The following is a 54,704-nucleotide window of genomic DNA, read 5'->3' on the forward strand; positions in this document are numbered from 1 at the left end:
CGGAAGCTCCGCTGCTGCCCCCTCAAGACTGGGCACCTGTGCAAGGCCATCGCCGTTCTGCAGAACTACGAAGTCGCCCGAGGATGAAAAGAGGTCATTCATGGTCTGGATCCCCCGCTCCCGTAGGCTGGACCTAGCCAATTAGCCGGACAGAGGCCTGTCAAGCGATCTGGCCTGTGTATTCTCCGCTTCGATCTGATCTATGTTAACCGATTAGATCTCCGCAAATGGAGTCGCAAGTTGTCCACAATATGCCGCGCCCGCAGCGCTCGACGATTGATGTTCACCCTGGGAGGACGTTGGCAGCGGGGCGCGGCGAGAACTGTCGGCCGACTGCGATGACCGCAGCGACGGCAAAAGATCGAAGGCGTGGAAGCGCATTTCGCCTCTTCAGACATGGGCAGCCGACGGGCTTGCCGGCTGCCATCCCCGGCGCGCTTTCTCCTTGTTCTCGGGTCATTGACCGGGAACGTCTAAGGCCGTGCCGCAGATCTGCGCAGTGGGCCGTTCCGTTCCACCCCCTCTCCAATTCGACGACCAGCGCGTAGGACTGCAGTAGTAGTGCTGGGCCAAGCCCTGTCGGCCGGGCGTCGTAAACTTTCCACCCGGCCAGTGCACCGCGCGGGCGGCGGTCGACAGCAACTGCTGAGGGCTTGCTCGGTGCGGAAGCGGCCCCGGCACAACGCGGCCACGTCGTCGCGCAGGTACTGGATCAGCCTGTGCGGCCGTGCTGGCCCCGTCGGTGATCCCGGGGAGGCGGCCGGACATCTTGGCGAACACGCACACGCCGACCCTAAGCGAGCTACAACCGCTCGCCCGTTGACATAGGAGCGTCAGGCCGGGGAAACCGTCCGGAGCGAACAGCACGAAAGCCGAGCCTAGAAGTCCAGGTCAGATCCTCGTTAAGTTCTGGCACCGGACAGGCACCGAACCGCTCCTGGAAGTCGCCGGGGTGTGGATCAGCGCCCACGACTGCCCGCCCCTTTCACCCGGGCACCAGGACGACGGTTTCGGCCCTTGACTAGACCCCCCTCGCGAGCAGTTCCTTGAGCGCGTTGTCGATGAACTTCGTGTCCACCGGGTTGAGTCCGCCTCCGGCGAAGTGCCCCCACGAGCCGGGAATGGTCCGCAGGTCCGCGTTGGCCATGTGGGCGACCTCCCACTCGTTGTCCTCAGGCGGGAAGTAGAGATCCTGCTGCGCCGGCATGACGATCGCCGGCGTGCGGATCGCCGCGAGTGCCTCCTCGACGCCGCCGAACCCCGGGGTCTTGCCGATGTCGGCGTTCTGCCAGGTCCAGAGCATGGCAAGGAGGTTGTTCGCGTCGCGCTTGACGAACAACCCCTCCCAGAAGCCGACGAGGAAGTCCTCCAGGGAGCCGTAGCCGAGCGGCTCACGCTCGTAGATCTTCTCCCGGTAGAACTGCTGGCAGAAGCCCCAGCCGGCGTAGACGCGGGCCATCGCCCGCAGCCCGACCCCCGGCTGCTCGCGGTACCAGCCGTTGTTCCACCCCGCGTCCGCGGTGAGCGCGCCTTTGACGCCCTCGAGAAAGACGATGTTGTGAATGCTGGTCTTCGCCGAGCCGCAGAAGGGGAGTATCCGCCGGACCGTCTCGGGGTAACTGAGCGCCCACTGGTAGGTCTGGCCGGCCCCCATCGACCAGCCGGTGACGAGTTCCAGCCGCTCGATGCCGAACCGCTCCGTGATGAGACGGTGCTGGACCCGGACGTTGTCGTACATCGTCACGTGCGGGAACCGTGGCCCGGCGTGCGGCGGCGGGGTGTTGCTCGGCGACGACGAGAGGCCATTGCCGAACATGTTGGGGATGACGATGAAGTACCTCGACGGATCGAGCGCCATGCCCTCGCCGATGAGCCATTCGTTGTCATAGTGCTGGCCCGAGTACCACGTCGGATAGACGATCGCGTTGCTCTTGTCAGCGTTGAGCTCGCCGTAGGTCTTGTAGGCCAGCTTGGCGTCGCGCAGCGTGGCGCCGTTCTGCAGTTGGATGTCACCAGGTTCGAAGAGGTCGTAGTCCATTGGAGGCCTCCTTGCCGATCGCCGATCTCGGCACCCCATTCCTCTGGCCGCAGTTTCACAGTAACCCCCACGACAGGGCGTCAGGGTGAGCAGGGTGACGGTGAGCGTGGACACGCGCTGTTGCCACGCCTCACAGTCGCGTGGCGACCGCGACAGCCGGTCGAGCCGAGCGACCTTCAATGTGTCGCCCGCGCGCAGCAGCCGCAGCGCCCGGTCGAGCTCGGGCCGACACGCTTCCGCGCCACTCGCCTTGTCCAGATGGATGTGGTCGCGGTCGACACTGGCCCCCAGCAGGGCATCGATCTGGTGGTGAAGTTCTGGCCGGCGGTGGACACCCGGGCCTATCCGAAGAGCATGTGTCGGAATCTACCGACCCGATCATTCATCGACATTGAAAGTCGACAGGAGTTCTCGACGCATGCCAGCTGCGGCTCCGCGATCGGCTCGGCCGGTGTCGGCAGACGGTCGTTCCCGACACTCACGAGCGTCTACGGGCCTGCCGTTGTGCTGGCCGAAATCGCGCGGATAGCAGGAGGGCCCGGGCGATCTGTCAGTAGACAATTGCGACGAGTGCAGGTGTCGCGTTCGCGCACATGCTTCGCCTTGACACCGGAACGCGAACGGGCTCGCTGGCACGGTATGGCTACGATCGACCGTTTGTTGCTGATGGTCAAGACAAGTGGTTGATCAGCGCGAACATATCTCACTGCCGATTTACCCTGATCGTCCATGGGTCCTGGAAGGTCGGCTCACAGGGTCGGGCTGTTTCCATGCTTGCGGTGGACACTGTTACCGCCGGTGGGCGGGTGTTTCGTGGCTGGGCCATGCAATGTCGTCAACCGCCAGAAACGGTTCGGCGGCCACGGTCGCGGGTGTGACTCCCGTGAACGCCATGACGTCCCGATGCAGGTGGGACTGGTCGGCGTAGCCGGCGTCGGCCGCGACTCGGGCCGCGCCTTCACCCGTGACCAGGCGGTGGACGGCATGGTCGAAGCGGACCAGCTTCACGGCGCGCTTGGGCGGCAGACCGAGTTGCGAGCGGAACCGGGACCACAGGCGCTTGCGGCTCCATCCGAGTTCGGCCGCCAGTCGGTCGACCCGGACCAGGCCGCGGCCGCCGACGATCCGGTGCCAGGCCCAGGCCACCTCCGGGTCTACCGGCGGCCCCGCCTCATGCCGGCGAGCGAGCAGCGCATCCGTCAACGCAAAGCGATCCTGCCACGACGAGACATCGCCCAGTCGCTCACGGATCCGTGACGCCTCCCGACCCCACAGGTCGTCCAGGGCCACCACGGCGCCGTCGAGGTCGGCGGGCGAGGCGCCCAGAACCGCGCGTGCGATCACCGGGGACAGGCGCACCTGCACGCACTCGACGTTCTCACCCCGCGCCCAGACCGCGCCGCCGGATCCGATCCCGGGCCCGGCGACGACACTCCCCCGCTGCTGCCGCCCGGCGGCATAGTCCAGGACCGGCGAACCGGTGCCGAACTCCAGAAGCAGCGTCACGGCAGGGTGCGGGACCATCCGGAGCGCGTCCAGGTCACCGACACGGAACCCGGCCATGGTGACACCGGCCACTCGGCTGGGCCGCTGCGGGCATGCAACCTCCCACACAGCCGCACCGTGTACGAACGTCCGCACCGTCCCATGCTACGCGCGTCGACTGAGGGAACATTCGTCCAATCCGCCGGCCCCTACCGGCGGCGACAGTGGCCTCATGACCATTTCTGATGGCGGACCGCAGGTGAAGGGCGGCGCCGAGGCCACCGAGAGTTCCACCCTGTCCCTGGACGACGGCGACATCTACGTGTGCCAGGACGGCCCCCGCGAGGCCCCCGCACTCCTGCTCATCCACGGGTCGGCCTCCTCGACCCGCTCGTGGGACCCGATGGTTCCGCTGCTGACCAAGTCCCATCGCGTCATCCGGATCGACCTGCTCGGGCACGGCCGGTCCGCCAAACCGGCCGGCCCCAGCTATGCGATCCCGGACCAGGCACGTCGAGCCGCCGTGGCACTGGACCGGCTCGGCGTCAAGCGCGCCATCGTGGCCGGTCATTCCAGCGGCGGCTGCAGCGCCACAGCCCTCGCCGAACAGCGACCCGACCTGGTGACCGCGCTCACGCTCATCAACACCGGACCCAGCCTGGATGTCTTCATCGCACCACAGTCCGCCGCAATCGCACCCTCGCAGTGGCCGCCGACCGACGAGCAGATCCGCCGGTTTGCGAGCACCGGTTTCAGCCGCGCCGGCTACCAGATCCCACGCGAGCTCCTGAACGAGGTGCGCGCTATGACCTACCACACGCTCACCACGACGATGGGGGCCACCCGCGACTACATGGAGCAGCAGGCGCTCCCGGATCGGCTGATGGTCCTCGGTAAGCCGCTGCTGGTGATCTTCGGCGAGGACGACCGCAGATGGCGATCCTCATCCGCCGCCGACTACCGCGCTGTTCCGGGCGCGACAGTCGAGTTGCTGCCCGGTCTCGGACACTCACCCATTCTCGAGGATCCGCCGCGGACCGCCGCGCCCCTCCTGGCCTTCACCGCGATCCACGCCGCGCAAGCGGACTGAACGAGACGATGAGCCGTATCCATTCTGATCAGGCGGTTCGTGGCGGCATCCGGTCCACCACGATCGTCTCGGGCAGGCCGCGGCGTACTCCATCCGGGCGTCGATTGGCAGGAATGCAGCGCTTTTTGGCTCCTTGGGATCTAGTGCCCAATATCTTACTACGCTACTTTGCCAGAAAGCACATTAACTGCGTCGCAGACCAGTCAATCTATCGGCGAATACGGGATAGCCGCCGATCCGGCGGTTCACCAGAATGTACGGGGAGGGCCGTCAGCACAATCAAATTGACATTCGAAGGAACGTGCAGCCTCGACGTGGAACCACCAACATCACTCAATCCTTGGTGACTCGTAGATGGGAAAAGGATGAGATTCCGACGAATTATCATGATTCTCACAGTGGCGCTAGGGCTCCTCATGCCATGGTCCTCGGCGGCGTCGGCAGCACCGGAAGCATCTACCGCCTCGGCTGCGGCTGACTGCAACGGGTACCAGCCGTACGCCTATCCTCCGAGCCGGAACGGAGATGTGATCTCCGGAATCGGCGGATGCGGCAACCAAGCCGTCACGGTGGAGATCTGGATCGACGTGCCTGGGCCCGACGTGAGGGCAGGCTGCTGCCCCCGAGGCACCAGCCCGGTCACCGCATACGCCTACTGCAGCAGGACCGGCGCCGGAAACTACTACACGCTGGCCAGGACAACGGCCGGTGACAGAGAATCCGCGCGAAGGTGGCTTTGCTAGCTGGTACCGCACCAGCTGACACCGCTAGGTGAACATGGCTACATGCCGACTGGCGCCGAAAACGCCGCAACGCACGGCGTCGCATTTACTGTGCTGTCCACAACCGGCGTCCCGACCCCAACCCCGATGCTCATCGTGATCTGGTGGTCGTTGCCTACGAGCCTGATGCGGCCGATGGCCGTTGTAGTGATCGACATATTCGCTCAGGGCCGAGCACCGGTGACGTTCGCCGCGCATCAGTATGCTTCGGTGCACTCGGCGCGCACCGTGCGGACCCAGCGCTCGGCATAGCAGTTCGCTTTCGGGGTCCCCGGCGGCGTCCTCAGCACGGTTGCCCATGGCGGCGAACGCCTCATCGAAGATGGTGGTGAACTTGGCGTCTCGATCGCGGATGAGGAAGCGGAACGCCTTGCCGCTCGCCGAGGTCCATCAGGAGATTGCGAGCCTGCTGAGCGATCCACGCTGCGGCCGGGTCACAGGTCAACGCCCAGGACATGCACGTGTCGCGTGCGGACCTCCATCACGAACAAAACGTATAAGCGCTTCAGCAAGATCGCGTCCACATGGAAGAAATCGCAAGTCGGAATGCCCTTGGTCTGTGATCGTAAGAAGGTCCGCCAGGGGGTGTCGAGATGTCGGGGCGCCGGCCGAAACCGTGTGAACGCAGGAATCCGCCGTACGGTCGCCGCGCTGACCTGGAGGCCAAGCTGTACCGACCGAGCAGGCGGACAGGCACAATTCCTGCGGGAGCGGACCCGTCAAACCACAGGTCAGAGCCGACGCGGTACAGCTGCGGTCGAAGTCGTGGACTCTTGATCAGCGGGTCCGGAATTCGAGTCCCTGACGGCGCACCGCACCGTAACAGCGCATCCGCGATCTTCGCGGATGCGCTGTTCGCGTTTCCGGGCCCCGGCTCGCGCCCGCCTCGAGATTGTCGGTGCCCGTTGGTAACTATGGCCCGTCACGTCGACCGACCGACAACGATGGAGCCCCCCATGTCCACGGCCACCTTCAGAGACGAGAGCGCCACCGGCAGGTGCTCGGTCGAGATCCCTCCTCCCGCTCGGCCCGACGCGAGCCCGGCGCGCGAGGTCATCCGCCTCGTGCCGCGGGCCGGAGGCTGACATGGGCGTCCTCGACAACTTTCCCCGGTCTTATGGCTACCTGCTCAACTACCGCGCCGAGGGGCTGCCACGTGAGCTGTTCGCCCTGTACGACGCGGGCGGACGGCCCGGCGCCGGCGAGGCCGGGCGCAGGGCGTTCGGCATATGGGCGCAACTGCGGCTCAGCCTGGGCGACAAGGGCGGCCACGAGCACCCCAAGGAGGTGCTCCGGCTGGTGCGCGAGGTGGTCGAGGGCGACATCCCCTGGACGTTCGAGGACACGCGCTTCCTGTGGGAGGTCGCCGATGCGCTGTCGAGTTGCGGTCACACCGGCCACGCCGAGCTTTACCGGATTCCGCTGGCCGCCATCGCGACGCTCGGATACTCCGAGCGCCGCCAGATCCTTGGTGACGCGCCGCCGTGGCACCCTGCCCACCGAAGCCCTGGCCGGGCCGCGTTACGCAAGGACCTGGAGCGCGTCCTGACCGAGCCCCCGGAGCACGGGCCGGCCGGGGTCGTGCGCAGCCTGGTCTGGGACGGCGACCCCATCGCCCGTGCCATGGCAGGGAAGTACGCCGCCCGGCTGGCCCACCCCGCCGTGCTGCCTCTGCTGAAACACTGGTGCAAGGCCAAGGCCAACAGGCCCAGCGAACCCTGGCTCGCCAAGGTCCGCACGCTGCTCACCGACGACGGCGTGGCGGTGCTGCGCGAGATCCTCTCCCGCGTGGCCACCCACCGCGAGAGTCGCGAGCCCGGCGGCAGGGTCTTCCTCGCCCGCCACACCGCCCTCCCGCTGCGCGGCATGCTGTGGACCTGCGAGGTGATCGACGCGCCCTGGGTCTCCACGCTGCTCGGCGACGTCGCCACGAACTGCGGCATCGGGCGCAACGGCACAGGCGGCGCCGCCGTCTGCCGCAATGAGAGACTGGCCAACGCCGCGCTGAACGTGCTGGCCAAGCGGGGCGGCCTCGACACGGTGGGCGTGCTCGCGCGTGTGCGAGCCAGGCTGCGCCGACCGGCCCTGCTGGCGAAGGCGTCCGAGGCCCTCGACGCGGTGGCCGTACAAGAGGGGCTGAGTCATGAACAGCTCGTCGACCGGACGGTCCCGGCCTTCGGACTCGGCCCCGACGGGGTCCGGGAGGAGCAAGCCGGCGACTGCGTCGTCCGACTCGACGTCGACGGCCCGGTCCTGCGGTTCGTCAACGCGTCCGGACGCGTTGTCAAGGCGGCGCCCCAGTCCATCCGCAAGGATCCGGTACTCGCCGATCTCAAGGCCACGCTGAAAGACCTCAAACGCACGCAGGCCGCCGAGCGGCTGCGCCTGGAGCAGATGCTCATCGTCGAACGCGAGCTGTCATGGCAGGAGGCCGAGCAGTACTTCTTCGACCATCCGGTCACCGGCCCCTACACCCGCGCCCTCATCTGGCGGCTCCCCGACGGGTTCGCCGGGCTGCCGGTCAGGAGCGGTGGCGGCTGGTCCCTGGCCGACGCGAGCGGCAGATCCGTGCGTCCGGGCGCCAACACGCCCGTCCGGTTGTGGCACCCGATCCAGGAGAGCGCCGAGGGGGTGCGCGGCTGGCGCGACCACCTGCTGGAGCTGGGGATCAGGCAGCCGTTCAAGCAGGCGTTCCGCGAGGTCTACCTGCTCACCCCCGCCGAGGAGCGCACCCGCACCCACTCCGACCGTTTCAAGGGCCACTTCGTGCGTTACGGGCAGGCCAAGGCGCTGCTGGAGCAGCGCGGCTGGAGCGGGCTGTCGATCGGTCACTGGGACTACGAGTGCGGCGGCGACGTAGGGGCGGCCGTCAAGACGCTCGCCGGCTGGCGGGCGAGCTGGGGCATGCAGGTCGCCTCCGACCCCCAGCAGGACGCCTGGGGCACGGCCTCCTGCGCCGTCACCGACGCGATCCGGTTCCGCCACGCGGATCTTCCCGGCGACGCGCCGCTCACCGAAGTTCCGCCGCTGGTGTTGTCGGAACTGCTGCGCGACGCCGACCTCGCCGTGGCGGTCGGCTCCCTGGGGCTCGACCAGCAGGCGGCGGCCGGGCACGACGGCTACTGGCAGTCGTACGGGTTCGGCGAACTGAGCGAGACCGCTCGCACGCGGCATGACGCGCTGGCCCGGCTGCTGCCCCGGCTGAAGATCGCCGACCGGGTGGAGCTGACCGACCGGTTCCTGCGGGTGCGCGGGCAACTGCGCACCTATCGGATTCATCTGGGGTCGGGCAACATCCTGATGGAGCCGAACGACGCCTACCTGTGCATCGTCCCCGGCCGCGACCGCTCAGCCCCATCTGTGTTCCTGCCGTTCGAGGAGGACGGCGGAATGCTGTCGGTCATCTTGTCGAAGGCGTTCCTGCTGGCGGACGACACCAGGATCAGCGATCCCAGCATCACCCGCCAGCTCGTCGCCACCTAGCCGTAGTCCGCTGAATGAAGGTGGCGTGGAGAGGCGTAGGCCGTGGCCTGCCGTGACGGCGTCGATCATGGTCTGGAGCTCAGATGGTGGGAGGCGCCGTGGGCCGCCTCGGGGAAGCGCTCACGGAGAACCAGGAGTAGTCATCAGGAGTCGCGATCATCCCGGCATGCTCGCAGCACGCCTGACGTGGCTGGTCGGGATGGGTATCGGGCCCTCGGTTGGCTGGCGGGACGGCTCCCGGTCAGCGGAATGCGCGGATTCTGGGCGTTGGGATAGCGTGCGGCGATGAGCTTCCGACTGGCGGCGTACGCCGTGTGCATTGAGGACGGATCCGTGCTGCTCGCCCACCACGTAGGACCTCGGGGCGAGCGGACCTGGACTCTTCCGGGCGGAAAGGTCGAGCACGGGGAGGATCCCTTCGACGCGGTCATCCGGGAGGTCGCCGAGGAGACCGGCTGTGACGGGGTGGTTGAACGCTTGCTGGGTGTGGATTCGAGGGTGATCCCCGCGGCCGACCGCTTGCCCGGCCGGCCCGAGCACCAGAATGTCGGCATCTTCTACCGGGTTCGTATCACAGGTGGCCAACTTCGGCCTGAGCCGAACGGCGAAACCGCCGAGTCGGTCTGGACCCCGATTCCCGACGTTGCACGCCTGCGCCGATCATCGTTGGTCGATGTCGGCCTCGCTCTGGCACAGACCCTTCCGGCGACCGGCCATGTCGATCCCGTCCCGGTCGGCAGTTTGATCCAGCACTGAGCGTTTTCATCCAGAGCGCTGGCGGCCGTCTGCGACGGCTTGAAAGACGAGTCCCGGTCGCGCAGGCGGGCCAGAACCTTCCATGTCTTGAGGGGCGCCGCCGAGCTGACCTCGCAGGTGGTGGCGCACCTGCCGACCGGCGAGCAACGGCCACATGCGGGCTATCAATGACGCGCTCGGCTACCTGCCCACCCACAAGACGGTGACACTACAGCTCGACCTGTAGCGGCAAGCCCGCGATCCGTTCGTCAGGACGTCACGGTGACGCCCTGGCGAACGGCTTGCCGCCGTCGCCACGCACATGTCCGACACCTGAGAGTGCGTTTCCGAGGTTGCGTAAATCTTGGGACCTTTCACGCTGAGGCTTCTCGTTGGTGATCCAGCCGTCAGAGCCAGAGGCCGCAGTGGTGGGCTTTCTTCATGTTGATCGGTCGTATCGCTCCGGGAGCGAGCTCGAGCGCGCGGTCGGCGGCACCCAGACGGGGCCACCTCGTACTGCCCGCCCCGTTGGGGTCGCCGGTCCGGACGAACCTGGTCCAGTATCCGACGATCCGGTCGGCCAGGCGCGTTTGTGCCGCGCTGAGCCCGGGCGTATCGGAGAAGTCGAACAGGTAGAAGGTCTCGGCTCCGTGTGCGGTTGCGGGCCGGACGTGTGCGGGCAGGGGCTCGCCGCTGGGCGTGGGTGCCGACGGGTCAGCGAAGACGTAGGTGTAAGTGGACGCCTTTCTCGCGTGCTCGCGGCCGGACTTCCATGAGGGGCAGATCCAGCCGCTGTCGCTGAACACGCGGCTGGTCGCCGCGGCTGGAGAGGGAAAGCGTCGCGCCGGATAGCGTCGTTCGACCTGTGGCGCGGCCGATGCGAAGGCGGTCTTGAGCAAGGCCGGGTACTGGCGGTCAGTGATGCCTTGCGGGTAGACGGCCAGCGTGAACTCGACGTGCTCGTCGCGGGTGTTGCCCTGCAGCAGCGGTACGGCTATCTGTTCGCCCGCGGCGAAGACCTTGGCCGGCTCTTGCGGGACGAGGCTGGTGCCGTAGGCGAGCAGGGGGAACTGGGCGGTGTACGGCAGCAGCTCGCCGGCGCTCTTGCGGCGCAGGCAGGCCACGTCGGCGCAGGCCAGTTGCCCAGCCAGGGCCTGGCCGGCGCCTTGGACGGTTGCGATCGGATGCCAGGAGGAGATCGCGGGCATGCCCTTGCCCATCGCGCCGGCCGGGTGGCTGGTGCGGCACGATCCGCTCTGGACGATCGCTCGGTGGAACAGGCCCTGGGCCGCCGGTGAGGTCATGAGGGTGCAGGTGCTCATCGCCCCGGCCGAGGCTCCAGCGAGGGTGACCTTGCCGGGATCACCGCCGAACGCGGCGATGTTGGCGCGCACCCAGCGCAGCGCCGCCACCTGGTCCTGCAGGCCGAAGTTGCTCGCCTCGCCGAGCTCGGGGTGGGCGAAGAAGCCGAACACGCCGAGCCGGTAGTTGACCGTCACGACCACGATGTCTCCGGCCCTGACCAGCCGGGCCGGGTCGTAGATCGAGCCGGAGCCGGTGATGAAACCGCCCCCGGGCACCCAGACCATGACCGGCCGTCCCTTGCCGGGCCGGGAGGGCGTGGTCACCTCCAGAGTCAGGCAGTCTTCGCTCTGCGGGGTGCCCTTGGGCATGTCAGGCGCCTGCGGCTGTAGGCACGCCGGTCCTGCCTTCGTCGCGTCGCGGGTGCCGGTCCAGGAGCTCGGCGGCTGGGGTGGCTCCCAGCGCCGCTCCCCGACGGGCGGAGCAGCGTACGGAATGCCACGAAAGCGACGGACCCCATCCTGATCCGTGCCTCGCACCTCGCCCGACGCCGTCACGACGACCCGGCCGGAGATCTCGTCGGCATGAGCGGGGAGAGCGCCCGCCACGAGCACCGAGACGCTCGCCAGCAGGGCGAGAACCGCGGCCGCCGCCGGTGTGCGGCCGGTCATTGCCCGCGCCCGCTCTGCTTGGCCTTCTTGCTGCCCCACCCGGCCAGCAGCGCTCCGGCGACGACGGCCGCCGCGTAACAGGCCAGCCACACCGCGAAACCGCCGGGCAACCATGCGAGCAGTCCGGCGTTGTCATGGTCGGCCAGCAGCCGGATGGCGCCTTGTGCTCCCAGGACCAGAAGCAGCATGCCAATGATCAGCACGGTGATGTGCTTCATGTGCGCTTTGACTCCCATCGCCCCGAAGGGCCGTGACGGCAGGCGTGAACACGCCCTCCACAGTTTGTGGTGCGATCGAACCATAACACCAGTCTTGGTACGATCGCACCACAACCGAGTCGCGAGGACGGGTGGCATGCCGAGACAGGTGGACCATGACCAGCGCCGCCGCCAGATCGCGGAAGCCGTATGGCGCCTGGCTACCCGCGGCGGCCTGGAAGACGTCACCTTGAGACAGGTCGCCGCCGAGGCCAAGGTCTCCGCACGGCTGCTGCAGTACTACTTCGGCACCCGAGACCAACTGCTGCTGGGCGCGTTGGAGATCCTCAACGACGACGCCGAACAACAGGCTCGCGAACGCCTGGCGATGCTCGGCGACACGCCCGGCATGCACGCGATCGTGCGAGGAGTACTGCTCGAGCTGCTCCCCCTGGATGAGGATCGGCGCAACCGGCACCTGGTGTACGCCGCCTACTTCGTCCGCTTCCTGACCGACCCCACCCTGGCCAAGGTCGCCCACGACGCGCCGCTCGCACTGGAGAACCTCGTCGCCGGCCTGATCGCGCAGGGCCAGGAAACCGGTCAGGCGCCCCGGAACATCGACGCCGCGGCCGAGGCCGCGTTCCTGGTGGCAGGCGCCGAGGGGATGCAGTCAAGCGTTCTACTGAGGCAGCGGTCCGCTGAAGAAGCCATAGCCATGATCGATCACCAGCTTGCCCGCGTCTTCACCACGACGAACGGCGAGTGACCGCCGCCTCGAACCGTCCATGCCCGTCACCGCCGTACTGCGGCGGCCGGGTGAGGAGCGACTGTGCCTGACCCGCTGTCGCGGGTTGTCCGGTAGCAGTGGTGAACCAGGCGTGAACGGGAGCAAGTGTCGGCGATGCGGGCCGCCGCCGTCGCCGATGAGCGGAGATCTTCTCGAGGAAGATTCGCGGCTGACTGGACGTCTGCCGAGTAACCGCGGCTCCCCTTTCAGACGGACCGGGCGGTGACCTCGCGACCCGCCCAATTGAGCGCGATTTCACCGTTCGCCAGGAAGTCCAACTCAACTTCGCCTTTCATCCTGGCGAAGAAGCGGGTCTCCGACATCGGGCGCAGCTCTGTCTTGACCAGACCGTGCACCTCCACCATGAGCCGCTCGCCCTCCCGCGTGACGTCCATGGTGGAGGTGCGCCCCATGTACCGCATGGTGTAACGGCCGGTGTACCGCTCAAGGATGTCCGGAGTGATGGTGACGAAAACGCGCCGGCTGGGCAGTTCGTACGGCTCGCCGCAGGCGATCGCCGACAGCACGGACTCGATCTCGGAGAATGCCGCGTTCTCGATGTTGGACAGCACGGTCACGAAGAGGTCGTCGTGCCGGTAGTGGGCTGAGACGCTGACGAATCCGATGGTGCCGCCGGCGCTCTCCACCCGGCCTGCGCTTACCACGCAGCCGTAGCCGTACCCGGTGCCCTCGGTCTCGACGTGCGGCCTGAACAGTTCCGCCAGCGACTCACGCCGAAGCAGCCGCGGCAGGCCGCGGTTCCAGCGGTGCAGGTCTTCAACCGTGGAGTGGAGCGCTCCAGCAGCGTCTTGGTTGGAGTTGTCCAGGTACGGGGCCCTGATGACACGGCCGTCGACCGACATGTAGCCGACGGCGGTCCCAGCGCCGTCGGCCAGGCCGCTGCGGTCCATGGCCAAGGGGGCAAAGATGTGCTGGCGCAGGTATTCACCGTAGGTCAGACCGGACAGCCGCTCGATGACCTCGCCCAGCAGGATCCACCCCGAGTTGCTGTAACTCATCCGCGCCCCCGGCTCGAACAACAGGGGTCGGTCCTTGAAGTCGTCGATGAGTTGCCGCCGGGCGCGTGGCGTTCCCATGACGCGGGTGAAGCCATCCGTCGTGACGTAGTCCGGGATGCCCGAGGTGTTGGTCAGCAGGTGGTGCAGGGTGATCTGCCCGCCATGCGGGTAGCCGGGCAGGTGGTGGGCGATCGGGTCGGTGACGCGAAGCCTGCCCTGCTCCTGCAACTGCAGGATCGCGATCGCGGTGAACGTCTTGGTCTGGGAGCCGATGCGGAACGCCGTCGTTGGCGTGTTGGGCACACGGAGCTCGTGGTCGGCGTGGCCGTACCCCTTGGAGAACAGCCGCCGGTCGCCGCGCGCGACCAGCACCGCGCCGCTGAACCTGCCCAGTTGTGTGTACGCGCTGACGAGCGCGTCCATCCGGCGCGAGAGGCGGGAGAACACGAGAACCTCCAATTTGAATAATCTAGTTTGACTATCTGAGCATGGGGGGCGGAGACCCATTCCGAGGAGCGCACCGGCGATCGGCTGCGCCGCGTATACGCGATCACGCCCGAGGGCCGACGCACGCTCCGCGACCTGCTGCGCAAGGCGCTCGCCGCGGCCCCACACTCCACAAGGTCCGACTTCGCGCTGGCGCTGCGCTGGCACGCGCTCCTGGAGTCCGGCGAGGCGCGGGACCTGGTGGCGGCCTCGTCCCGGGCGCTGGAGGCCCAGCGTGCGATGCTCGCCGCGGGGCGCGATGCCAAGGCAGGGCTGTCGCCGCTGGCCGATGCCCTGTTCGACAATGCCGAGGCGCATCTGGCCGCCGACGTGAAACTCTTGGAGGACGTCCAGCGCCTGCTGGACGGCTGAATGACGGCCTGTTCAAGAATCCCTCCAGCCACCGCCGGGTTGACTACATGCGCCGCAATCCGGACAGCGTCTCCCGCCCGACCGTCTCGATGTCTCCGAGCGCCTGACCGCCCGGCACGGCTGGGTGTCGATGGCCCGTCGGGCAGCGCCGGCAGGACCCCTGCAGCAGACACCGGCCACTCTCATCGCTGACGCCCTGGCCCGCGCCGCGTCCTGACGAATACCGAGGCCGGCGACGCGCTCACCCAAAGGGTGGTGGTTGAAGAGCGCGTGGCGGCATGGGTGATTGGTGCAGCTCCCCCCACGCCGTCGGGTCCCTGATAGCCCTCCCGCGACCGGTTCCGGTGGTGGGAGGACCGCCGCGCCTTTCACCAGGGCGATGCAACAGTTCGCCAGGCAAGTCCATCTGAGAGGTGACATGGACGACGAAAGGCGAAGGCAGTTGGAAGCAGATCCCCGGTTCGCCGGCTTCGTCGCCGAGCGAGGCGATGCGCTGTTGCGTTACGGCTACGTCCTGGCCGGGAACCCGCACGACGCGGCCGACCTGGTGCAGGAGGCGCTGCTGAAGCTACGCGCGTCCTGGCCCAGGCTTCGCGCCAAGGACAATCCGGAAAGTTATGTACGTACCACTATGGCCAGGCTGCACTCTGCGGCCTGGCGGCTGCGGCGGCGCGAGTTGCTCGCCTGGGATCCACCAGAGCACGGATACCACGACGCGCTGCCCAGCGAGGACGAGCAGGCGATGTGGGAGACGCTTGCCGGGCTGCCCCGCAAGCAGCGGGTGGTGCTGGTGTTGCGCTATTACGAGGGGCTGCGCGACGAGGAGATCGCGGCAGCTCTCAAGATCTCTCGCGGGACCGTGCGGAGCCAGGCGTCGCGGGCGCTCGACAAGCTCCGCTCCGCGGTGGGCGAGCACATCGAGGAAGGCGTCATGTCGGATCGCGGGGAGCGGCGATGAAGGGTATCGAAGAGCGGTTGAGCAGGACCCTGGGACACGCGGCCGAGCGGGCGCCACGGCTGGCCGCCCCGGCGGCGGAGCGGCTGGAGACCGGCTACCGGCGACGCAGGAACAGGTCCCAGGCGCTGATCGCGGCGGCGGCCGTGGTGGTGGTCGCCGGCGGGGTGGTCGTGGGCCTGCGGGGAGCCGACACCGGGAGAACGCTACCCGCGGCCGACCCGTCGGGCGTGCCGTCCGCGGTGATCAGCGCCGCCGCCGAGCCCATCGAGAAGGTGTGGCCGCAGGCGGTGTGGAAGATGCCCGCCAAGGACTCCGAGGGCAGGGAACTGCGCCCCGTCGCGCTGACCGACGACGGGACGCTGCTGGTCAACGCGTGGCGCAAGGCCGAGCAGCCCGAGGTCCTCTACCTCTACGACCTGGCCGGAGGGAAGCTCCGGAAGATCACGGACCTTGAACGGCCGAAGAAGAGCGGTCGGCCCGCCGCGAACTTCAGCATGGGTGAGGGCGTGGTGGCCTGGTGGACGTCGACGAAGACCTCCGTACGCCTCTGGACCGTGCCGCTGACCGGCGGCGAGGCCAGACAGGTTGCCGAGCACGAGACCGGCGGCGACATGATCGACAACCTCGTCGTGACCAAAGGCGCGATCGTGTTCTCCGTGCTGAAGGGCGGGGTGTTCAGCGTTCCCCTCAACGGGGGCCAGGTGACGCCGGTCGAGCGCGGAAGCGGGCTGCACCTGCTGTCCTGGCCGTGGGCGGGTTCACCGGGCACGTGGAGCCCCCCGGACGGTGCGCCGTTCACCCACCTGGTCAACCTGGAGACCGGCCACGTCAGCGACGCCGCCCCGGCCCGCCAGGGAGAGCAGTTGCTCGCCTGCGGTGTCCAGTCCTGCCTCGCGACGACGCCAGGCGGTGCCAGAGCGTTCACCCGGCTGCGTGACGGCTCGGAACAGCAGGAGGTGCCGACCGGCTTCCAGATCCCGGAGCCGGTCAGCCAGAGCCGCTTCTACGTGCGCACCCTCCGGAGCCATGCTCCAGGCCTCGGGCTCTACGACCTGAAGACCGGAACGCTGGTGGACCTGGGCATCGGGAATGAGGCCGCGCAGGGCGAGGTCCCGGTCGCCGATCGGGCCGGGCGGATGATGACGTACCTGACCGCGAGCGGCAGGTACGTGATCGACCTGTCCAAGATTCCCTGAGGGGCAGGACGACCCGCAGGACCGGCAGGACAGCAGCGAGGTTCCGCACCGTTCAGCCGGACGGAACACAACTCCAGCTCATCGGTACCGAGATGGACAGACGAACGGGGACAGCTCCCTGAGCCGTCCCCGTTGACCGTGGCTAGAGCCCTGCCGGTGTCCTCGTCCTGTCCGACATCAGCGGCTCCCGCATCTCCATCTCCTCGCGGCTCATGTCGTGAGTTTCCTCGATCCGAAGCGCCACCCCGAGCGCGAAGAACGTCGGCGCCCACTGGCCGACGTAGATCCCCCACCTGTCAGCCCGGTCGATACCGGCCGGCTCCATGTTCTTGGAAACCAGCCAGGACGCGACGGAGGCGCCGATGGACGCGATACCCGCCGTGTACATGAGCGACGACTTGACGCCCATCTTGTGCAGAGTGCTGATCACGTTTCCCCCTGTTGTGTGATGGTCTGCCCTGCTTACCCACGGCCTGAGAAGCGTCACGACCCTGCGCCCGGTTTTGCCACCTCTTGCCTAGGCCACGCCAGGCTTGCCCCATGACCGGTGACATCGCCATCGTCAAGACTCTGCCGGCGAGGCTCACCGCCAACGCCGCCACCCTGGCCTGACGTGCCACTACAGCCAGGTGCCGAGGCGTCGGTCGCGTTCACGGGCGCCGTAGGAACGCCCACGCGTCCGTCCACCGCGGGCCCGAACTGCTGCGGCCGCCGCATTCACCGGACTTCTACGGGCGAACCGAAACTCGTCCAGCCGGGCTACTCCGGGTGTCGTAGATCGGCCCATGGGGTGGTCCTGGTGTCGTAGCGGCAGAAGAGCCTCTGGTGGGATGCCCTGGGCCTCGGAGCTGGACGACGATATCGGCTCGTGAGAAGCGAGCTACATCCATGGCGCCGCGTTGCCGACCACCCAGCTGCTGGCGGGCGCGTTCGGATACGACGCGGCCAACGTGATCCCCACATGCAGGGCCGTCCCGCTGGATGTGCGCCCGACCTTCCACACCACGATGATCAAGGCCAGCGAGCCGGTCATGCGGAGCGCGGTGGCCCTGGCCATCACCTCGTTCGGCCTGGCGACGCCGGTCGCGGCAGGCCGCGCTTGTCGGCGCTCGGCGCGGGCGTCCTGATCATCTCCATCGCCGTCGTTGCCCAGTCCCCGGCCCGTTGAGGAAGTCCCCGTGTTCTTGCGTATCGCGATCACCCTGCAGACCGTTGCCCTGCTGCTCCAGGCGGTCACCGCCGGGCTGCTGCTCTCCTCGCCCGGCGGGCGGGCGATGCACAGCGCCTCGGCGATCGCCGTGGCGGTCACCGTACTGCTGCACCTGGTCGCCGCGCTGGTGGCGCGGCGCTTGGGCGCCATCCTGCCCGCGGTCGGCATGCTGGTGATGACGTTGGCTCAGATGGCGCTGGGCATGGCCCACCTGAAGACCCTGCACGTCCCGCTCGGCGTGCTGATGTTCGGTGTGAGCCTGCTCCAGCTGGTTCCTGCCTGGTCGGACCGCCGCGCCGCCGCGGTGTCGGCATGACGATGACAAGGCGGCAGGCGCTGCGCCTGCTCGGCCTGGGCGCGACGCTGAGCGTCGCCGGCTGCTCTCTGATCGGCAGCACCCCGGCGCCGAGGCTGCTGGCGAGCAGCGCGCCGCTACCGACGCCTTACACGGTGCCGCTGCCCATACCCGCGCTCGCGAAGCCGTACAGGTCCGATGCCTCAGCCGACTACTACGAGCTCGTCCAGCGCGCGGCCGAGGTGGAGATCCTGCCCGGTCTCCGTACCCCGATCTGGGGATACGGCGGGCAGTTCCCCGGGCCGACCATCAGGGCGCGCGCCGGGCGCAGGACCGTCGTGCGCGTCGCCAACGGCCTGGGCGCGCCGACCGTCACCCATCTGCACGGCGGGCACACCCCGCCCGAGTCAGACGGCTATCCCACCGACCTGGTCCAGCCGGGCGCCCGGCGCGACTACGTGTTCCCGCTGGAGCAGCGGGCGGCCACGCTGTGGTACCACGACCACCGCATGGACTACACCGGGCCGCAGGTGTGGCGTGGGCTGGCCGGGTTCTTCCTGGTCGGCGACGCGGAGGAGTCGGCGCTGCCGCTGCCGTCGGGCGAGCGGGACGTGCCGTTGATGATCTGCGACCGCTCCTTCGCCGCCGACGGGACCATGCCGTACCCCGCGCGCGACGGCGGGCCCGGTGCCCGGGAGGCGTTCATGGGCGGCGTGCTGGGCGATGTCATCCTGGTCAACGGCGCGCCATGGCCGCGGTTGGGGGTCGATCGGGCCCGCTACCGGCTGCGGCTGCTCAACGGCTCCAACGCCCGCACCTACGAGCTGGCCCTGCCGCCTGGCGGCACGCTGACCCAGATCGGCAGCGACGGCGGCCTGCTGGCCGCCCCGAGAACCTTGGAGCGGGTACGGCTGGCGCCGGGCGAACGCGCCGACGTGGTGGTCGACTTCGCCGCCTACCGTGTGGGCGATCATGTCGAGCTGCGCAACCTCCTGGAGGAAGGAGCACAGGCCCGGGTGATGCGGTTCACCGTCGAGCGTGACGCCCGCGACGACTCGGCGATCCCCGCGACGCTGTCGCGCGTGGAGCCGCTCGACCCCGCCAAGGCCACGGTGACCCGCGACTTCCAGTTCACCAGCGGCGACCTGCACGGCCACACCGGCTGGATGATCAACGGCAAGCCGTTCGACGCTCGCAGGGTCGACGCCAAGCCGCGGCTGGGTGATATCGAGATCTGGCGGCTGACCAGCGATGTCGCCCATCCCGTCCATCTGCACCTGGCCGGCTTCCAGGTGTTGTCGGTCGGGGGCGAGCGACCGAGCGGACCGGCGGAGTGGAAGGACACCGTCGAGCTGCGGGAGGCTCAGACCGTGGAGATCATCACCCGCTTCACCGGCTACCGGGGCCGGTACGTCCTGCACTGCCACAACCTCGAACACGAGGACATGGCCATGATGAGCACCTTCGAGGTGGTCTGATGCCCGGTCTCGCCCGGAAGAACACCCGCGAGCTGTGAAACACGTCGACTCGCCCCGGCCATGCTCGGCCCGAGCGTGGTCATCGGCAGCGGACTCGGGGAAGCGCGGCCTGTCAGGGTGGCCGCAGGCACATCGCTTGAGCGACGCGCCAAGAGCGCCCCTTGACAGGCCGTAGGACCCTGGCCGCTTACCTGCCAGGTCATCGACCCCGGCGCGTCCGCATGCCACGATCGTCGACGTACAGAGCCTGACCGACCGGAAGGACACCATGCCCGCCTACGTCATCGCGAACCTGCACGAGGCCGCCCTCCACCCGGAGATCGCTGAGTACATCGAGCGCATCCCCGCCACTTTCGAGCCATACGGCGGCCGCTTCCTCGTGCACGTGACGCAGCACGAGGTGAAGGAGGGCACCTGGCCAGGAAACGTCGTGATGATCGGCTTCCCGGGGATCGCCGAGGCGCGGGCATGGTGGGACTCCCCCGCATACCAGGAGATCGCACCGCTGCGCTCGCGGCACATCAGGGGCGACATCATCCTGATCGAAGGCGTCCCCGAGGGCTACGACCCCGCTGCCACCGCGAAGGCGATGCGGGAGGCCCTGCCTGCCGAGTAGGTAGCCCTCGGGTTCGGGCCGGCTCAGCAGCGTTCGGCAGGACGTGGTCGTGGTGGGCGTAGAGCCTGACAGTGCCATGGCGCATATGCGCATCTGCCCCACTATCGTCGTACTTGATCTACAACAACGCCAGAAATACAACTGTGGAGAGTCGATGGCGCGCCGTACAGACAAGGAAACCGTATGACCACCACCGCGCTCATCGTCGGCGACCTGCAGGCGGGCATCGTGGACAACTATCCCTTCGCCGCCGGCGTGCTTCCCGTCATGGAAAGGGTTCTCCCCGCGGCCAGAGCCGCCGGAATCCCGGTGATCTTCATACGTTTCGGGCTCCGGGCCTCAGGCCTTGATGTGGCGGCGGGCAACCAGGTGATCAGTACCCTGCACGGGGCGGGGACGCTGTTCCACGCAGAATCCCCCGAGACGCTCGTGCACCCGCGCATCAAGCCGTTGCCGGGCGAGGCCGTCGTCCTCAAGCACCGCGCCAGCGCGTTCGCGGCCACCGACCTCGATCTGCTGCTGCGCGCCCAGCGCATCGACTCGCTCGTGCTGACCGGTGTCGCGACCGGGGCGATGGTCGCCGCCACGCTCTACGACGCCGCCGATCGCGACTACCGCCTGACCGTCCTCAGCGACGCCTGCGCCGATGGGGAACCGGACGTGCACGACTTTCTGATCAACCGCGTCTTCCCTGCCAGGGGTGCTGAGGTTCTCACGAGCCACGAGTGGACCGCCCGCCTGTGAGCAGCCCTCAGCGTTGAAGACCTGGGCATGCCCGCGGCGAACGGAAGTTGATCCCACCGATGGAGACGGGCGGGCGCATTCGATCAGCTCTAGTGCACAGGAGCAGCCCCATCATCGGCGGGACGGCGGGAGGTGAGCGTGACGGCGCCTCCTACCTGGACCTCGCCGTGGTGGCCCTTGATGATGCTCAGGATCGCGGTGCGTCCCTGCCGGGAGTATTGGGCGATCTGTACCTGCTGGCCTGGCCGGACGTACGGGTCGGCGCTGACTTGTGCGGCGTTCGACACCCCGGTGGCGCGGTCGATCATCAGGTCTTCGCCGAGGTAGGCGTTCACCTGGATCGACTGTGCAGGCAGAAGGGTCTGCGGGTCGCGGCAGAACAGGTGTACTCCGTTGATCTCCGCGGTGCGTTGCAGGTGCAGCAGGTTGTCGAAGTCGAGCAGGTGCAGCTGGGTACGGAGCAGGGCGAAGGTCTCGGGCGTCACTTCGACGGTCAGCTTGGGCGAGCCGACGGACAGGATCTCCAGGGTGGAGCCGGGCCTCCGCACGGGGAGCGGGAAGATCCCGGTCAGGGCGGGGCCGAGGTCGTCGGCGGGCCTCGGTGGTCGGGACACGAATCGCAGCATGACGACATCGCCGGGCCTCACCGAGGCTACGGCTGCGGCCGTGGCGGACGTTCTGATCTCCACCTCGTCGCCGGAGGCGAGGGCTCCGGTCGCGGCCAGGGTGTGCACGGCCCCGATGAAACCATGTGCGCAGGCACCGAGCTCTTGTCCCGTGGGCGTCAGCACGGTGATCTCGAGCTGCGAGCCACGCAGGGCGTTGACGAAGACGGTCTCGGGGGCGCCTGACCGCCGGGCCACCGTACGACGTCGCTCGAGATCCCACGCCGGCACATCGTCGCCCAGCACGACGGCGAAAGGATTGCCCAGGCCGCTGCCGGGGTCGTCCACGTCGACGAAGGCCGAGCCGGTTACCAGGCAGGCGGTCTGAGGCATGGGGTCAGCCGTCCTGGCGGCAGATGATGAAGTCGGCGAAGGCGTGGGAGCCGGATCGCTCGCCGATCTCCTCGATGGCGCTGCGGATCTGCCGCAGATGGCCGACGGTCAGCTCGAGGGGTGGCTCGTCGGGCTGATAGGTGGTGCGGACGGGGTAATCGGCGCCTGGCGTGGTGGTCATCTCGATGTGGCAGCCGACCACGTGGGTGACAGGGCGGGTGGCGGTGAAGTCGATCAACCGATCGACGGTGGCGATGAACGCGGGCCAGTCCTGGACGTAGAGCCTGCCGGGGTAGATCGTGTCGCCGGTGAGCAGGAAGCCGGTGTGGGGGTCGTAGAACGTGACGGCCGCTTCGTGGTGGCCAGGGGTCGCCAGGCACTCCAGCACTCTTCCGCCCAGGTCGACATGGGCGATGCGCGAAGGATCCGCATCGAAGCCGAAGAACTTCCAGGCGTTGCTCAGGCGTGCGTCCACGATGAGAGTGTCGGGACGATCGATGAACTGGGCGTCGCCGGCGATGTGGTCGCCGTGGGCATGCGTGTGGAGGACGAGCAGGCGGTAGCCGTCTGTTGGGTGGCGGGTGAGCCAGTCGTCGACCAGTTCGTCGACCACCTCGCGCAAGGGGAAGAACTCGGCGGATTCGGTCGCGCCGGTGTCGAGAAGAACGGCCTGGTCGTTGCCGAACAGCAGGAAGAGAAAGGGCGCCTCGTAGTTGATCGCCATGTTCTGCCGCAGGACGAACGTGTGCTCGTCATAGGCGTACACCTGGATGTCGGGGTCGGTGTTGTGCTTGGCCGACGGCGATCCATGGATCCAGTCGACGTCGAAGGCGCGCGGTTGTGGCGAGACGGACGTGAAATTGATCAACGGGAGGTTCCTTCGAAAGGCTTCTCTGCGTCAATTGTGTCGGATGCCGCTCAGGGCTTGTCGGGGCAGTCGGCCTCCACCCATGTGGCGGTCAGGTCCCGGCAGACCACAGTGATCGCTCCTGGCCGCAAGGCGATCTCATGGCCACATCCATCGGGGTGCGGCAGGATCTCGTCGAGGATCACCACGCTGCGCGGCTCGATCCCGGCAGGTGCGGCGATGTCGAGTCCGTAGTCCGACACGCCTTCGTAGCGGATGATCAGGTCTTCTTCGTGTTTCCAGCAGTTGTGCCGGAACACGAGTTCCATGGAGGTCTCTCCGTCAGTCTTACCGAACGAGATCCGCTCCAGGTTGAGGTCCTTCACGCACCGTGGCCCGTGGAAGTCGTAGTGCTGGGGATCCGCCGCGAACGCACCTCCGTGGTCAGTCCTCGCGCCAGGTCCACCGGCCCCCCAGCATCGTGGCGGAGACCGGCATCGACCGCAGGGCCCTGCCCTCGTAAGGGTTGTCGTCGGTGACCACCAGGTCGGCCTCGTCGCCTTCGGCCAGGTTCGCCCGCCCGTTACGGGTGGAGGCCGCGATCGCTTCGGCGACCGGGATCGCGTGCTCGGGATGCCAGGGCTCGCGGCCGTCACGGCTACGGTCGACGGCGGCGGCGATCGTGACCCACGGGTCCAGCGGAGCCACTGGGGCGTCGGAGCCCAGCACCAGCCGGGCGCCGGCCGTGAGCAGCGCGCCGAAGGCGAAGGCCCGCCCCGTACGGCCGGCCCAGTGGTGGTCGGCCACGTCCCTGTCATCCATCGCGTGCTCGGGCTGCACGCTGGCGACCACTCCGAGCGCGGCGAAGCGGCCGAGGTCGGCCTCGTCCAGCAGCTGCGCGTGCTCGATCGTGCCCCGCGCGCCGACGCGCTCGAAAGCGTCGAGCGCGAGGCTGTTGGCCCTGTCGCCGATGGCGTGCACGGCCGGGCGCAGCCCCGCCCCCCACGCGCGCTCCATGAGCGGGACCAGCTCCTCCGGCGGCACCAGCAGCATGCCGTGAGGGTGGGCGTCGCCCTCGAGGCCCGGGTACGGGTCGTGGCAGTAGGCCGTGCGGGTGTTCAGTGAGCCGTCGGTGATGACCTTGAACGGTCCCATCTCGACCAACCCGTCGGTTCCATGGATCACCTCGCCAGAGCGCAGGCCCCGCTCGATCGCCTCCTCCAGATGCGAGGGCCACACCCCGCACGCCACCCGCAGCGCCCGGTTGCCGCCGCGGACGCGGCGGATCCAGGCGTCCAGCGGCCAGGGCGCCTCCAACTCGACCAGGCCGACCACGCCCCGCGCGGCCGCCGCCGCCGCGCTCTTCGCCGCCCACGCGTCGAGCACCTCAGGCGGCAGCCTGTTGACATCGGCGAGGATCGGCTGCCATTCGGACTCACGCAGGACGCCGCTGGCGTGGTCGGCCCAGCCATACCTGCGGGCGGCGGCGGAGTTCAGCCAGCAGCTGTGCAGGTCGCCGCTGATCAGCACGACGGGAACGTGCGCGACGTCGGGGGCGGCGGCGTCCAGCAGGTCGCGATGGGGGCGGTCGGCCCACATCGCGTCGCGGAAGCCGTAGCCCACCAGCGGCAGCTCCCCCTCCGGCGGCCTGGTGCGCAACCGCTCCGCCACCAGGCGGGCGGTCGCCGCCGCCGACTCCGCCCCGGACAGGTCCACACGCTCGCGGGCGAGCGTCCACTGGTCGAAGTGCACGTGGTGGTCCCAGAGGCCCGGCAGCACGAAACGGCCGTCGAGATCGACGACCTCCCAGCCTGGCTCGGCGGTGATGCTCTCACGGACCCGCGCCACGCGGCCGGCCGAGACCAGCACATCGTACGGCGCGGCGTTCCGGCCCAGCCGGGCCGAGCGCAGGAGGGTGTTCATGCCGTCTCCTCAGGGATCCCGTACCGTCTCCCGCGCGGGCGCGGCGTCGGCGTTCCGCTCGTCGGGCGTTCGAATGATCTCGTAGGCGGTGGACGATGGCGATGGCGCGGGGGCGATCGCCTACTCGAAGAGGGAGGAGTCTCCGGCGCCTCGGCGGAGGATCTCAGGCTCGCCCTGCGAGAAGTCGACGACCGTCGTCGGGGTGGCGCCGCACTCGCCGGCGTCGATGACGGCGTCCACCTCGTGGTCGAGCCTCTCCTTGATCTCCCAGCCCTGCGTGAGGGGCTCGCTCTCGTCAGGCAGCAACAGGGTGCTCGACACCAGCGGTTCGCCGAGCTCGGCCAGCAGTGCCTGCGTGACGACGTGATCGGGGATCCGGACGCCGACCGTCTTCTTCCGGGGATGCAGCAGCCGCCGCGGCACCTCCTTGGTCGCGGGCAGGATGAACGTGTAACCGCCGGGGGTCGCCGCCTTGACCGAGCGGAACAGCGCATTGCTGACGTGGACGAACTGTCCGAACTGGGAGAAGTCTCTGCAGACCAGGGTGAAATGGTGGTCACTGCCGAGGCTGCGGATCTCCCTGATGCGCTCGATGCCCTCCTTGTTGCCCAGCCGGCACCCCAGCGCGTAACACGAGTCCGTCGGGTAGGCGATCAGCCCGTCCGCATGCAGAAGCTCGACCACCTGACTGATCAGCCGGGGCTGCGGACTGTCCGGATGCACATCGAAATACTTGGCCACACCCCAGAGCTTAGAAGCGCGGGCTTCTCGGCATGACACACGGCCCGTCCAGCACTCGGCGTATATGCGGGTCATGCCTGCAGGAACGGCGCCATGGACAGCCCGTTCTGGGCGCTCTGGGTCCTGAAGTAACCCACCGGGCCGTCACGTCGCCTCTCCCTGCGCGTCCGTCCTCGAAGAGGCTCCACCATGTCCGCAGGGGGCCGTTCTCGAGACGGTGGACCGAGTGGACAGGATCCCGTCTGGTCCTGGGACCTGGGCGGGATCCTGTCGTTTCACGTTCTGAGCGAAGCAGGTCACCGTGCCGGAGCCGTCATCGGACCGGCCACCGGGGTCGCCTGCCGGGCTGTCAGGGTTTACGGGCGATGCCGCAGACGGCGCTCACGACAGCCGGCGGCTCATCCCACCGATCAGGTTCGGGCCGCCATTGCGGCGTCGGCACCACGCCCGGGTCCACCAGGTCGAGGCCGGCGAAGAACGCCGCGATCTGTGCCGGGCTGCGTAGCTGGTAGGTGTTGGCCGCGGTGCGGTTGTAGTTCGCCACAGCCTGGACCAGTGCCGGGTTGGTGTCGGTGCCGTCGCTCAGCGCCAGATAGCTGCCCGAAGGCAGGCGTTCCAGCAGCTGGCCGATGATGGCCGCGGGGTTGTCATCGTCGGTGAGCTGGCCGGCGATGCTCAGCATCATCACGGCGACGGGCCGGGTGAAGTCGAGAGTCTTGGCCGCTCCGTTGAGGATCACGTCGGGGTGACGGACGTCGGCATCGATGTAGTCGGTGACGCCTGGCTCCGCGCTGGTGAGGAGCGCGCGAGCATGCACCAGGACAATGGGGTCGTTGTCCACGTACACGACACGCGTCTCGGGTGCGATGCTCTGGGCGACCTCATGGGTGTTGTTGGCAGTGGGCAGGCCGGTGCCGATGTCCAGGAACTGGCGCACTCCCGCCTCGCTCACCAGGTACCGGACAGCGCGCATGAGGAACTCGCGCTGGAGCCGGGCGACCATCGCGAAGTCGGGGAACAACTTCAGCAGGGTCTCGCCGACCTCGCGATCAACGGCGTAGTGATCCTTGCCACCCAACAGGAAGTCCCACACCCGGGCGGAGTGCGGGATGGTCGTGTCCACGCGCTCCCATGCCGCCCGCGCGGCGGAGCTCTCGTCGCTCATTGTTCATCCTTGAAGATGGAGGGCTTCCGACCGTACAACGTGCTGTCCGGGCTCACCATTCGTGGAGCCCGGCGAGGCGAACCGGCATTCTGGGCGCGCAGAAGACCTGCGGCCGGCGATCCCGCCGCACCCGAAACCAGAGGGGTCCGGCTGTCCTGCCGGCGCCAGCCCAGCGCGGAGAAATATCACCAACCGACATACCACAACACTAAAAGATCTTACTTCTCATCCGACGGTCGCAGGTTCGAATTCCGCACAAAGCACTTCGATCACGGCGTTGGCCTGCGGAAGCACACGACACGAGAAACGGCCCCGGTCCCCGCTTCGACGCGACGGACACGAGGCCGATCTCCCGACTGCGATCAGGCGCGGAAGGCGCCCCGTTCCACACAGTCGTCGCCCCGCCGCAGTGCCGCCGCCGCCGCGCCACCTGCGGGAGAAGCGAGATGGAGGTGTCGGCAGTGGACGGGCTGGAGGTGGGCGAAACGGTGAAGAGGAAGCCGAACGCACTCGGTGTGGGTGGTCAGCTCGCTTCGTCGAGCAGACGTTGGAACGCCTCCTGTACGCGCAGCGCTTTCTTCAGGTCCTTGACCGTGGCGTCCGGGATCGCGCGCAGGTAGGAAGCCGCTGTGACCTGGTGGGCGGCTACGTAGTCCTTGATGTTGGGGTCGTGGATGCCCGGATAGTCTTCGGCGTGCTGCATGACGGCGTCGAAGGACTCCGGGATCAGCGAGGCGAAGTCATCGATATAGGCGTCCCAGTCGCCGTCGAAGTTCGTGGCGAACATGAGCCGCGTGTCGTCGTCGAAGAGCACCCAGCGTGCATCGTGCAGCGTGCCGATGCGCGCACCCATCTCCTTGCGCCTCTCCTCGTACCCCGGCTGTTGGAAGATCTCGCGGATCTGCTGTCCGTGGCCGGGCTTGACCTTGAAGAAGAGAGTGAACTCGCTCGTCCTGCCCGACTTCAGCCCCGGGCGGCTCTGCTGGTCGGCGTTCATGGTCATGTCAGTGTGTCCTTCTGCTGGAGCCCGATGGAGCTTCTGTCCTGTATGTGGTCGGGGGGACTGGATCCGGTGGTCGACGATGGGCGGCAGTAGCCGCCGCTGGACCCGTGCCTTCGATCGGCTGGTCGTTCGAGGCGGGCCGTAGCCGCCGGCCGAGGGCTCGCGGTTCAGTCTTCGAGCTCGGCCAGCCAGTTCAGCGCCCGCAGGCCGGGCATGAAGAGGTACTCACCCCCCTTGGTGATCGTGAAGCGTGGTAGCTGCTGAAGCCGGCGGCGGATGGGACGGCGGGGGATCGTGAAGGTCCCGGTGGCGTCGTTGTCCCCCACGAGCGGGTCCTTCTCGGTGCCGAGGCCGACGAAGTCGCCGTCGTTGGCCCACTGGGTCTTGAGGAACTCGAACTGCCGGACCAGGTCGGCGCCCATGAAGATGAACACGATGCCGCGCTCGGCGCCGTCGTCCTCCAGCTGCCCTTCGGGGAGCATGGGGCCGTAGGTGGTGCCGCGGCGCAGGGCGCGGTGGATCTTCACGTCCACGATGGAGTCGGTCAGGGCGTCGCGCGGGTTCATGCGGCGGATGTGCGAGCCCAGAGGGCAGCGCAGGCCTGTCGGGTCCTCGTGCCGGTAGTTGAAGTCGTTGGCCCGCATGGGATCGGCGGCCAGGTCGGGGTCGTCGTGCTCGGGGGTCAGCACCAGGGGTGCTCCGCTGCGCCAGCGGCCGACCATCTTCGCCGCGAGCAGCTCCTCCTCCTCGGGCGAGGAGGCGTTGTCCCTCAGATAGCGGCGGAAGGCGGCCACCTGAAGATGGAGTTTGCGGAAGGCGACGTAGGTGCCGTTGCGGCCCAGGACGCCAGGCTGGGGCATGGCGGCGACCCTGCCCAGCTCGTTGGTGTAGCCGAGGAGGAACTCTCCGGCCTTGATGGTGGGGCCGAAACCGGGCAGGTAGCCGTAGTGGTCGCCGCCCGCGTGGAGGATGCTGGCCACGCCGGCGCCTTCGATGTCGGGCTCGCCGATGCCGTCGACGAAGCCGAGGTGGGTGCGCCTGGTCGGCAGCTGCTCGGCTTCCAGCCGATAGATCACCGACACTCCGGGCAGACCGCTCAGCGCTCGGCGGGCGTCGTCCAGCACCCTCTGCAGCCCCGCCTCGTCCGGGGCGAACACCGACAGCGCCACGTGGACGTCGGTGCTGCCCAGCGGCGGGTCCCAATGTTCGGGGCCGCTCTCGCCGACGTCGCCGAGCCGTACGGCACGGGCGGCCATCCCCTGCCGGAACTCGGCAGGGAAGCTGTCCAGCGACGCCTGCGGCACGCCCAGGGCCCGCAGCCCGGAGTGGCTGAGGGCGACGCTGAACCACGCCCGGTCCGGCGGCTCCCACCATCTGGCGGCGGAGGCGACGCGGGGCGCCAGGTGGGCCAGCATCCGGCGGCCGTCGGCCGCGTCGTCGACGCGCAGCAGGAAGTAGGCGCCCACATAGGGCGATGGGCGCTGCCTCAGCACGGTGCCCTGGATGTCGTCCAACTCCAGGACCTGGGCCGCGCTCGCACTGTCTGTCATCGCGTTCTGTCTCCGATTGTCCGCTGGACTCGCAAGGGCGGTGAGGGAGCGGCCGCGTTCTACGGCAGCACCTCGTCCGCGCTGCGCGGCTCCTGGCGCTCCTGCTGGTTGAGCTGGTGACGCTGGAGGGAGGAGCGGCGGTAGACCTCCTTGCGCGCCCGCATGATGTCGCCGAGGGGCGCGTGTTCGGCCGTCACCCGCCACGGGGTGAAGGAGAGCGCGTCCATCTTCCTGAGGGCTTCCTCGTCGGAGATGTCCTGCTGCGGCAGGCGGAGCCTGGCGACCGTGACGAACGGGGACAGCCGCTCGGGCCACTCGACGGTGAGGTCCTCGACGGGCATGCGGTCCAGGTCGGCGCAGAGCTGCACCTGGATGTCGAACGCGAAGGGCCGGTCTCTCATCTCGGCCACCAGGGCCGGCCTGAAGACCTCTTCCGCCGATGTCACGTCGATGGCGCGATGGACCACCGCGGCAGCGGAGGAGGGGTCAGGGGCGAGGCGCACCTTGGCGATGTAGTCGCCGTGCCGGACCGCGCCCATCGTCCAGTAGGTCGACAGCAGCACGTTCACCAGGGGCCGTTGCGACACCGTGAGGAAGGCCAGGAACTCGTCCCACGCCCACTCCTCCTCGGCCAGGGTCCCCTTGCCGGTCACGAACTCGCGGTAGAAGCGGTGCCGGCCCGGCGCGCCCTGGGCGAAGTACTTCGGCGCGTCGAGGAACAGCTCCTGGATGAACAGATAGTGCTTCACGGTGTTGCAGAAGAAGACCGGCGCGTTGATCAGGGCGTAGTCGAAGGTGCCGGTGTCGGGCTCGTCCTCCAGAAGGGTCGGGCCCTGGACGCCGAACATCTTCAACGCCAGACCGGTCGCCCGGCCGAGGCTCGCGTCGGCGCCCGCGTGAGGCGAACCGTTGGAGAAGCGGACGAGCGCGTCATGCCGTCCAGGAGTGGCGTAGATGCCCTGCGCGTACTCGGCCGGCAGGTCGTCGAGGATCTCGACTTCTCCCCTGACGAGCCCGTACCCCTTGGCGTGCGCGTCGCGGACCGCCAGACCGGTGCCCTCGGCTTCGACCGATTCGGCGATGAACCGCTCGGTCTTCCCGATCACCGTCCGTAGCATCTCGTCGAAGTCGGTAGAGGCGACGGTTTCCACGTCCGGCGAGTAATGGATGAATCGCGACGGCATGAGCTCGACCATCTCCCCTGTCCGCAGTTCGACTGCGAGGTGACCTCTGATCCTCACCCACCGTAGGCACGAGGGCGGGTCGAGCGCGTGGTGACGGCAGCCATTTGACAGTCAGATCGCCGAAAAATGCCCATTCGTGCGCTGCGTCGCGTCACCGGCTCCATGGGAGCCCGGGGTCATCCGTACCGCGCTTTTCGCCGTCCGTTCGTTCGACTCGTCACCCTCCCTGTGGCCCCGGATCAGGACTTTCGCCCGACCTGACACCCGCCACGGCGGCTTCGTTGGAGTCGAAATGGGTGAGCTCGAACTCGTAATGTGTCAGCAGGTCGCGCAGGTCCCCGGTGGCACGTGCCACGACGAGTCGTCGTCCTGCCGCCGTCAGCTGCGCCTCCACCTGACGTAGCGCCTCCGCTCCCGTGGTGTCCACGTCCGAGATCGCTTCGGCGTCAAGGACCACGTCGGTGGTTTCCAACGCGAGGATCTCCGTCTTGAAGGTGTCGGCGTTGGCGAAGAAGAGCGGTCCCTCGAATCGGTACACCGCCGGTCCCGGGCCTGGCTCGTGGGCGCGGATGTAACGCCCGGCCGGGCCCGGCTTGAGTACGGCCGTGCTCGGCTTGGACGCCCGCCGTACCATGTCGACGGCTGACAGCAGGAAGGCGATCACCACCGCCGACAGTGACCCCAGCACCGGCACGCCGAGCAGGCAGACCACGGCGATCCAGAATTCGGAGCGGCGCAGCCGCCACAGCTCGGCCAGCTTGCGCAGGTCGATCAGCTTGATCACCGCGACGGCGACGATGCCGGCCAGCGCGGCGTTGGGCAGATAGGCCAGCAGATCGCTGAAGAAGGCCAGCAGGATCGCGACAACCACGGCGCAGACAAGGCTCGGGATCTGCGAGCGGGAGCCGATCGAGTCCATGGCCGCCGTGCGTGACGCGCTTGAGCCGATCGTCATCGATCCGGTCAGGCCCGCCGCGATGTTGCCGGCGCCGAACGCCCTCAGTTCCTGGTTGCCGTCGACAGGGTAGTCATGCTGCTCGGCGTAACGCCGCGCGGTCAGCAACCCGTCGGCCAGCGTCACGGCGCAGATCGCGATGGCGCCGGGGATCAGCGAGGCCCACTGACCCAGCGTGACCCCACTCGGGAAATGGGGCGTGGGCAGGCCGGAGGGCACGGAGCCGAGCACCGACACACCCTTGCTGTTCAGCCCGGTGGCGGCTACGGCCGCCGTGGCGGCGACCAGCGCGATCAGCGGTCCGGGCAGCGCCGGCGCCAGGCGGCGCAGGCCCAGGATCACCGCCATCGTGCCGACACCGATCAGGACGTTCCACCAGTGCGCCTGAGGAATCTTGGTGATGATCTCCCACACCTCGGGGAAGAACTCCTCGGACGTGGTGGTGATGCCGAGGATCTTCTTCACCTGGCTGGTGAGGATCTCGACTGCCAGGCCTGCGATGAAGCCGACCAGCACGGGCTCGGACAGGAAGTTGGCCAGGAAACCGAGCTTGAAGACGTAGAACAGCAGAAACACGGCCGCGCACACCAGCGATTGGGCGTAGGCGAGCTCCACGTAGTTCTCGCTGCCCGCGACGGCGAGCGCACCCAGCAGTGAGGCGATCAGGGCCGCGATCGGGGCGTCGGGGCTCGCCACGAGCTGACGGGAGGACGAGAGCAGCGCGAACACCAGCATCGGTGCGATCGCCGCGTAGAGGCCCACCACCGCGGGAAGGCCGGCGATCTGCGCATAACCGATGTTGAGCGGAATCGCCAGCGCGGCCAGCGTGATCCCGGCGGCGATCTCCCTCGGCAGATCCGCTCGTCGTACCCCTCGCAGCCCCGCGAACATCACGGCCGCTCGCGCCCTGCCGTCGGATCATCGGCCATGACTGGGAGTTACCCGGTCGTCAGCCTGCAGGGGCTTGGGGGCGGGCAAAACATCAGCATGAGGATCGCCACGCCCACCGCGAAGGAGACGTCTTCGCCGCGGACATCTCCGACAGATCCGAGGTCATCATCAACTGTTGGCACGTTGCTGACATTGCCCGCGACGGGGCTCGGGTAGGGGCCCAGGCAATGCGCAGTCATTCCTCGATCGGGCCCGACTCCGAATGCGTCTACGCCGCCTCATGAACGAAAGCGGTTCGCCGACGCTGTTCCGGCGGCCTCGGCGGCGCCTGCGTGCCGGGCTGGCCCAGATCGTCTGCGCGGTGGTCGGCCTGGTGGGAGGGCTGGCTCTGCCCGCGCTGCCGCCCTCGCCCGCCGTTCTGAGCAAGGACATCGTCGGGGCGCTCTTCACCGTCGGGTTCGGCGTCATCGGCCTGGCCAGCGTCGTCTTCTCCCTGCTGTTCCTGGTCGTGCAGTTCACCTCCGGCACCTTCACTCCGCGGCTGAACCTGTTCGGTGACGACCCGATCGTCTGGCGGACCTTCGCCTTCGCCGTCGGCGTCTTCGTCTACACGATCACCGCGGCGCTCGCCGTCGCTCATCGCGGACGTGTCTCCGTCGTCGTTCCGGTGGTGGCGCTGCTCCTGGCGCTCGTCGCAGCGCTGCTCATGCGTACCGTCCAGCTGCGCGCCTTCGTCTTCATCCGGCTCACCCCATGTCTGGACGAGATCAACCAGCGCACCCGCAGAGTCCACGACGCCGTCTACAGCGCGCCCTACCGGGACACCCCCAGCGAACCGGTCGACCTCCCCGGGCCTGTCATGCCGATTCGCTGGTCCGGCCGGCCCGTCGTGCTCCAGCAGATCAACGTGCCCGCGCTCCTCACCGCGGCGACCGATCACGACGTCGTCATCGCCCTGCGCGTCCCCATCGGGGGGCAGCTTTTCGACGGGGACCTGCTCGCCGAGGTCCACCAGCACGCCATCCCCGACCGGCTCCTCCTGCGCAACACCCTCACGGGAAGGGAGCGCACCTTCGACCAGGATGTGACGTTCGGGCTGCGCCTGTTGGCGGACATCGCGCTCAGAGCCCTCTCCACGGCCGTCAACGACCCCGCCACCGCCGTCCAGTCCCTGGAGCAGATCCACGACCTCCTGCGTCGCCTGGCTGGGAAGGAGCTCGACATCGGCTACATGGCCGACGCCCGTGGCAGGGTCAGGCTCGTCATTCCCCTCCCGACCTGGGACGACTACCTGCGCCTCGCTCTCGACGAGGTCATCGTCGCCGCCTCTCACAGCCCCATGGTCCTGGTACGGCTGCGCGATCTGCTGCGGGGGCTGTACGACGAGGTGCCTCGCCCCCGCGGGAGTTCGGTCGCCGAACGCCTGGGAGTCGTCGAGGATCGCCTGCGGTCCGGCTTCCCACGGGAGATCTCCGCGTGACCGGCGCTGCCGTCCCGATCACATGGGGCCGCGCGCAGCTCCGCCAGCCGCGCCTCAGGCGGGTCCCTCCGCCGCGCCTTCGGCCGATCCCCTGGCCGACCTGGAGCGCCTGGCCCGGCTTCACGACTCCGGCGCGCTCAGCGACGCCGAGTTCGCCGCGATGAAGGCCCGGTTGATCGGAGGATGACGCTGATGACCGCCACCGAGATCGTCCTGGCCGCGCTGCGAGCCAGCACCAGTGGAGACACGCAGCAGATCACCGATCTGTACGCACCCGATGTTCGCGGTTGGAGCGCCGGACAGCTGATCAGCTCGCGTGACGAGTTGCTGAGCGACGCCGGCATCCGCGCCACAGGACTGTCCGACGTCCGCCTGGACGCCTCGCCGGTGGAGCTGCCCGACGGCACGGTGGTCGCCGAATGGCGACTCACCGCGCGGCACACCGGGAGCCTGAAGTTGGACGACGACGTCGTCATTCCGGCCACCGGCCGGTCCCTGGACCTGCGCGGTGCGCTGTTCGCCAGGGTCGACCAGGGCCGGATCAGCGAGTTCCGCCAGTACTGGGACGAGGCCGATCTGTTCGAACAGCTCGGCCTGCTCCCGGCCTGACGCCGTCGAGGCAGGTGGTCGGAGCAGGAGGTCGGGGCAGGCGGTCGAGGCAGGTGATGGCGCGGGGCGTCGGATCAGCCGCGTCAGACGCGGAGAAAGAGGCCGAGGACCCAGCTCACGACGCTGATGATGAGCGCGCCCCACACGGCCGGCCAGAAGCCGTCCACGTGGAACGGCAGGCGCAGCAACTCGGACAACCAGCCCGTCAGGAGCAGCAGCCCGCCGTTGACCACCAGGGCGAACAGGCCGAGCGTGAGAACGTAGAACGCGCAGCCCAGAACGTGGATGATCGGCTTGAGGACCACGTTGACGATGCCGAAGATCAACGCGACGCAGACGATGGTCAGAAGCCTCCCGATGAGGGAGTCGGCCTGCACGTAGATGCCGCCCACGACAAGCGTCGTCACCCACAGCGCGGCGCCGACGATCAGGATCTTCAGCAGAGCTCTCAAGTCATCGCCCCTCGTGGCACAGGACGTCGATGCACACGGCGGTGGCGAGCAGGAGAGGAATGTCCTGACCTTCGACGATCGAGATCGCGTAGGTGTCACGGACGCTCAACCATCGTTTGGAGACCTCGGCGACGACGGAGCCGTCACGGATGACGGTGTACTCGTGGTCGAGGAAGTTCCCCCGTGTGTGCAGCTCGCCGCCGCCGGCCAGATCGATGGTGAAGCGGTCGCGCAGGCCGATGAGGTGCTTGTGCACGGTCGCCACGATCTGGCCGTCATGCTGCATGACCATGGTCTCCCGGAGACGGAGCAGCTTGCGCTGGAGGTGGAGCAGCTCGTTGTCCGAGGTGTCCTTGAGCACGAAGGTCTGGCGCAGGCGCAGCGCCTTGCCGTCGACGCGATAGGCGTGCTGGCCGAGGCCGTTGTCGATCCAGTAGTCGTCGCCGATGGACACGAGGCGCTGCCGGAGCTGGTACATCGTGGTGGCCGGCGGCGCCGGGTCATCACCCCTTCTGAAGATCACGCTTCACCCCCACCTGCCGAAGTCGCCTCGATGGAAACGTCCTGCCCTGAAGTGGGCAAAGAGAGGACCGGACAACCGGCAAGTCTCCTTTCGCGGGAGGCCCCGCGGACGATGGTCGTCTCACCCGGCCGGCCGGCGGGAGCGCCGCGTAACACGAAGGTCGCCGCTCCCGCCTTCGATCCGACTCCCGACCCGGAGCCCCGCTCTCTGGGTCGGCTCACCCGTCTGTCATGGCGTGACGATGTCGAAATCGCGATCGCCGTCGTCCAGAAGCCCGATCAGCGTTTCGAGCGCCTGGCGGTCGCCGTCCATCTGGATGCCGTCGAAACTCTGCGCGGCCATCAGGCCGAGCAACTGCGGCTTGGTGAGGGTCACGGTGAGGTCGGCCGGGGCGCCTGCGCGGCTACGGGTCTGGGTGAGCACGCCGTTGGCGAGGATGAGCCTGATCTCCTCGTCGAGGTCGGTGAACTTCCAGTCGATCGTCAGGCGGGTGTCCCAGGCACGCGGGCCGTTGACGCGGATGGCGATCGAGTCGAAGACCTGGCCGAGGCTCAGGGCGCTCACCACGTCCGGCGTGGCGGTGTCGAGGGTGTTCCCGGGCTTGCGGCCGCGTAGCTCGGCCGCGCCCTGCAGATAGAAGTTCCGCCAGGTGCCGTTCTCGCTGCCGTACCCGAGATGGTCGTAGACCTCGGCGAGGAGTTCGCGGGCAGCGCTCTCGTCAGGGTCGGCGAAGACGGCGTAGTTGAGGATCTGTGCGGCCCAGCGCCACTCCCCGGCCTCGACGGCGGTCCTGGCTTTGGAGAGGACGCTGTCGATCCCGCCCATGCACTCGACGTGCTTCTTCGCCGACTCCTCGGGAGGCAGCTCCCACAGATGGGCGGGATTGCCGTCGAACCATCCCATGTAGCGCTGGTAGATGGCCTTGACGTTGTGGGAGACCGAGCCGTAGTAGCCGTGCGTGTGCCAGACCTGCTCCAGCGCCGGCGGCATCTGGATCATCTCGGCGATCTCCGTGCCGGTGTAGCCCTGGTTGAGCATCCGCAGGGTCTGGTCGTGCAGGTAGGCGTACAGGTCCCGCTGCTGGGACAGGAACTCGGTGAGCTCTCGGGTGCCCCAGGTCGGCCAGTGATGCGAGGCGAACAGCACATCGGACTCGCCCGAGAACAGCTCGATCGCCTCGGTGAGATAGCGGGCCCAGACGCGCGGGTCACGGACGAGCGCGCCACGCAGCGTCAGCACGTTGTGGAGATTGTGGGTGGCGTTCTCCGCCATGCACAGGGCGCGCCGGTCGGGCAGGAAGAAGTTCATCTCGGCCGGCGCCTCGGTGCCCGGCGTGAGCTGGAACACGATCCGCACGCCGTCGATCACCTCCTGCTGCCCCGTCTCGGTGATCGTCAGCGTCGGCGCGATCAGGGAGATCGTGCCGGTGGAGGTGGTCTGGCCCAGTCCCGCGCCGATCTGACCGGTGGGGTTCCGGGGAAGCTCCGCGCCGTACATGAAGATGGACCGCCGGTTCATGGCGGTGCCGGCATACACGTTCTCGGAGACGGCATGCTCCAGGAAGCCCGCAGGAGCGATGACGGGAACATCCTCCCCCTGGTCCACCACTCCGCGGACACCGCCGAAGTGGTCGGCGTGGGAGTGGGTGTAGATGACCGCGGTCACCGGGCGATCACCCCGATGCTCCCGGTAGAGAGCCAGCGCCGCCGCCGCAGGCTCGACCGACAGCAGGGGATCGACGACGATGACGCCCCGGTCGCCCTCGATGAAGGAGATGTTGGACAGGTCGAACCCACGCACCTGGAAGAGGCCGTCGGTCACCTGGTAGAGGCCGTGCTTGGCGGTGAGCTGAGACTGGCGCCACAGGCTCGGATTCGCCGTGTCAGGGCATTTCGCCGTGAGGAAGGCGTAGGCGTCGAGGTCCCAGACGACCCGGCCCGACGCATCTGTGATCTTCGTTTGGGACAGCGACCCCATGAAACCCTTGTCGGCTTTCTCGAAGTCGGCCCGGTCTTCGAGCGACGGCATGACGTCCACAGGACCCCCTCGGAACAAGACAAACGCTGCCGCCTTATTCCCCGGACTTTCCCAGCTCAGCACAACGGAACGGGCAAAAAGCCGCATGTACGGCACGGGGCGGGCCACGTGGAAGTCCTCGGCCGTCACATCAGCCCGCCCACGCCCTTGCCTGCCAGAACCACCCCCATGACCAGCAGCAGGACGAACATCACGGTGGCGTTGTTCTGCTGCAGCCAGCCCTTCAGCCGGTCGAGCGGCGCGCGCACCCTGGTGGCGTTGGTGGCGTAGACGATCACGGGGACCGCCACGCTGCACGCGGCCAATATCGTGAAGAGCACCAACAGCACTGTTTCCTGGGCGCCGCTCAGATCGCCCGCGGCGATGGCGACGCCCGCCGCCACGCACATCATCAGGTTCTTCGGGTTGACCGCCGACAGCAGCAGGCCGAGCGTGGCGGCCTTGGCGGGAGTCACCTTGTCGACGGCCCGCATCCAGCCGGGCAGCTCGGCGCTCTGACCCGGTTTGGGCCTGCTCTTCCACTGCTTGAGCGCCATCGCCAGCAACGCCAGGCCGAGCAGCAGCTTGATCCAGGACGCCCCCGCCGATGGCTGCCCTCTCGCGGACGCCAGTCCGATTGCGTTGGCCAGCACGATCAGCACGCCCGTCGCGACCACGATGCCCGCCACCCAGCCGACCAGGAACCCGATGCCGGCGCCGCCCGCCTTCGGCGCCAGCAGCATGAGGATCACCGCGATGATCGGCACGGGGCTGATGGCGACCGTGAGCGCGAACGGCAGCAGGTCACTCAGAACCTCACCCATGAAACCCCCCGGCTGAACGGAGTACCCGCTGTGACCAGGGATGATGCTTTGCCCGCCGTTGGTGTGGGCGCGCCGCCGCCGGTCCCGGATCCTTGCCGCGCTCCGTCTCTCAGTCACCGACCAGCGGTGAGGCGGTCCACTGCTGGAGCGCATTGCCGCTCCTGCAGGAGCCGACACCCACCTGAGCGTTGCGCCGCCCATTTGGCTCGGCGCTGGCCAGGCACTTCTTCGTCGCGAAGTTCTGGATGACGAAGGCGTCCTTGAAGGGTCCAGGAGCGTCGACGGCCAGCTTGAACGCCCACTTCTGGGTCTGCTTCCCGCCCACGCAACGGGCCACGAACAGCCGGCCGGCGTTGTCGGTCTCCAGGCACACCGTCTGCCCGCGGACGAGCTTCCTGCTGACCAGCTTGCCACCGTTGATGAAATTCCACTGCTGCTCAACGTCGTCGCCCCCGCGGGGGAACGTGCTGAAGACCTTGCCCCTGCCGCTGGCGCCGACGTCGCCGACCTCCAGCGCAAGACTGGTCCTGCGGTTGCTGAGGTGCAGGGTGCCGGCCGGCGGGGCGGCGGCCGACGTGACGACGCCGGTGGAGACACCGGTGGAGACGCCGGTGGAAGCCGCGGCGGGCGAGGCGACAGCGGTCGTGGCCAGGGCCGTGGTCACGGCACCGATGGCCACGCGACGCCTGGCCAGGACCGACAGAGCACGCGGCAGAAGCCCGTCACCAGCATGAAGCGCCTCGATCCGGGCCCGCTGCGCAGGCACTCGCGGTTCCGGTGGACCACCCCGGTGCCGGCCACCCCCGTCAGCCCGCCGACCACGCTGGTCATCACCTCCACGGTCCGGCAACTGCAGCACCACGCGTGCATCCGCTGGACCGGGCCGGCGATCGGCGAAGGGCTGCGCATCGACCGGGGCGTCCACGTCTGGACCTTCGCCAAGGTCAAGGGCGGCGTCCTCGTACGCACCGAGGAGACCCACGCCGGCGACCAGATCGAAACCGACGTGCCCCTCGCCACCCGCTTTCTCGGACAAGGTCTCGAAGCCTGGCTGCGCGATCTGAAGACCACCGCCGAAGGCCGCAACCAGCGGTAGCGCGGGCTCCGAAGGGCCGGCTCCCGCCGGCGCCACCTCCCCGACGCGCCCAGGCCGGCCCGAGATCGCGGCCGGCCTGCTCGCTTCGACGGCCCCGTGGCCGCGGTCCTGCCCGTCGGCCAGCTACGGCTCGATGGCGGGGTACGGCTGATCGTCGAGGACCGGTGCCGATCCGGCGTCATGCGGGTGTACGGCGGGCCCGATCCGACACCGGCCACACGTAGGGCAGGTCCATCGGCACACCGGTGAACCACCTCTGGTAGTGCTCGGGATCCTTGCGCAGCAAAGCCGACCGGTGGCTGCGGTGGAAGTCCTCCTCCCCCAGCCACGGCGGCAACTCCCCCGCCACGGCGAGCGCGTCCTGCGGGCGCACCGTGTCCACGCCGAGCGCGCGCCGGAAGTCGGCCAGCAGGGTGGTCGCGCAGGTGTCGGCGTATCCGATCTCACACCAGGCGCGGCACATCTCCATGCCGTATCTGGTGAGCGCCTCCTCGTAGCCCGCCCACATGGCGACGGCAGGATGGTGGCGCCAGCCGTACCCGACGACGGTCAGCCCGCGCAGCACCTGTATCGCCTCGACACGCTGTTTGCCGAGCCGCCGTGGGTCCAGGATCAGCGACGTGGCCACGAAGTCGGGATAGGGCAAGAACGTCTGCACCCACGGTGACTACCCTGCATGCCGTACCGACTCACGCACGCGGCTGCGGCGTGAGCTCGCTGCGCATCCGGCTCTTGACGTGCCTGGCGGGCAGGCTCGCATACGAACACGGGGGATCGCGTGGCGGTCCTGCCCCGCCGGCCACCTCGGCTCGCGCGCCCGGTCAGCCGTTCAAAGACCTGGTCAACGCAGCGTAGAGGGGTACTCCTGGCCTGATGTGAAGCGGTTTCGCCACAGAGCGGCGATGCGGCAGGCCACGCGGGACCGTGTCGGCTTCGCCGTAGGACCGCCGCGAGCTGATGAACTGTGGGGCGTTCTGTACCAGCTTGAGATGTTCCGTCCTAATTTGGCGGGTAGGTCCGCTAAAGACCGTCACCAAGCAGAAGGGGGAAAGCGAATGATCACGCAGGAGCAGATCCCCGCGGTTCTGGACCATGACGTCTACGACGCCAATGGAGCCAAGATCGGCGAGGTCAAGCACCTCTTCCTCGACGAGGCCACCGGGCGGCCCGAGTGGCTGTGCATCAAGACCGGCCTGTTCGGCACCAAGGAGACCTTCGTCCCGATGCGGGATGCGGAGCTGGTCACCGACCACGTCGAGGTGCCCTACGACAAGGACCGCGTCAAGAACGCCCCGAACGTCGACGTGGACGCCGGCGGGTACCTGTCGGCCGAGGAGGAGCGCGAGCTGTACCGCTACTACGGGATGGACTGGGAGTCCTCCTGGCAACAGGCCAACCAGCCCGGCGAGGGATGGGCGCACGAGGGCGGCATGCGCGAGCGCGAGCGCCTCGGCCACACCGACACCGGGGACACGGGCATCCAGAACGGCAACGCCGACACTGGAGACACAGGTATCCAGAACGGCTACGCCGACACCGGGGACATGGGTACCGAAACGGGCTACGCCGACACCGGCATGGGCCGTCGCGGCGATGCGATGGCGGGCGGGGATCGGCCGGAGGCCGGCGCCGAGACCCACGAGCGCGGCCGAGCCCGGTTGCGCAAGTACATCGTCACCGACGAGTAGCAGCGCAACGTTCCGCTCACCCCGCCACGAGGTGCGGGTGGAGCGGGAACAGACCACCGAGGCCGACCGGGATGCGGCGCTTGACGGGCCGGACATCACCGAGTCCGAGCCCCCGCACGACAAATGGCCGATGGTGGAGGAGACCGTTCCGTAGGAGCCGGGTCCGCACGACCAAGGACCAGGTCGCCGACGAGGAGACCGTCTCCAACGAGCCGGGCCGCCCCGAGGGAGGGCAGACACCCGGCAAACCGGGACACCATTCCATATTTCATGACATCGCCGGTGTCCTGATTCCACAGGCTGTTCGCCACGCCTGGTTCCTGTCATTGCTGTCTTTGCGCGGAACGGCGGGAACCGCGTCCATCGCGCTCGAAGTCCCTGATGCACGACCTCACAAGGTGGCGGGACGCTTCGCGTCGAAGCAATCGGCCCTCGCAGGGGCCCGCCCAGCAGGGAATACGGCGCTCTCCCCTTCCTTCGCCGGAAGGGGCCACAACGGGCGGTCTTCCGAACGCGAGACCGCCAGATCGGGGGAATCCCATGCGTAAGATCCTCACGAGCCTGGGGCTGGTCTTCCTGCTCACGCTCGCCCCGGCCGCGGCCGTCACGGCGGAGGCTGTCGCCGTCCCGGCCGCGTACAGCCAGATCACCCCATCACCGCAACCCACCGAGAACAGAGACGAGGGCGGCAGCGGAGGCATGTGGGGGCTGCTGGGCCTGCTCGGTCTGCTCGGCCTCGCCGGCCTACGCAAGCAGAAGGCCCGCGTCGGCACGGCCGAGCACATGCCCAACCCCCCGAGGCCGTAAGGCGGAGCCGGGGCGGTCGCATGCCGCAGGAGCCGGGGCGGCGGGCACCGTCGCCCCGAGCGCCTTGTCGTCGTCGTTCGGCGGGAGGTCTTCCATGAGGTGCTCGCAGGCGTGTCGGCGCGGAATCTCCGTGGGGCTGGCCGTCGCCGGCCTCCTGGCCTTCCCGCTGTCCGCCGGGACCGTCGGCGAGACGATGCCCGTGGCGGCCCCCTCCGCTCAGCGCGCCGCGGTTCTTCAGCCGCCGGACTTCCCCGAGCTGACCCCCGCCGTCGCCTCGCGACTGGACACCGCGATCCGGCAGGTCATGCGCATGACCAAGGCGCCAGGCGTCATCGTCGGCCTGTCGGCTTCCGGCAAGGGGGCGTACGTGCGGGCCTTCGGCGTCGCCGACAAGGCGACCGGCGCCCCGATGAAGCCGGACCTGTCCATGCGGATCGGCAGCGAGACCAAGACCTTCACCGTGACCGCCCTGCTCGAACTCGTCGACCAGGGCAAGGCCGGCCTCGACGACCCGATCGCCAAGTACGTCGACGCAGTCCCCAACGGGGACCGCATCACCCTGCGCGACCTCGCGGGCATGCGCAGCGGGCTGTTCGACTACAGCGATGACAAGGCCTTCTCCAAGGCCCTCATCACCAACCCGCGACGGCCCTTCACCCCCCTGGAGTTGCTGGCCTATTCCTTCGAGCACCCCGTGCAGTTCCAGCCCGGCGCGCGATTCCAGTACTCCAACACGAACATCATCCTGCTGGGGCTCGTGGTGGAGAAGGTCGGCGGCCTGCCCCTGCACGAGTTCATCCAGCGAAACGTCCTGGAGCCGGCCGGCCTGCGGCACACCGTCCTCCCGACCGGCGCCGCCTTCCCCAGCCCCCACGCTCGCGGCTACACCAACAAGACCGCCTCGGGCGCGGTCGAGGAGGCCACCGACTGGAATCCCTCCTGGGGCTGGGCCGCGGGAGCGATGGTCTCCAACCTTCAGGACCTGCGCACGTGGGCCCGCGTCCTCGCCACCGGCACCCTGCTGACCCCCAAGACGCAGGCCGAACGCCTCAGGACGCGCCCGACGACCATCCCGGGCGCCGGGTACGGACTTGGCGTCTTCAACGTGCGGAGCTGGATCGGACACAACGGCTCGCTGCCCGGCTACCAGTCGCTGACGGTGTACCTGCCCGAGGAGCAGGCGACGCTGGTGATCCTGGTCAACACGGATATCTCGTACGACGGTGCGCAGCCCAGCACGCTCTTCGGGAAGGCCATCACGCGCATCGTGACCCCGGACCGCGTGTTCGACCTGCCCGAGCAGGCGCCGTCTCCGAGACCGCGGCCATCCGGGTCACGGACCGGCGGTGGCGATTGAGCGCGCACCACTCCTCGGGCCTCGGTTTCTTCCGAATCTCGGACTCCTGCAGGGCCTCTTCACGGCCATGGCTCGCCGCCTCCAGCGCCATCGCCTGGTCAGGGGTGAGGGGGTGGAAACAGGGAACGGAAGTTGCCGACCATCGGGTTCGGGTCGCCGGTGCGCCAGGTCAGGTCCAGTGTGACCGCGCGGACCGGCGGCGACAGAGGGCGGAAGGCGACGTCGCGGCGGCGCAGCCGGGTCACGGACTCCGGCACGATGGACACGCCGATCCCCGCCGCCACCAGGCCCACGATGGTCTGCATCTGCACGGCCTCCTGCACGACGTCAGGTTCGAACCCCGCCGTACGTGCCACCGAGGTGATCCGGTCGTGCAGCGCCGGCCCGTACCTTCGCGGGAACATGACGAACGGCTGCCCCGCGAGTGCCGTCGCCGGCAGGGACGTGCGCGAGGCCAGTGGATGATCGGCCGGCAGGGCGGCCAGCAACAGCTCACGGGACACGGTCTGCGTGGTGAGCACCTCCGCCGCGGGCCCGGCCAGCGGCGCGTGCAGCAGGCCGACGTCGAGCAGGCCCTGACGCAGTTCCTCCGCCTGCTGGGCGGTGGGCAGTTCCCGCAACTCGACCTGGACACCTGGGTAGCGGGCGCGGAAGCGGCGCAACACCCGGGGCAGCGTGAGGTTGGTCGCCGACCCGACGAACCCGATCACCAGTCGGCCCGCCTGCCCCCTGCCGACCCGCCGGGCCGTCTCCACGGCGAGCGCGGCATGGGTCAGGCTGGCGCGGGCCTCGGCCACGAAAGCTTCACCGGCGGGCGTGAGACGTACCTGGCGGGTCGTGCGTTCGAACAGTCGCACGCCCAGTTCCTCTTCCAGTCTGGCGATCTGCTGACTGAACGGCGGCTGCCGCACGCCCTCGCGAAGCGCGGCCCGGCCGAAACTGAGCTCTTCGGCCAGCGCGACGGCGTAGCGCAGCTGCTGGAGATTCATAGGCAGACGATATCAATGGGGGCGCATATCCCTTTCAGTGCGGTTTAATCCGGCAGACACCTTGAAACTGGGCGACATGAAATCGCTGATTGTCGCCCTCTCCCTTCTGAGCAGCACGTTTCATCACGGGTGGGAGGACTTCAGGACCGAGCGGCCGCTGTACCTGTCCGGGACGGTGACGCAGGTCCGGTGGGGAAACCCTCATCCAGAGGTGCGCGTGCGCGTGGCCGCCCCCGCGCGTCTGCCGTCAGGGCTCGCCGAGCGTTCCATCCCCGCCGAACTGGAGCAACTGGGCGGGCGTGACGTGCTGCGGCGTACCCAGGCCTTCGACGGGCGGGAGGAGGAGGTGGTGCTGATCCTCGCACCCGTGGAGCGGCTGACGGCATGGGGGATGACGGATCGGGTGCGCGAGGGCGAGCGCGTGGAGGCGGTCGGCTACGTGCACCGTGAGCACGCCGAGGAGTTCCGGCCTGAACTGCTGGTCCGGCAGGACGGGCAGGCCGTCCGGCAGCGTTCGGTTCCCTTGCCGCAGAGCCCGCCTCCCGCTTCGCCGGGCGGCCCCGCCGAACAGCCTGCCGGGCAGGACGCCACCACCGCGGCCGCCGGCTCCGGCCAAGGCCCTGTCGTGCTGCCGTGGCTGATCGGCGGCGCCCTTCTGATCGGCGGTGGCACCGTGGCGCTGACGCTCCGGGCCAGGCGGGCCGGAGGGAAAGCCTCATGACAGCGGCCTTCCCGCAGCGCCACACCACGCAGGCGGAGGCAGCCGGCGAGGCAGGGGCGCTGCAGGGATACCACGCCGCGCGGTCGGACCCTCAGTCAGCGGGGTGGCTCGACGCGCTGACCTCGCTCCAGGAGACGTGGGTGGCGGAGTTCGTGCGGGTGACGCCGTGGGTGTACTCGTCGCTGGAGATCGTGCACCTGATGGGGCTGGCGATACTGGTCGGACCGGCCCTGCTCTTCGACCTGCGGCTGCTCGGCGCGGGAGCGGACGTGATCTCGGTGTCAGCGGCTGCGCGGCGGTTGCTGCCGGTGGCCAGGGCGGGGTTGGCGCTTGCCGCGCTGTCCGGAGCGGCGATGTTCACGGCCGGCGCCCGGGAGATCGCGGGCACCGGCGCGGCACCGGCCAAGGTGGGTCTGCTCGCCGTGGCCGGCCTCAATGTGGCGCTGTTCCATCTCGGTGTCTATCGCCGGGTAGAGGCGTGGGACGACGATCGCCGACCGCCTCCTGCGGCCAGGGCGGCGGGCGCCGTCTCGCTGGTGGCGTGGACGGGAGTGGTCGCCTGCGGGCGGCTGATCGCCTACACCTGACCGGCGCGGGAACGCCGGGTCAGCCGTCCTGGATACTGCGATTACCCAGGGTTGAAGTTCGACTCCTTTCCGTTACTCTTGCGTGGGGACCTTCCGCCCCCTCCCCCGATCACGGAGTGCCGCATGGAGCGAACCGTTCTGGCCGCCGTCACCGAACGTCCCGACGCCGATTCGGCGCTCGCCGAGCAGATCCGCCGGGTGTGCGCGGCGATGGACGAGCACGGGTTGCAGGTGCGCTGGACCCACCGGGCCGCGGACGCCATGGCGGTGGTGGGGTCGGACGCGTCGCTGACGGCGGTCCTGGCGGCGTGGGACGCCCCCGGGGCCGAGGAACTGCTGGGGGCGGTGGGCAGGCGCTTCCGCGGCCTGCCCGTCTTCCTGATGACGCAGGAGCAGGAGCTTCCGCTGTGGGTGTACGAGGTCATCCAGGGCTACGTCTTCCCGCTGGAGGACACCCCGCAGTTCATCGCCGGACGCATCGCCCACGCGGCTGACGAGTACGCCGAGAAGATTCTTCCGCCGTTCTTCGGCGCGCTGCGCCGCCTGCAGGATCACCATCGCTACTCCTGGCACACCCCGGCGCACGCCGGCGGCGTGGCGTTCCTGAAGTCGCCGGTGGGGCGGGCGTTCTTCGACTTCTACGGCGAGCGGCTCCTCCGGACGGATCTGTCCATCTCCGTCACCGAACTGGGGTCGCCGCTCGACCACACCGGCCCGATCGGAGAGGCTGAGCGCAACGCCGCCCGCGTTTTCGGCGCCGACCGCACGTTCTTCGTGGTCAACGGCAACTCCACCGCCAACCGCATCGTCGGTCACCATGCGATCGCCCGCGACGACACCGTCCTGGTGGACCGCAACTGCCACAAGTCGGTCCAGCACGCGCTGGCCATCAGCGGCGCCCGCCCTGTCTATCTGGTGCCCGAGCGCAACGGGCTCGGGCTGGCGGGCCCGATCCCCTCCGCGACGCTGGAGGCGGACGCGCTCCGCGCTCGGGTGGCCGCCCACCCCCTTGCCGCCGGAGAGCCGACGTACGCGGTGATCACCAATTCGACGTACGACGGGGTGTGCTACGACGCGGTGCGGGTCGGTGAGTTGCTCGGCGCCAGCGTGCCACGGCTGCACTTCGACGAGGCGTGGTTCGCCTACGCCCGATTCAACCCTCTCTACGCCGGCCGGTACGGCATGGCGATCGACGAGCGCACGCTGCCGGGCCCCGACCGCCCCACCGTGTTCGCCACCCAGTCGACACACAAGCTGCTGGCGGCGCTGTCGCAGGCGGCGATGGTGCACCTCCGCCCCGCGCAGCGGGCGCCGGTCGACTACGACGCGTTCAACGAGACGTACCTCATGCACGCCTCCACGTCGCCGCTCTACCCCTTGATCGCCTCGCTGGACGTCGCGGCGGCGATGATGGACGGCCCGTCGGGGCCGTTCCTCACCGGGGAGGCGATCGTCGAGGCGGTCCGGTTCCGGCAGGCGATGGTGCGGCTGGCCGCCCGCATCCGCGAGGACGGCCTGCGGTCCGACTGGTTCTTCGGCGTCTGGCAGCCCTCTGAGGTCACCGACCCGCGCACCGGCCAGGTCTTCTCGTTCGCCGACGCCGATCCGGCGCTGCTGTGCGCTGAGCCGCGGTGCTGGACCATGGAGGAGGGGGCCGCGTGGCACGGGTTCGACGGGATGTCCGAGGGCTACTGCCTGCTCGACCCCGTCAAGGTGACGATCACCTGCCCGGGCGCCGACGCCGTCACGGGCACCCTCGACTGGGGCATCCCTGCCCGCGTCGTGGCCGCCCACCTGGAGCGGCGCGGCATCGTGGTGGAGAAGACCGGCGACCACACGTTGCTGGTGCTGTTCTCCATGGGGATCACCAAGGGCAAGTGGGGCACGCTCATCGACGCGCTCACCGACTTCAAGAACGCCTACGACGACGACCTGCCCCTGGCGGAGGTGTTGCCAGGCTTCGGCCCGCCCGCGATCTCGCTACAGAAGTACTGCACCCTGGTCCACGAGAAACTACGCGACTCCGGCGTGGGAAAGCTGCTGGACCAGGTGTTCACCAACCTGCCCGAACCGGTGACGACCCCAGCCGACTGCTACCAGGCCATGATCCGGGCCCGCACCGAGTCTGTCCCTCTGGACGATCTGCCGGGCCGGGTCGCCGCGGCCACGGTGGTGGTCACCCCACCGGGGATTCCCATGCTGATGCCCGGCGAGGCGGCCGGTCCCGCCGATGGCCCGCTGCTGACATACCTGCGGGCGTTGGAGGACTTCGACCGGGCCTTCCCCGACCTGGCGACAGACATCCACGGCGCCCACCGCGACGGCGAAGGCCGCTACTGGATAGAAGTCGTCAAGGACTGAGCCCGGCGTCTACGCGCTCATGGGCCAAGCGGATGCTCACTCGGCGAGGTACGGCACCACCGGCCAAGCCACGCGAAGTCAGGTCAGCGCCATGGGTGGAATCGTTCGCCCGGCAGCCTCGCCGCCTGGTCAGACCACGTCCGTGGCGTGTGAGCCCGGCATGCCGGGGCCGTGCACGACGTGGATCTGCTGGAGGTCGGTGACCTGACCACAGCTGGAGCAGGTCGTCTGCTCGGCGATCGCTCCCCCGCAACCGGTGTGCCGATACAAGATGGGCGGGCCGTCCGGCGCCGCCCATCGATCGCCCCACTGCGTCAGCGCGATGATCACGGGCGCCAGGTCGAGCCCCTTCTGGGTCACGGCGTAGCCGGCCCGGTCGGGCTGTTCCTCGCTCGAGCGCCGCTCGAGAATGCCTGAGTCGACAAGGCTGTCGAGGCGTTTCGCCAGGATGTTGGTCGCGATGCCCAAGCGCTGGAAGTCGGCGAAACGGGTCGCGCCGGCGAACAGCGCGTCGCGCACGATCAGCAGGCTCCACCGCTCACCGACGACCTCGAGCGCCCTGGCGGCAGAGCACACCTGCGTGTCGTATGTCCTGCCCAGCATGACGGCCACCTCCAGAATTGGCACTTGCGTCAAGCAAGTGTACGGCCCTAACCTCACTTGCATGACGCAAGTGCCCTCCGAGGGCCCAGGGGACCAGCGCCATCCGTTGCCGTGCAGTACAGGCGCGCCCGGCGACCGGCGCGATGCGCATGCCGTCCGGGAAGGCACACCCACCGACCGGGGCGCGGCGGGCCGGCCGTACACGTGAGGTTCCGGAGACGTCGCGATGAGCCCCGCTGCCCGCGACACCCCCGCACCGCAGCGCCCGCTGCGGTCACGAAAGAGGAGAACACCCAGTGGATCTGCAGCTGACAGGCAAGACGGCGGTCGTCACCGGCGGCAGCAAGGGAATCGGCCTGGCCCTCGTCCGGACCCTGCTCGCCGAGGGGATGCGCGTGGTCACCGGCTCACGCACCATCACAGCGGAGCTGAAGGAGACCGGGGCCGTGCCCGTGACCGTCGACCTCTCCACGGCCGAGGGCCCGGCCCGGCTCATCGACAGCGCCATCGACGAGCTCGGCGGCATCGACCTGCTGGTCAACAACGTGGGCGTCGGCGACACCGACGACTTCGCCAAGGGGGTCAGGCTCAACCTGCTGGAGCTGCCGGATGACGCCTGGGAGCACACCTTCAACCTGCACTTCTACAGCGCGCTGCGGGTCAGCCGCGCCGCGCTTCCCAGCCTGATCGAGCGCCGGGGCACGATCATCAACGTCTCCTCGGTCGGGGCGCGCACCGTCGCCGTCGGGCCCGCTGACTACAACGTCTCCAAGGCCGCGCTCAACGCTCTCACCAAGGTGATCGCCGAGCAGTTCGGAGGGCAGGGCGTGCGCGCCATCACCGTGTCTCCGGGACCAGTGAGCACCGGGGTATGGGCCGACCCGGACGGCTTCGTCGGCCGCCTCGCGAAGGAGCAGGGTGTGTCCCACGAATCGTTCGTGGAGCAGGCGATCAGCGGGCTCGGCTTGACGACCGGCCGCATCAGCACGCCGGAGGAGGTGGCGCGGCTCATCGCCTTCCTGGCCTCGCCCAACAACATCACCGGCAACGAGTACCTCATCGACGGAGGCATGACCAAGAACGTGTGACCGCCGCGGGCAGCGTGCTGCCCACGGTTCATCGTGACCCCGGCCTGGCCTTCGGGCCGTTCTCCCCTCCCTGTCGTCGGCGACGCCGGGGACCACATCCGATGACGTCGGCGAGAAGTGCCTCACGGTGCGGCGTGCCGTGGCCGGTCACCCTGACTTTGCCAGCGGTTCTCTATGCTTTCCGTACAGCTCGGGGGAACTGATGAGATCTGCAACAGGCTCGCGACGCCGGATGCTCTAGCGTGATGTGGTCACCGGCACACATGCCCATCAAAGTCAGGATGTCGGTCGCCGCGGTACTGGTGACCGGCCTGCTGGTCGGTGCGCTGTACGCGGTCTTGCTGGTGCTGATCAGGCAGGAGGCGGTGGACGAGGCCCAGCTGCACGCGTCACGGGCCGCTCAGCGCCTGGTCTTCGACGCCGAGGCCGACAAGCTGTCGAGCCCGCTCATCACCTCGGGCCAGGACGAGTTCGCGCAGATTCTCGGCCGCAAGGGACAGGTCGTCAAGGCCAGCGCCACGATCGTCGGGGAGCCGTCCATCCCCGCGACGCTACCCGCACCGCAGGAGCTTCGCAGCGACAGTTCGGTGTGCGGCTACCCGCGACCGGACAGCCCCTGCCTGCTGGCCACGGCGCACCGGTTCTTCCTCGAGAACAAGCCCTTCATCGCCATCGCCGCCACACCGGAACCAGGCCTGCTGCCTCGGCCGATGTGGGCGCTGTTGTTCGGGGTCGTCGCGATCGTCGCCTTGATCTTGCGTGGTGTCTCCATGTGGTGGGCGGTGGGCCGCACGCTGGCGCCGGTGGAGGCGATCAGGGCCGAGATGGACCGGATCATCACCGCGACGGACCTGCATCGCCGGGTGCCTCTTCCTGACAGGCGAGATGAGATCCAGCGGCTGGCCATGAGCGTCAACGCGACGCTGGATCGGCTGGAGCGCGCCGTGGAGCAGCAGCGCAGGTTCGTCTCCGACGTCTCCCACGAGCTGCGCAGCCCCATCACGGGCCTGCGGACGGGGCTGGAGGCCGCTGCGCTGCTGCCTGACGAGATCGACAGGGACGAGGTCGTGGAGTCGGCGCTGACGGCCACCGAACGGCTGGAGAACATCGTCGCCGACCTGCTGGTCCTGGCGCGGCGCGACGCCGGCATCCCCGACAGGACCGAGCCGGTCGATCTGGCGGCGCTCGTCAGGCAGGAGGCGGACCGCCGTCCGCGACGGGTGCCGGTCACGGTCACGGCCGATCCGCGGGTGATGGTGGAGGCCAGCACGCTCGGGATCGGCAGGGTTCTCACCAACCTGCTCGACAACGGCGCCCGCCATGCCCGCACCGCCGTCCAGGTGAGAGTGTTCATGGACGGCGAGGACGCCGTGGTCTCCGTCCATGACGACGGCCACGGCGTCCCCGCCGGCAGCAGGGAGCGCGTCTTCGAGCGGTTCGTACGGCTCGACGAGGGCCGCCGGAGGGACCCGCGCGGGAGCGGCCTCGGACTGGCCATCTCCAGGGAGATCGTGCGCGATCACCACGGATCCCTGACGATCGTCGACAGTCCCGTCGGCGCGTGTTTCGTCCTGCGCCTTCCCGCCCCTGAGTCAGCCGCCGCACACCGTCCTGCCTAGTCACCGACCTGCCAGAGACCCGGCAAGGGCGTGCAGGCGCGGTGGCCCTCTGGCTACCATTGCCGAGCCCGTGCAGAGCCTGAAGGGGTCAGGATGACCGCGACGCCCGCGGCTGCGCCGACTCGTGGAGGGATCGCCGTGCCGGATGGATGGCAGTGGGACAGCACCCTGTTCCGGGGAAGTGCCGCCTACTACGAGCGCGGCCGGCTGCCGTACGCTCCGGGCTTCGCCGGAACGCTGGCTTCGGCGCTCGCCCTGGACGGCCGGGGCCGGCTCCTCGACGTCGGCTGCGGGCCGGGCATCGTGACGCTGGCCATGGCACGGTTCTTCGCCGAGGCGGTCGGCGTCGATCCAGATGAGGACATGCTGGCCGAGGCCGAGCGGCAGGCCACGCGTCGCGGGGTGACCAACGCGCGGTGGGTGGCCGCGCGCGCCGAGGACCTACCAGCCGGTCTGGGTGAGTTCAGGGTCGTGGTGTTCGCCCAGTCCTTCCACTGGACGGATCGGGACCGTGTCGCCGCGTCCGTGCTGGAGATGCTGGAGCCGGGAGGCATGTTCGTCCACATGAGCGACCTCAAGAGTCCGCCCCCCGAACCGGCGCCGCCGCCGCTGCCCGCTCCGCCGTACGCGCGGATCAGCGACCTGGTCCGTCGCCATCTGGGCCCGGTGCGCCGCGCGGGTCAGGGAAGGCTCGTCAACGGCACGCCGGGCCGGGAGGACCTCGTCCTGGCGCGGGCCGGGTTCGAGGACTTCCGACGGCATGTCGTGCCGGCAGGGGACGTGGTCCACCGCACCGCGGACGACATCGTGGCATGGGTGTTCTCCCGATCCGACTCCGCCCCTCACCTGTTCGGCGGCGGGGTGGAGGACTTCGAGCGGGACCTGCGCGCGGTGCTGCGGCGAGCGGCGCCCGACGACCGCTTCGCTGAGCGTCTTCCGGCGACCGAGATCATGACCTGGCGCAGGCCGCTTCGTGGGCGGTGACGGCGACGCCGCGACGGCCTGCCGCCCGTCCGTGCTCGAGGGTCCGTCCATCCCGACGGCGTCCAAGGCTCCCGGACCTTCAGGAGGCGGCGGCTGAGCTCCTGGGGTTGGTTCCGTCCCACTCCTCCAGGGGAGCGCAGTGCCATTTCCATCCCGCCTGCCGCTCCTGGCCGGGCAGGTCCGCACGACCGTTGGCCCACAGCAGGGTCAGCCAGGGGTCCGTGTCCGTCGGCGCCCATGGGAACAGGCGCCGCAGTGTGGCCGCCGCGATCTCCTCAGAGGGAACAAAGGGCTGATGGACGCCTGTCCCGACATCGGCGGTATGCACGAGCATCTCGTCGCAGGCCATGGCCGCGAAGCCGGTCGCGTCGGCTCTGCCGTCGGGGTGCCATCCTCGGGCCTCGGGCGAGGTTCCGGCGACAACATGTGCGAGGACGGTGGCGAAGGCGTCCACCGTGGCGATCAGGTCCTCCGGCTCGGATTCCGGGCGAACACGCATCTCCATGGTGCTCAGTTCCCTGTCGCCGGCGACAAGGTCCGTGGCGTACCAGATCAGGCAGTCACCGATGTGGGCCACGATGCCCGCCACAGTCCGGTCCATCCCCGGGATCTGCGTTTCCGCCCACTTCTGATCTGCCACTGAACGCAGGTAGGACCCGCATTCGTCAGCCGCGCGAAGAATGATAGCCGCATCCATATGCGAATCTTTGCACGAAAAGATGGCCGTCGACCGCCAGGGCTCTCGAACAGCGGGGCGGCCGGGCCCGGCAGGACGAACATCCATCGGCGCGGGCTCTCCTGAGGATTCGAGCCCGGGTGACGCCAGCCGGATGCAAGATCTCTCCAAGTCGTGTCTCCTACCGTCCTGGCCATGGGAAAGACACATGTCATCGGTGGAGTCCTCGCCCTCGTGATCGGCACAGGCGTCCCGGCCGCGGCGCAGGCGGCCGTGGCCTCCGCCATCCATTGGGGCCCCGTCACGTCGTCAGCGGGACACTCCGGCCACGCCAAGGCCGACGTCTGGATCACCGACTTCAGCGCCGAGACTTTCGCCGTGCACGGCACGCTCCATGACCGCGACAGGCATCGCGGCCACTGTGCCTCCATCCGTGCCCGCTTCCACTACGTGGGCGGCGGCACCGGATGGAGCCGGCCCCGCTCGACCTGTTCGGCCAAGAGCCCCTTCCGGCTCACCTCGGACGGACAGATCAAGCGGGTGGACGTCAGGGTCTGCCTCTACGACCTCGCTTCGCGCACGACCTTCACCTGCCACGCCGACGCCATCACGCCCGAAATCATCGCGAACTGGCCCCGATGACGCTCCACGGGGTGTGCGGCGCGTCACTCACCGGCGAGCCCTCCGGTCTCCAGCAGCCGCCCGCCGGACAGCTCCAGCCAGCGCTCCACCCCGATCTCGGCGAGGAAGCGCTCGTCGTGGCTGACCACCACGAACGCCCCCTCGTACGCCCCGAGCGCACTCTCCAGCTGCCCCACGCTGACCAGGTCGAGGTTGTTGGTCGGCTCGTCCAGCAGCAGCAACTGCGGCGCAGGCTCCGCGCAGAGCACGCAGGCCAGCGTGGCGCGCAGCCGTTCGCCGCCCGACAGCACGCCCACCGGCAGGTGCGCACGGGCGCCCCTGAACAGGAAGCGGGCCAGCAGGTTCATCCGCTCCGCCTCCAGCAGGCCGGGAGCGAAGGCCGCCAGGTTCTCGGCCACGGTGCGCTCGACGTCGAGCAGGTCGAGCCGCTGTGAGAGGTAGGCGATCCGGCCGTCGGCCCGCCTGGCGCTGCCGCCGTCCGGCTCCAGCTCGCCGCTGACCAGGCGCAGCAAGGTCGACTTGCCCGCGCCGTTGGGGCCGGTCAGCGCGATGCGCTCGGGCCCGCGGATCGTCAGGTCGAGGCCCGGCGCGGCGAACAGGCCGCGGGCCTGCAGATGCTCGCCCAGGAAGACCGTGCGCCCCGCGGGGACGTGGGTCCCTGGCAGTCGCAGCGTGATCTTCTGCTCGTCGCGCAGGGTGCGCCCGGCCTCCTCCAGCCTGGCCTTGGCGTCGCCGACCCGGGCCGCGTGCGTCTGGCCCGCCCGCCCGGCCGACTCCTGCGCGCCGCGCTTCATGTTCCCCGCGAAGATCCGCGGCAGACCGGCGTTCTTGAGGTTGCGGGCGGCGTTGCTCGCCCGGCGCTCGGCCCGCTCGCGCGCCTGCTGCATCTCCCGCTTCTCGCGCTTGAGCTCCTGCTCGGCGCTGCGCACGTTCCGCTCGGCGGCCTCCTGCTCCGTCCGTACGGCCTGCTCGTAGGCCGTGAAGTCGCCGCCGTAGAAGCGGACCTCGCCCCTGTCCAGCTCGGCGATGCGATCCATGCAGTCGAGCAGGGCCCGGTCGTGACTGACCACGAGCAGACAGCCGGTCCAGTCGCCGAGCACGGCGTAGAGCTTGCGGCGCGCGTCGAGATCGAGGTTGTTCGTCGGCTCGTCGAGCAGCAGCACATCGGGACGCCTGAGCAGCTGCGCGGCCAGGCCGAGCGAGACGGCCTGACCGCCGCTCAGCGTGCGCAGCGTACGCCCCAACCCGAGGTCGCCGAGCCCGAGCCGGTCGAGCTGGGCGCGGGTGCGCTCCTCGATGTCCCAGTCGTTGCCGATCGTGGTGAAGTGCTCCTCGCTCGCGTCGCCCGACTCGATGGCGTCCAGCGCGGCGATCACGG

General features: G+C 68.8%; 54 protein-coding genes and 1 pseudogene. 28 read left to right on the forward strand and 27 right to left on the reverse strand.

All coding sequences use genetic code 11. The annotated features are described in order from the left end of the window. Positions 1-1,021 precede the first annotated feature (1,021 nt). On the reverse strand, positions 1,022-2,038 hold the full coding sequence (locus ABFX50_RS46030) for an alpha/beta fold hydrolase (protein WP_346156465.1): 1,017 nt from the start codon (positions 2,036-2,038) through the stop codon (positions 1,022-1,024). 138 nt (positions 2,039-2,176) lie between these two features. Then, positions 2,177-2,404: pseudogene (locus ABFX50_RS46035) on the reverse strand (recombinase family protein); the annotation flags it as partial. On the opposite strand from ABFX50_RS46035, the gene ABFX50_RS46040 reads away from it, so the two are divergent. Then, entirely contained in the window at positions 2,297-2,725 is a 429-nt protein-coding gene (locus tag ABFX50_RS46040; protein WP_346156467.1) for a hypothetical protein, read from the forward strand. The pseudogene ABFX50_RS46035 and the gene ABFX50_RS46040 sit on opposite strands and share 108 nt — an antisense overlap. A gap of 102 nt (positions 2,726-2,827) precedes the next feature. On the opposite strand, the gene ABFX50_RS46045 is transcribed toward ABFX50_RS46040, so the two are convergent. After that, positions 2,828-3,544: an AraC family transcriptional regulator gene (locus tag ABFX50_RS46045; RefSeq protein ID WP_346156470.1), complete on the reverse strand. Its 717-nt coding sequence runs from the start codon at positions 3,542-3,544 to the stop codon at positions 2,828-2,830. A gap of 238 nt (positions 3,545-3,782) precedes the next feature. Between ABFX50_RS46045 and ABFX50_RS46050 the strand changes: the two genes are divergently transcribed. From ABFX50_RS46050 to ABFX50_RS46065, 4 genes are all read left to right on the forward strand, one after another. After that, positions 3,783-4,613 (forward strand): alpha/beta fold hydrolase, encoded by an 831-nt coding sequence (locus ABFX50_RS46050; protein WP_346156472.1) that lies wholly within the window; start codon positions 3,783-3,785, stop codon positions 4,611-4,613. Positions 4,614-6,351: 1,738 nt separating this feature from the next. Continuing rightward, the gene (locus ABFX50_RS46055; protein ID WP_346156476.1) at positions 6,352-6,480 is read left to right on the forward strand and encodes a hypothetical protein; all 129 of its coding nucleotides are present in this window, start codon (positions 6,352-6,354) and stop codon (positions 6,478-6,480) included. Between the two features lies 1 nt (position 6,481). Continuing rightward, complete coding sequence (locus tag ABFX50_RS46060; protein WP_346156479.1) at positions 6,482-8,878, forward strand: DUF4132 domain-containing protein; 2,397 nt, start codon at positions 6,482-6,484, stop codon at positions 8,876-8,878. A 285-nt stretch (positions 8,879-9,163) separates the two neighbouring features. Next, complete coding sequence (locus ABFX50_RS46065; protein ID WP_346156481.1) at positions 9,164-9,634, forward strand: NUDIX hydrolase; 471 nt, start codon at positions 9,164-9,166, stop codon at positions 9,632-9,634. Between the two features lie 386 nt (positions 9,635-10,020). On the opposite strand, the gene ABFX50_RS46070 is transcribed toward ABFX50_RS46065, so the two are convergent. After that, positions 10,021-11,586, reverse strand: a complete 1,566-nt coding sequence (locus ABFX50_RS46070; protein ID WP_346156483.1) for a carboxylesterase/lipase family protein — start codon at positions 11,584-11,586, stop codon at positions 10,021-10,023. Then, positions 11,583-11,804: a hypothetical protein gene (locus tag ABFX50_RS46075; protein WP_183647962.1), complete on the reverse strand. Its 222-nt coding sequence runs from the start codon at positions 11,802-11,804 to the stop codon at positions 11,583-11,585. The genes ABFX50_RS46070 and ABFX50_RS46075 overlap by 4 nt, the downstream gene beginning before the upstream one ends. 148 nt (positions 11,805-11,952) lie before the next feature. On the opposite strand from ABFX50_RS46075, the gene ABFX50_RS46080 reads away from it, so the two are divergent. Beyond that, complete coding sequence (locus ABFX50_RS46080; RefSeq protein ID WP_346156487.1) at positions 11,953-12,552, forward strand: TetR/AcrR family transcriptional regulator; 600 nt, start codon at positions 11,953-11,955, stop codon at positions 12,550-12,552. A gap of 227 nt (positions 12,553-12,779) precedes the next feature. Here ABFX50_RS46080 and ABFX50_RS46085 read toward each other — a convergent pair whose 3' ends face one another. After that, on the reverse strand, positions 12,780-14,051 hold the full coding sequence (locus ABFX50_RS46085; protein WP_346156490.1) for a serine hydrolase: 1,272 nt from the start codon (positions 14,049-14,051) through the stop codon (positions 12,780-12,782). A gap of 228 nt (positions 14,052-14,279) precedes the next feature. Here ABFX50_RS46085 and ABFX50_RS46090 point away from each other — a divergent pair, with 228 nt between their 5' ends. The 3 genes from ABFX50_RS46090 to ABFX50_RS46100 all read left to right on the forward strand — a co-directional run bounded on the left by ABFX50_RS46090 (position 14,280) and on the right by ABFX50_RS46100 (position 16,604). Continuing rightward, positions 14,280-14,450: a hypothetical protein gene (locus ABFX50_RS46090; RefSeq protein WP_344841169.1), complete on the forward strand. Its 171-nt coding sequence runs from the start codon at positions 14,280-14,282 to the stop codon at positions 14,448-14,450. A gap of 418 nt (positions 14,451-14,868) precedes the next feature. Next, positions 14,869-15,408 carry a SigE family RNA polymerase sigma factor gene (locus tag ABFX50_RS46095; protein ID WP_346156492.1) on the forward strand — a complete coding sequence of 180 codons (540 nt, stop codon included), beginning with the start codon at positions 14,869-14,871 and terminating at the stop codon, positions 15,406-15,408. Continuing rightward, complete coding sequence (locus tag ABFX50_RS46100) at positions 15,405-16,604, forward strand: TolB family protein (protein ID WP_346156495.1); 1,200 nt, start codon at positions 15,405-15,407, stop codon at positions 16,602-16,604. Before ABFX50_RS46095 ends, ABFX50_RS46100 begins: the two co-directional genes overlap by 4 nt. A 142-nt stretch (positions 16,605-16,746) precedes the next feature. On the opposite strand, the gene ABFX50_RS46105 is transcribed toward ABFX50_RS46100, so the two are convergent. Next, the gene (locus tag ABFX50_RS46105) at positions 16,747-17,034 is read right to left on the reverse strand and encodes a hypothetical protein (protein WP_346156498.1); all 288 of its coding nucleotides are present in this window, start codon (positions 17,032-17,034) and stop codon (positions 16,747-16,749) included. A gap of 469 nt (positions 17,035-17,503) precedes the next feature. On the opposite strand from ABFX50_RS46105, the gene ABFX50_RS46110 reads away from it, so the two are divergent. The 5 genes from ABFX50_RS46110 (at position 17,504) to ABFX50_RS46130 (ending at position 20,947) form a co-directional block, all read left to right on the forward strand. Beyond that, on the forward strand, positions 17,504-17,731 hold the full coding sequence (locus ABFX50_RS46110; RefSeq protein WP_346156499.1) for a hypothetical protein: 228 nt from the start codon (positions 17,504-17,506) through the stop codon (positions 17,729-17,731). Positions 17,732-17,782: 51 nt separating this feature from the next. Continuing rightward, positions 17,783-18,130 carry a hypothetical protein gene (locus ABFX50_RS46115; RefSeq protein ID WP_346156502.1) on the forward strand — a complete coding sequence of 116 codons (348 nt, stop codon included), beginning with the start codon at positions 17,783-17,785 and terminating at the stop codon, positions 18,128-18,130. Further along, entirely contained in the window at positions 18,127-19,587 is a 1,461-nt protein-coding gene (locus ABFX50_RS46120; protein WP_346156504.1) for a multicopper oxidase family protein, read from the forward strand. Before ABFX50_RS46115 ends, ABFX50_RS46120 begins: the two co-directional genes overlap by 4 nt. A 268-nt stretch (positions 19,588-19,855) precedes the next feature. After that, positions 19,856-20,203, forward strand: coding sequence for a DUF1330 domain-containing protein (locus tag ABFX50_RS46125; protein ID WP_346156506.1), 348 nt, complete (start codon positions 19,856-19,858; stop codon positions 20,201-20,203). A 183-nt stretch (positions 20,204-20,386) separates the two neighbouring features. Next, complete coding sequence (locus ABFX50_RS46130) at positions 20,387-20,947, forward strand: cysteine hydrolase family protein (RefSeq protein WP_346156509.1); 561 nt, start codon at positions 20,387-20,389, stop codon at positions 20,945-20,947. Positions 20,948-21,036: 89 nt separating this feature from the next. Here ABFX50_RS46130 and ABFX50_RS46135 read toward each other — a convergent pair whose 3' ends face one another. The 10 genes from ABFX50_RS46135 to ABFX50_RS46180 form a co-directional block, all read right to left on the reverse strand. Beyond that, entirely contained in the window at positions 21,037-21,945 is a 909-nt protein-coding gene (locus ABFX50_RS46135; protein ID WP_346156510.1) for a PhzF family phenazine biosynthesis protein, read from the reverse strand. Positions 21,946-21,949: 4 nt separating this feature from the next. Continuing rightward, on the reverse strand, positions 21,950-22,813 hold the full coding sequence (locus tag ABFX50_RS46140; protein WP_346156512.1) for an MBL fold metallo-hydrolase: 864 nt from the start codon (positions 22,811-22,813) through the stop codon (positions 21,950-21,952). A 50-nt stretch (positions 22,814-22,863) separates the two neighbouring features. Next, positions 22,864-23,178, reverse strand: coding sequence for a hypothetical protein (locus ABFX50_RS46145; RefSeq protein ID WP_346156514.1), 315 nt, complete (start codon positions 23,176-23,178; stop codon positions 22,864-22,866). Positions 23,179-23,236: 58 nt separating this feature from the next. Next, positions 23,237-24,715, reverse strand: coding sequence for an amidohydrolase (locus ABFX50_RS46150; protein ID WP_346156516.1), 1,479 nt, complete (start codon positions 24,713-24,715; stop codon positions 23,237-23,239). A gap of 120 nt (positions 24,716-24,835) precedes the next feature. Continuing rightward, positions 24,836-25,456 (reverse strand): L-threonylcarbamoyladenylate synthase, encoded by a 621-nt coding sequence (locus ABFX50_RS46155; protein ID WP_346156517.1) that lies wholly within the window; start codon positions 25,454-25,456, stop codon positions 24,836-24,838. A 349-nt stretch (positions 25,457-25,805) separates the two neighbouring features. Then, positions 25,806-26,621 carry an SAM-dependent methyltransferase gene (locus ABFX50_RS46160; protein WP_346156520.1) on the reverse strand — a complete coding sequence of 272 codons (816 nt, stop codon included), beginning with the start codon at positions 26,619-26,621 and terminating at the stop codon, positions 25,806-25,808. Between the two features lie 523 nt (positions 26,622-27,144). Continuing rightward, positions 27,145-27,624: a hypothetical protein gene (locus ABFX50_RS46165; protein ID WP_346156522.1), complete on the reverse strand. Its 480-nt coding sequence runs from the start codon at positions 27,622-27,624 to the stop codon at positions 27,145-27,147. A gap of 167 nt (positions 27,625-27,791) precedes the next feature. After that, positions 27,792-29,174: a Dyp-type peroxidase gene (locus tag ABFX50_RS46170; RefSeq protein WP_346156523.1), complete on the reverse strand. Its 1,383-nt coding sequence runs from the start codon at positions 29,172-29,174 to the stop codon at positions 27,792-27,794. 59 nt (positions 29,175-29,233) lie between these two features. Further along, positions 29,234-30,280, reverse strand: a complete 1,047-nt coding sequence (locus ABFX50_RS46175; RefSeq protein WP_346156524.1) for a catalase family protein — start codon at positions 30,278-30,280, stop codon at positions 29,234-29,236. A 295-nt stretch (positions 30,281-30,575) separates the two neighbouring features. Further along, positions 30,576-32,204, reverse strand: a complete 1,629-nt coding sequence (locus ABFX50_RS46180; RefSeq protein WP_346156583.1) for a SulP family inorganic anion transporter — start codon at positions 32,202-32,204, stop codon at positions 30,576-30,578. A gap of 280 nt (positions 32,205-32,484) precedes the next feature. Between ABFX50_RS46180 and ABFX50_RS46185 the strand changes: the two genes are divergently transcribed. The 3 genes from ABFX50_RS46185 to ABFX50_RS46190 are packed head-to-tail and all read left to right on the forward strand — an operon-like array spanning position 32,485 to position 34,293. After that, positions 32,485-33,684, forward strand: coding sequence for a DUF2254 family protein (locus tag ABFX50_RS46185; RefSeq protein ID WP_346156528.1), 1,200 nt, complete (start codon positions 32,485-32,487; stop codon positions 33,682-33,684). Positions 33,685-33,706: 22 nt separating this feature from the next. Then, entirely contained in the window at positions 33,707-33,871 is a 165-nt protein-coding gene (locus ABFX50_RS51600) for an SHOCT domain-containing protein (protein WP_428834730.1), read from the forward strand. A gap of 5 nt (positions 33,872-33,876) precedes the next feature. Beyond that, on the forward strand, positions 33,877-34,293 hold the full coding sequence (locus tag ABFX50_RS46190) for a nuclear transport factor 2 family protein (RefSeq protein ID WP_346156530.1): 417 nt from the start codon (positions 33,877-33,879) through the stop codon (positions 34,291-34,293). Between the two features lie 83 nt (positions 34,294-34,376). Here ABFX50_RS46190 and ABFX50_RS46195 read toward each other — a convergent pair whose 3' ends face one another. The 5 genes from ABFX50_RS46195 to ABFX50_RS46215 form a co-directional block, all read right to left on the reverse strand. Further along, positions 34,377-34,745, reverse strand: coding sequence for a phage holin family protein (locus tag ABFX50_RS46195; RefSeq protein ID WP_346156533.1), 369 nt, complete (start codon positions 34,743-34,745; stop codon positions 34,377-34,379). A gap of 1 nt (position 34,746) precedes the next feature. Continuing rightward, positions 34,747-35,268 (reverse strand): LURP-one-related/scramblase family protein, encoded by a 522-nt coding sequence (locus tag ABFX50_RS46200; RefSeq protein WP_346156535.1) that lies wholly within the window; start codon positions 35,266-35,268, stop codon positions 34,747-34,749. 228 nt (positions 35,269-35,496) lie between these two features. After that, the gene (locus ABFX50_RS46205; RefSeq protein ID WP_346156588.1) at positions 35,497-37,296 is read right to left on the reverse strand and encodes an alkyl/aryl-sulfatase; all 1,800 of its coding nucleotides are present in this window, start codon (positions 37,294-37,296) and stop codon (positions 35,497-35,499) included. A gap of 134 nt (positions 37,297-37,430) precedes the next feature. Further along, positions 37,431-38,108 (reverse strand): GAP family protein, encoded by a 678-nt coding sequence (locus ABFX50_RS46210; protein WP_346156538.1) that lies wholly within the window; start codon positions 38,106-38,108, stop codon positions 37,431-37,433. 109 nt (positions 38,109-38,217) lie between these two features. Further along, positions 38,218-38,772 carry a hypothetical protein gene (locus tag ABFX50_RS46215; protein WP_346156541.1) on the reverse strand — a complete coding sequence of 185 codons (555 nt, stop codon included), beginning with the start codon at positions 38,770-38,772 and terminating at the stop codon, positions 38,218-38,220. Positions 38,773-38,838: 66 nt separating this feature from the next. Here ABFX50_RS46215 and ABFX50_RS46220 point away from each other — a divergent pair, with 66 nt between their 5' ends. Next, on the forward strand, positions 38,839-39,204 hold the full coding sequence (locus ABFX50_RS46220) for an SRPBCC family protein (RefSeq protein ID WP_346156543.1): 366 nt from the start codon (positions 38,839-38,841) through the stop codon (positions 39,202-39,204). A 178-nt stretch (positions 39,205-39,382) separates the two neighbouring features. On the opposite strand, the gene ABFX50_RS46225 is transcribed toward ABFX50_RS46220, so the two are convergent. Then, a complete protein-coding gene (locus ABFX50_RS46225) occupies positions 39,383-39,862 on the reverse strand; it encodes an MSMEG_6728 family protein (RefSeq protein WP_346156545.1) in 480 nt (159 codons plus the stop codon). A gap of 397 nt (positions 39,863-40,259) precedes the next feature. Here ABFX50_RS46225 and ABFX50_RS46230 point away from each other — a divergent pair, with 397 nt between their 5' ends. The 3 genes from ABFX50_RS46230 to ABFX50_RS46240 all read left to right on the forward strand — a co-directional run bounded on the left by ABFX50_RS46230 (position 40,260) and on the right by ABFX50_RS46240 (position 43,056). Then, positions 40,260-40,892, forward strand: coding sequence for a PRC-barrel domain-containing protein (locus tag ABFX50_RS46230; protein ID WP_346156546.1), 633 nt, complete (start codon positions 40,260-40,262; stop codon positions 40,890-40,892). A gap of 540 nt (positions 40,893-41,432) precedes the next feature. Continuing rightward, on the forward strand, positions 41,433-41,699 hold the full coding sequence (locus ABFX50_RS46235) for a WGxxGxxG family protein (protein WP_346156547.1): 267 nt from the start codon (positions 41,433-41,435) through the stop codon (positions 41,697-41,699). A gap of 130 nt (positions 41,700-41,829) precedes the next feature. After that, positions 41,830-43,056 carry a serine hydrolase domain-containing protein gene (locus ABFX50_RS46240; RefSeq protein ID WP_346156550.1) on the forward strand — a complete coding sequence of 409 codons (1,227 nt, stop codon included), beginning with the start codon at positions 41,830-41,832 and terminating at the stop codon, positions 43,054-43,056. A 98-nt stretch (positions 43,057-43,154) separates the two neighbouring features. Here the strand turns inward: ABFX50_RS46240 and ABFX50_RS46245 are convergent, their stop codons facing one another. Then, complete coding sequence (locus ABFX50_RS46245; RefSeq protein ID WP_346156551.1) at positions 43,155-44,045, reverse strand: LysR family transcriptional regulator; 891 nt, start codon at positions 44,043-44,045, stop codon at positions 43,155-43,157. 76 nt (positions 44,046-44,121) lie between these two features. Between ABFX50_RS46245 and ABFX50_RS46250 the strand changes: the two genes are divergently transcribed. From ABFX50_RS46250 to ABFX50_RS46260, 3 genes are all read left to right on the forward strand, one after another. Continuing rightward, on the forward strand, positions 44,122-44,766 hold the full coding sequence (locus ABFX50_RS46250; protein WP_346156554.1) for a hypothetical protein: 645 nt from the start codon (positions 44,122-44,124) through the stop codon (positions 44,764-44,766). Then, positions 44,763-45,353, forward strand: coding sequence for a hypothetical protein (locus ABFX50_RS46255; RefSeq protein ID WP_346156557.1), 591 nt, complete (start codon positions 44,763-44,765; stop codon positions 45,351-45,353). The genes ABFX50_RS46250 and ABFX50_RS46255 overlap by 4 nt, the downstream gene beginning before the upstream one ends. A gap of 123 nt (positions 45,354-45,476) precedes the next feature. Beyond that, positions 45,477-47,714, forward strand: a complete 2,238-nt coding sequence (locus tag ABFX50_RS46260) for an Orn/Lys/Arg family decarboxylase (RefSeq protein ID WP_346156559.1) — start codon at positions 45,477-45,479, stop codon at positions 47,712-47,714. A gap of 129 nt (positions 47,715-47,843) precedes the next feature. Here the strand turns inward: ABFX50_RS46260 and ABFX50_RS46265 are convergent, their stop codons facing one another. Beyond that, positions 47,844-48,317, reverse strand: a complete 474-nt coding sequence (locus ABFX50_RS46265) for a winged helix-turn-helix transcriptional regulator (protein WP_346156562.1) — start codon at positions 48,315-48,317, stop codon at positions 47,844-47,846. A 296-nt stretch (positions 48,318-48,613) separates the two neighbouring features. Here ABFX50_RS46265 and ABFX50_RS46270 point away from each other — a divergent pair, with 296 nt between their 5' ends. From ABFX50_RS46270 to ABFX50_RS46280, 3 genes are all read left to right on the forward strand, one after another. Continuing rightward, positions 48,614-49,405, forward strand: a complete 792-nt coding sequence (locus ABFX50_RS46270) for an SDR family NAD(P)-dependent oxidoreductase (protein WP_346156566.1) — start codon at positions 48,614-48,616, stop codon at positions 49,403-49,405. Between the two features lie 263 nt (positions 49,406-49,668). Further along, a complete protein-coding gene (locus tag ABFX50_RS46275) occupies positions 49,669-51,024 on the forward strand; it encodes a sensor histidine kinase (protein ID WP_346156568.1) in 1,356 nt (451 codons plus the stop codon). 138 nt (positions 51,025-51,162) lie between these two features. Further along, positions 51,163-52,008, forward strand: a complete 846-nt coding sequence (locus ABFX50_RS46280) for a class I SAM-dependent methyltransferase (RefSeq protein ID WP_346156573.1) — start codon at positions 51,163-51,165, stop codon at positions 52,006-52,008. Between the two features lie 79 nt (positions 52,009-52,087). Here the strand turns inward: ABFX50_RS46280 and ABFX50_RS46285 are convergent, their stop codons facing one another. Beyond that, the gene (locus tag ABFX50_RS46285) at positions 52,088-52,597 is read right to left on the reverse strand and encodes a hypothetical protein (protein WP_346156575.1); all 510 of its coding nucleotides are present in this window, start codon (positions 52,595-52,597) and stop codon (positions 52,088-52,090) included. 282 nt (positions 52,598-52,879) lie between these two features. On the opposite strand from ABFX50_RS46285, the gene ABFX50_RS46290 reads away from it, so the two are divergent. After that, positions 52,880-53,326, forward strand: a complete 447-nt coding sequence (locus ABFX50_RS46290) for a hypothetical protein (protein WP_346156578.1) — start codon at positions 52,880-52,882, stop codon at positions 53,324-53,326. Between the two features lie 23 nt (positions 53,327-53,349). On the opposite strand, the gene ABFX50_RS46295 is transcribed toward ABFX50_RS46290, so the two are convergent. Beyond that, the coding region (locus ABFX50_RS46295; RefSeq protein WP_346156581.1) for an ABC-F family ATP-binding cassette domain-containing protein at positions 53,350-54,704 on the reverse strand (1,355 nt) is incomplete at its 5' end.

The organism is Nonomuraea recticatena, from assembly GCF_039533245.1.
Taxonomy (GTDB): Bacteria; Actinomycetota; Actinomycetes; order Streptosporangiales; family Streptosporangiaceae; genus Nonomuraea; species Nonomuraea roseola.

Coding starts and splice junctions, on each gene's coding strand:
- ABFX50_RS46030 (WP_346156465.1), bottom strand. CDS start 2,038: ATGGACTACGACCTCTTCGAACCTGGTGACATCCAACTGCAGAACGGC.
- ABFX50_RS46040 (WP_346156467.1), top strand. CDS start 2,297: ATGGATGTGGTCGCGGTCGACACTGGCCCCCAGCAGGGCATCGATCTG.
- ABFX50_RS46055 (WP_346156476.1), top strand. CDS start 6,352: ATGTCCACGGCCACCTTCAGAGACGAGAGCGCCACCGGCAGGTGCTCG.
- ABFX50_RS46060 (WP_346156479.1), top strand. CDS start 6,482: ATGGGCGTCCTCGACAACTTTCCCCGGTCTTATGGCTACCTGCTCAAC.
- ABFX50_RS46065 (WP_346156481.1), top strand. CDS start 9,164: ATGAGCTTCCGACTGGCGGCGTACGCCGTGTGCATTGAGGACGGATCC.
- ABFX50_RS46070 (WP_346156483.1), bottom strand. CDS start 11,586: ATGACCGGCCGCACACCGGCGGCGGCCGCGGTTCTCGCCCTGCTGGCG.
- ABFX50_RS46075 (WP_183647962.1), bottom strand. CDS start 11,804: ATGAAGCACATCACCGTGCTGATCATTGGCATGCTGCTTCTGGTCCTG.
- ABFX50_RS46095 (WP_346156492.1), top strand. CDS start 14,869: ATGGACGACGAAAGGCGAAGGCAGTTGGAAGCAGATCCCCGGTTCGCC.
- ABFX50_RS46100 (WP_346156495.1), top strand. CDS start 15,405: ATGAAGGGTATCGAAGAGCGGTTGAGCAGGACCCTGGGACACGCGGCC.
- ABFX50_RS46120 (WP_346156504.1), top strand. CDS start 18,127: ATGACGATGACAAGGCGGCAGGCGCTGCGCCTGCTCGGCCTGGGCGCG.
- ABFX50_RS46125 (WP_346156506.1), top strand. CDS start 19,856: ATGCCCGCCTACGTCATCGCGAACCTGCACGAGGCCGCCCTCCACCCG.
- ABFX50_RS46130 (WP_346156509.1), top strand. CDS start 20,387: ATGACCACCACCGCGCTCATCGTCGGCGACCTGCAGGCGGGCATCGTG.
- ABFX50_RS46135 (WP_346156510.1), bottom strand. CDS start 21,945: ATGCCTCAGACCGCCTGCCTGGTAACCGGCTCGGCCTTCGTCGACGTG.
- ABFX50_RS46150 (WP_346156516.1), bottom strand. CDS start 24,715: ATGAACACCCTCCTGCGCTCGGCCCGGCTGGGCCGGAACGCCGCGCCG.
- ABFX50_RS46160 (WP_346156520.1), bottom strand. CDS start 26,621: ATGAGCGACGAGAGCTCCGCCGCGCGGGCGGCATGGGAGCGCGTGGAC.
- ABFX50_RS46165 (WP_346156522.1), bottom strand. CDS start 27,624: ATGACCATGAACGCCGACCAGCAGAGCCGCCCGGGGCTGAAGTCGGGC.
- ABFX50_RS46170 (WP_346156523.1), bottom strand. CDS start 29,174: ATGACAGACAGTGCGAGCGCGGCCCAGGTCCTGGAGTTGGACGACATC.
- ABFX50_RS46180 (WP_346156583.1), bottom strand. CDS start 32,204: ATGTTCGCGGGGCTGCGAGGGGTACGACGAGCGGATCTGCCGAGGGAG.
- ABFX50_RS46185 (WP_346156528.1), top strand. CDS start 32,485: ATGAACGAAAGCGGTTCGCCGACGCTGTTCCGGCGGCCTCGGCGGCGC.
- ABFX50_RS51600 (WP_428834730.1), top strand. CDS start 33,707: ATGGGGCCGCGCGCAGCTCCGCCAGCCGCGCCTCAGGCGGGTCCCTCC.
- ABFX50_RS46190 (WP_346156530.1), top strand. CDS start 33,877: ATGACCGCCACCGAGATCGTCCTGGCCGCGCTGCGAGCCAGCACCAGT.
- ABFX50_RS46205 (WP_346156588.1), bottom strand. CDS start 37,296: ATGCCGTCGCTCGAAGACCGGGCCGACTTCGAGAAAGCCGACAAGGGT.
- ABFX50_RS46210 (WP_346156538.1), bottom strand. CDS start 38,108: ATGGGTGAGGTTCTGAGTGACCTGCTGCCGTTCGCGCTCACGGTCGCC.
- ABFX50_RS46220 (WP_346156543.1), top strand. CDS start 38,839: ATGAAGCGCCTCGATCCGGGCCCGCTGCGCAGGCACTCGCGGTTCCGG.
- ABFX50_RS46230 (WP_346156546.1), top strand. CDS start 40,260: ATGATCACGCAGGAGCAGATCCCCGCGGTTCTGGACCATGACGTCTAC.
- ABFX50_RS46235 (WP_346156547.1), top strand. CDS start 41,433: ATGCGTAAGATCCTCACGAGCCTGGGGCTGGTCTTCCTGCTCACGCTC.
- ABFX50_RS46245 (WP_346156551.1), bottom strand. CDS start 44,045: ATGAATCTCCAGCAGCTGCGCTACGCCGTCGCGCTGGCCGAAGAGCTC.
- ABFX50_RS46250 (WP_346156554.1), top strand. CDS start 44,122: ATGAAATCGCTGATTGTCGCCCTCTCCCTTCTGAGCAGCACGTTTCAT.
- ABFX50_RS46255 (WP_346156557.1), top strand. CDS start 44,763: ATGACAGCGGCCTTCCCGCAGCGCCACACCACGCAGGCGGAGGCAGCC.
- ABFX50_RS46260 (WP_346156559.1), top strand. CDS start 45,477: ATGGAGCGAACCGTTCTGGCCGCCGTCACCGAACGTCCCGACGCCGAT.
- ABFX50_RS46265 (WP_346156562.1), bottom strand. CDS start 48,317: ATGCTGGGCAGGACATACGACACGCAGGTGTGCTCTGCCGCCAGGGCG.
- ABFX50_RS46275 (WP_346156568.1), top strand. CDS start 49,669: ATGCCCATCAAAGTCAGGATGTCGGTCGCCGCGGTACTGGTGACCGGC.
- ABFX50_RS46290 (WP_346156578.1), top strand. CDS start 52,880: ATGGGAAAGACACATGTCATCGGTGGAGTCCTCGCCCTCGTGATCGGC.